Raw genomic sequence first — 57,671 nt, 5'->3', positions numbered from 1 at the left:
GCTCGCTCGGCGCCGACGTGACGCGCATTGCAGCCGTCTCGCCCACCTGCGTCTTTGGCGGCCGAGACGTCATCGCCAAGAGCAACGCCGGCTTCAACGTCCTCGACCTGCTGGGCTAACGCACAGCAAAGGTAGATTTTTGGGACATGCCTGAAAATCTACCTTTTCTTTTGCCGCTGCCTGGGCGGGGCAGCTCAGCCCGTCACACCAGTTTGTCTAAATCTGTAACATCTAGGCAGCAATATTGGCTCCAGATGTTACAAATCGAGACGTTTTCGGATGACGCCGGCCCTTTGTCTCAATCTGTAACATCTAGGCCCGATTTTGCCGAGTTACTGTTACAGATCGAGACACACCGCCGCGAACACCCACTCTTCGTCAAAACCCACGAAGGTGTCCATGAGCTGCTCCCCTTGCGATGGTTTGCGTGGTGGTTTCGACATTTGCCCAGATAAAACCTACCAAAATAAACCTGTCCCTTTTTGGTAGGTTTGAGAGAGGGGCCGGGATGGATAAGGCCGAGTTGCGGCGGGCGGTAATTGCCCGGCGCGACGCTCTAGATTTGGATATGCGGACGGCAAAGTCTGCTGCTGTATGCGCGCGGCTCGTTGAGTTGCTGGGCGGCTCGGGTCCCGCGGCCCCGCGCACCGTTGCCGTCTATGCCGCCATGGGCTCCGAGGCAGATCCTGCCGCGTTTGCCGCAGCGGCCGCAAAACACGGCTGGCGCGTGGCCTATCCGTGCGTGTTCTCGGCAGCTGACACCGTGGCTTGTGGCCAGCGCATGTGCATGCGGGCAGTTGCTGCCGGCGATGCGTCCGAGGCCCCGTTTATCGCCCACCCTACGCGGGCCTTCGCAGCCACGGACGTCGACAGCAGCCGCTTTCCTATCGTGCCTGCCGAGGCGCTCGATATGATCGTCGTGCCGCTCGTAGCCTTCGACCACACCGGCGCGCGCCTGGGCTATGGCGGCGGCTGCTACGACCGCTACCTGCCCACGCTCTCGCCCGCATGCCAAATCATCGGCATCGCCTTTGACGAGCAGCGTGTCGACCACGTTCCCACCGACACCCACGACCTGCCGCTACCCCACATCATCAGCGCCTAACCGCCGTTGTATCGCACCCACAAGATGGGCATCCGAAAATCCACGCTCGTCACGCCGCAGCCGCAGCCACAACCGCGGCCGTAGCCTAGTGTTCCTCGCCGGCGCGGGCCAGGTCGTAGGGCGTGGTCTGGTAGACGTAGTAGTTGAGCCAGTTGGTGTAGAGCAGCTGGGCCTGGCTGCGCCAGACGTTGCGCGGCTCGGCGGTGGGGTCGTCACCTGGGAAGTAATGCGCCGGCACCTGGGGGTTGAGCCCGCGCTTCACGTCGCGCTCGTACTCCAGGCGCAGCGTGTCGGTATCGTACTCGGGATGGCCAAAGACAAAGAAGCGGCGACTGTCGGTCGACTTGACGATGTACAGGCCCACCTCGTCTGATACGGCCACGACCTCAAGCTGTGGCTCGGCCTCCACGTCCTCGCGGCGCACATCGGTATTGCGTGAGTGCACGGCATAGAAGCGGTCGTCAAAGCCGCGGACCAGCGGGCTTTGCGGCTTCACCAGATAATGCTCAAACACGCCGCTCGCCTTGGCCGGCAGGTCGCATTTCTGGATACCGTAATGATGGTAGAGCCCTGCCTGTGCACCCCAGCAAATATGCAGCGTAGAGTGCACGTGCGTGGTGGACCAATCCATGATCTGGCAGAGCTCGGGCCAGTAGTCGACCTCCTCGAACGGCATCTGCTCCACCGGCGCGCCCGTGATGATCAGGCCGTCGTAGTGGATATCGCGGATGTCGTCGAACGTACGGTAGAACGTCTCCAGGTGGCCGGCACTCACGTGCGTGGCCTCGTGCGTCTTGGTGCGTAGCAGGTCCACCTCTACCTGCAGCGGCGTGTTGGAGAGCTTGCGCATGATCTGCGTCTCGGTGGCGATCTTGGTTGGCATGAGGTTGAGGATGAGCACGCGCAGCGGACGGATGTCCTGGTGCAGCGCGCGGTACTCGGTCATGACAAAGATGTTCTCGCTCTCGAGCTGCGCGGCGGCAGGGAGGGCGTCGGGGATGCGAATGGGCATGGATGCTCCTTACGAGTCAGTTGCAGCTATGGTACAACGAGCGGCCCCATCCGCGCGAGTGCATCGCCCCGAGACACCGTCAGCGGCCCAAATCACTCCAAAAGTAGAGATTAAGGCATGTCCCAAAAATCTACGGCGCTTTAGCCTAGCAAAGTGGCAGCAGGACGCTACAATGGTTCGATGCGAAAAACTCGGCCGAAAGGATACGTATATGTACCAGACGCGTAAGATCGGTGTGGTCGGCCAGGGCCACGTAGGAGCACATGTCGCCAACAGCCTGCTCATGCAGGGCATTGCCGATGAGCTGTACCTCTGCGATATCAACGAGGCAAAGGTGACGTCCGAGGTCCAAGACCTGCGCGACTCCCTTTCGTTTGTCCCGTACAACACCAAGATCGTCAACTGCTACGACCACTACGAGGAGCTGGCCTGCTGCGACGTCATCGTCAACGCCGCCGGCAAGGTCGCACTGGCCGCCGGCAACCGCGACGGCGAGCTGTTCTTTACCACCGACGCCGCCCGCACCTTTGCCAAGCGCATCGTCGATGCCGGCTTCGACGGCGTCTTCGTGAGCATCTCCAATCCCTGCGACGTCGTGTGCACCGAGCTGTGGCACCTGACCGGCTACGATCCCAAGAAGATCATCGGCTCGGGCTGTGGCCTGGACTCTGCCCGCCTGCGCACCGAGATCTCCAAGAAGGTCGGGGTGAGCCCCAAGTCCATCGACGCCTACATGATCGGCGAGCATGGCTTTAGCCAGCTGGCCGCCTTTAAGGCCGCAACCATCGCCGGCAAGAGCCTCAACGAGCTTCAGGCCGAGAACCCCGACAAGTACGCCTTCGACCACATGGAGGTCGAGGAGCTCGCACGCAAGGGCGGCTATGTGACCTACGCCGGCAAGCAGTGCACCGAGTACGCCGTTGCCAACTCCGCCGCGCGCGTCTGCGCCGCCGTGCTGCACAACGAGCATGCCGTGCTTTCGGCCTCTACGCTTATGACCGGCCAGTATGGCGAGGAGGGCATCTTTACCTCCCTGCCGTGCGTGATCGGCGCCGAGGGCGTCGAGGAGGTCTACACGCTCGACCTTTCCGAGCACGAGCTCGAGGGCTTCCACAAGAGCTGTCAGCATATCCGCGACAACATCGCCCAGCTCGACTGGTGGGACGCCGAGGCCTACGACGCCAAGTAGTCCGCCGGTTGATGCGACAACTCACTCATACGGACACAATGTAAAGCGGGCCGCGCCGTAAACCCCCCGGCGCGGCCCGCTTTTTGACTCACGCGACACGCTTGCAGATTTAGGTCTAATACTTTTCCCGAAAAGTGAACGAGCAAAAACGAGCCCTCGAAGCATCGGCACTTTGTGGAGACCATTTCCTGCAGTTTCATTAAGATTTTCCTGCTGTTTTGGCGCCAAAAAATGTCGATGTTTCGGGGGTCCAAAATAGGTCGTTCACTTCTCGAGAAAAGTATTTGACTTCGTTTTCGACAAACAAAAAGGGGCGCCGTAACGCAAACGGGGCCCGCGCTTGGCGAAGGCCCCGTCATGAAAAATCGCGTTCCCCGTTACCTAGTACTGCTCGACGCCCATGTAGCGGCGAACCTCGGGACTGTGGTCAAATACCTTACCGCGGGCGGCGCGCAGCTCACAGCTCATCGCATAGAAGAAGATCGGCTCCAGGTACGAACGCACGCTGGCAGGCACCTCGCCCACGCCGTACTCAAGCGCATCGAGCACCATGACTGTATCGGTGTGTGTGTTGAGGAATGCCAGTGCGCGCTCCTCCATGGGACGACACTCGCCAGCGCCAAGCTGCACAAAGTAGAACACGCCGGGCTCGGTAGCCTCGAAGGGACCGTGGAAATACTCGCCGGAGTGGATGTAGCAGCAGTGCTGCCACTGCATCTCCATGAGCGAGCAGATGGCCATGGCGTAGGTCTGGCTAAAGTTGGGGCCGGAGCCCAGGATATAGAAGAACTTGTGCTGCTGGCAGAGCTCGGCAAAGCGATCGCCCAGCTCGGCGTTGACCTTCTCGCGGGCAGCGGGCAGCAGCGCGTCCATCTGCTTAAGGCCGGCGTACATGTCGGCGAGCGCCTCGTAGCCCTCCTGCTGGTCGAGCAGCTCGGCGGCGATCAGAGCGCCGATGCCCTGCGGAACTTCGGCCTGCGACTCGCCCTTGCCCCACGGGTAAACCCAGGTGGTCCACTTGCCGTTATCGATCTTGGAGCCCGCGTAGTCAGTCATAGTCACGACCTCGGCACCGGCGGCCAGCGCCATCTCGCAGCCGTCGACGACCTCCTGCGTGTTACCGCTGTGGCTACAGGCGATGACGAGTGACTTCGGCCCTAGGCTCTTGGGGGCCATAAGGCAAAACTCGCGCGCCGTGTAGACCGTCGAGGCAAACGTGGTTGCCTCGCGCTTGAGCAGCTCATTGGCCGGCATAAGGTCAATCATCGAACCGCCGCAGGCGATCCAAAAGACATTCTCGATCTTACCCTTGCGCTCGATAATTTCCTGAACCAGATCGTGCGCGTTCACGGTGACATTCCTCCCTGTGTGGCGGCTTTGAGCGTCGACAGCTCGTACCTGCGGTCGTTCTATGTTGTCCTATTTATAGCACGCAAGCTGTCACAGGTGAATTCATTTCACCAAACTTGTTCTGTATTGTTCTATCTATGGACGTTAGATGTCGAACACGTAGCGCGACCCCACGATCTTTTGGCGCCCGAGCAGCAAGGGCCGCTCGTCCGCATCGGTAAAGTACGCCTCCATATAAAAGAGCGGCTCGCCGACCGGCACCTCCAACAGCGGGGCCGTCTGAACATCAGCGAGCGCGATCTCCACGGTACAGGGATCGGACTTGAGCGGTGCGCGGCCCGAATGCACGGCAACGAGCGCAAAAATCGAATTGTCGGTGAGGTCCTCGTCGGCAAGCTGCTGCAGATAGGGATGGTCGGCCAGCACAAAGGCGTTGTTCTCGAGCATGACGGGCACGCCATCGGCCGTGCGCACGCGCTCGACCACGATGAGCTCGCAGCCGGGTTCCACGCCAAAAAAAGCCGCGTCCTCGCGCGTCGCCGCAATCACCGTGCGCGACACCAGGCGCGCTCCGGCCGCCATGTCGTTGGCAGCGCAGCCCTCGGTAAAACTCTGGACGTCGCCTTTCTGGACAATCTTGCGCTTGAGCTTGGGCGCACACACAAACGTGCCCCTCCCCTGCTGACGGTTGAGATATCCCGCGCGCGACAACTCCTCAATGGCGCGACGCACGGTAATGCGCCCCACGCCGTAGGACTTCGCGAGCTCCATCTCGGAAGGAATGCGCGAGCCGGCAGCGTACACGCCGCGCGCGATCTCGCCCTTTAGGTCGTCCATAACCTGCTGGTACAGCGGCACGGCGGACACGTCAGTACGGTCGGTCTTGCTATCGGCTGCCATCGTTACGCTCCATCCCGTGCATGCTCGGATTCAAACTCTTCAATCGCCGCCATAAACTGCTCGCCAAAGGCGTCGGCTTTTTTCTCGCCAATGCCGTTGACCCGGATAAGCTCGTCGCGCGTCTGAGGGCGCAGGCGGCACAGACCGCGCAGGGCCTTATCGGAGAAGACCATGTACGGCGCCATCTCCAGCTCGGTCGAAATCTCCTTGCGGAGTGCCCGCAAGCGCTCGAACAGCTCGGCATCGTCGCCCACGCGCGGGCGCTGATCCAGCTCGGCCTCCTCGCGTAGCAGATCCACCGCACGGCGGGCGCGGGCCGAGGCCTTGCGCTTGGATGCACGACGCTTAACGGTAAAGGCAAACGCCTCGTCCTCGACCTCGCCGGCACGCGGGCCCAGTCCCACGACCGGGTACTGTCCCTGTGAGGTTGCCAAATAACCGCGGCCGCACAGCTGCCCGATGATGTCCTTGATGCGCCCGACCGATTCGCTCGACAGCTCACCGTAGCCGCGGTCCTCGTCCAGATGCATCTGGCGAATGCGCTCGGTGTTGCCGCCGTGGAGCACGTCGGCGATCAGCGACTTGCCAAAACGCATGGGACGCGTAGCCACATAGCGCACGGCGGCGCGGGCCATATCGGTGACGTCCTCGACCTCGAACTGCGTGAGGCAGTTGCTGCAGTTGCCGCAGCCCTCGGCGTCGTCCGTGGCGGCACCGCTAGCACCGGCTTCGGCGGTATGCTCGGCCGCAGCCTCGTCGCCAAAGTAGCGCAGCATGTATTCGCGCAGGCAGCCGGTGGTATTGCAGTAGCCCTCCATCTGGCTGAGCAGGCGGTATCGATTCTGGAGCGCCCACGCGCGTTGCTCGTCATCGAGCGCCTCGTCGGCAGCATCGCCGCGATCGATCAAAAAGCGACGCATGCGAAAATCATTGCCGTTCCACAGCAAATGGCAGCTGGCTGGGTCTCCATCGCGGCCGGCTCGGCCCGCCTCCTGGTAGTACGCCTCGATGCTCTCGGGCACGTTGTTGTGAATCACGTAGCGCACGTTGGGCTTGTCGATACCCATGCCAAAGGCGTTGGTGGCAACCATTACCTGGATATCGTCGTCGATAAAGGCGCGCTGGCTTTGCCGGCGGGCGTCGTTGCCCATGCCGGCATGGTAGCGGCCAACGCGAATGCCGCTGGAGCCCAGCGCCTCGGCAAGCTCGCTTGCCAGCGCATCGACGGTCTTGCGAGTCGAGCAATACACGATGCCGCTTTCACTCGAATGTGCGATCACATAGTCGCGCACCCACGCGGCCTTGGCCTTGTCGCCCATCTCCTCGCAGCCAAAGTAGAGGTTCTTGCGATCGAAGCCCGTCACCACCGTCGCGGGGTTTTGCAGGCCGAGCATCTGCTGAATGTCCGCACGCACGCGCTCGGTCGCCGTAGCGGTAAAGGCCGCCACGATGGGGCGCTGCGGCAGGGAATCGATGAACTCGCGAATCTGCAGGTAGGCGGGACGGAAATCCTGGCCCCACTGGCTTACGCAGTGGGCCTCGTCAATGGCCACGAGCGGCACGCCAATGCCGGCGGCGGCCGCGGCCTCCCGCGCAAAAGCTAAAAAGCGCGGCTCGAGCAGACGCTCGGGCGCCACGTACATAAGCTGGTAGCGGCCCTCGCGCGCCCGCTTGAGCACGGTGTTTTGCTGGGCCGGAGTAAGACTGGAGTTGAGATAGCTGGGTCGCGCACCCGCCGCGAGCAATGCACGGGTCTGATCCTCCATAAGCGACAGCAGCGGACTCACCACAAAGGTGATACCGGGCAGCATGAGCGCGGGCACCTGGTAGCAAATGGACTTGCCGGCGCCCGTGGGCATAACGCCCAGCGCATCGCGGCCGGCAAGGATCGCATCGACCATGCGGTCCTGCCCCGGGCGAAACGAGGTGTAGCCAAAATAGGCGCCGAGCGTATCGAGCGCCATCTGCTGCATGCTATCGGTCATGGTTTCCTAACGTCCAAGTCATCTGCCGCCGATTATACGCCGCCACGCGGACCGGTGCCGCACGGCTGCCGGCCACGGGCAATGTAATCCGATGGGAACGAGCGTGGATAATCTCCCACTTTGAACCCGTACACAGGCCAAAAACGGTGGGTAGTCATTGGGGACATTCTTGACAAGCGCGGAAACGTCGCTGGTTGAGCATAAGTCAGCGAAAACGCCCCTAAGCGAGCAAGGTGACGTGAAAGAGGAGGGAAGCGTACTTCGGTACGCGACCGACGATTGAACGTCAGATTGCCGCTTAGGGGCGTTTGCAGCGTCGACCGGTCCGCCGTTCGTTAGAACGGCGGAACCAAAGGCGTAGCGTCGAGCCGTTACGCGGTTTGGTAAAACCGCGTAACTTATATGACCATGACGTAGCGGCTGCCCACGTAGTACTGCTTGCCGAGCAAAACCGGCTCGCCATTGGGACCGGTAAAGCCGGCACGCAGGTTGAGCAGCGGATCGTGCGGAGCGATGCCCAGCTCGGCCGCCTGCTCGGCATTGGCGCGAACGGCCTCGACCGTGCGGTAGCCAACCGAGGCAATCGGCGTTCCACCAACACGCTCGACCTCGGCAAAAATCGACTTGTCCTCAAGATCGGCCGTCAACAGCTCACGGTAGGCATCAAAGGGCACAAAGATGTTCTCCTCAAAGATGGGCTCGCCGTCGGCCGTACGCACGCGCTTGATATGCAGCAGCAGCGCATCCTTCTGCAGGCCAAAGAACTCCATCTCGTTTTGGCGCGCCGGAACGATCTGGCGATCGATTACATGCGCGCCGGCCTTCATGCCATTGTCGGCACACAGCGCGGTAAACGTCTGCAGCATCGAGGCATGAAACTGGCGGTTGATGTGCGGCGTGGAGACAAACGTGCCACGGCCTTGCTGTTTAACCAGATAGCCATCGGAACACAGCTCCTCTACGGCGCGGCGCACCGTAATACGGCTCACCTCGTACTGCTCGGCAAGCTCAAGCTCGGACGGGATACGCTCCTTGGGTGCATAAACACCTTTCTCGATCGCATCCTTGATTTCGTCGTAAATCTGCTGGTACAGCGGCGCATTTTTGGGTGCAGGCATATCTAATCACTCTTATCGAAATATCGGAATAACAAATACGTATATAACGTCTAGTTTTATGTTACCTCATAACGATAAAACGATACACCTTACCTACCAAAAAGGGACAAGATTGAGCAGAGCCGGCAAAATACCAAATACCTACTTGCCGTCGTCCTGCTGCAGGCTGTCCTGTTCGCTGAGGCGCGCCTGCCTGCTGGCCATGCGTGCGGGCTTGTCGGGATCGGGAACGGCCGTGGGCATGGGTTCGTCGACATGACCGCCCCACCAACCGCCCACAAAGTTGAGCGTATGGAACACGTTGATCACGGCGCCGGGATCAACGTCGCACACCAGCTTGATAATGTCCTGGCTCTCGTAGGTCGAGACAACGGTGTGCAGCAGGTACATCTTCTCGCGGCTGTATCCGCCGACGACCTCGGCGCAGCTAATGCCGTGCTGAAAATGGTTTACGTAGGCAGTCATGACCTCGTCTGCCTTACGCGTCGTGATCTGCAGCGTCACACGATCGTAGCGATGATAGAAACTGTCGATGGTCTTGGTCGAAATAAACTGAAACACAATGGAATACGCCGCCTTGTCCCAGCCAAACATAAAACCAAAGATTGCCAGGATAAAGCAGTTGAAGCCAAAGATGATGCCCCAGATGGTCTTGCCCGTGTGGTTGGAAACCCACAACGCGATAAAGTCGGTACCGCCGGTGGATGCGCCGGACTTAAGCGCGATGGCAGCACCCAGGCCCGAGACCACGCCGCCAAAAATGATGAGCATGATCTTGTCGCCTAAAAACGGCGCAAAGTGAAAGACGTTGAGGAACAGCGACGAGAGCACGACCTGCATCATCGAGAAGATGACAAAGCGCTTGCTAATGCCGCTCCAGCATAGGAGCGCCACGGGGATGTTGAGTGCGAGCATACCGAGCGAGATGTCGATGTGAACGCCGCCTAGCGAGGTAACGCGATCGAGCAGGACCGCGACGCCGGTAAGACCACTCGGAAGCAGGTCAGCGGGCCGAATGAATGCCTGGATCAGGAATGTCTGGAGAACGGCAGAGACCGTGACCGCCACGGCAGTAATGGCACGGCGGACGATGGTGAGGCGGCCGAGTACGAGCACGCGGTCCGTGAGCTGATCGATGGCATCCGCCACGCAGGCTCCTTTCGAAGGCAGATATAGTTGTGGGGCATGCCCGCGATTGTAGCATGGAGCGTGCGGGGGCGCCTCAATTCACCCTCTCTCGACAACCATCAGAAGGACCGTGAGGCCGCTCAAAAGAAAAACGCCGTGAAGAGAGCGATCCCTTCACGGCGAATTCGGCATTTGCCCAGATAAAACCTGCCAAAATAAACCTGTCCCTAAATGGCAGGTAGGATGTCACACAGATTGTCGATGACAACGTCGGCGGCAGACTGGTCCAGGTTGACGCCCTCGTGCGGACGCAGCGCCAGGACGCGGGCGCCAGAGCGCTTGCCAGCCTCGATGCCCAGAGGCGAATCCTCGATAACCAGGCACTCGGAAGGCTCCACCCCCAGCGCCTCCATGGCACGCTGGTAGATCTCGGGGTCGGGCTTAAACGCACTGCACTCGTGACCGCTGATGGTGTAGTCCAGCACGTCGGCGATGCCGGCAATCTCCACCAGCTCGTCGATCAGCTCGCGATAGGACGAGCTCGCGATGGCACACTTCACGCCGCGCCCATGCAGCTCACGCATCACCGGCTCCGTTTGCTCGTTGAGAAGCTCGGCATACGGAACGGGGTGGTGCGGGCTGTAGACCTGCTTGTACTCCACGCGCAGGCGCTCACGCAGCTCAACATCGTCGGGCACCAGCGCCTTCCAAATGGCCGGCTCGTTAGACCCCGAAAGGTCGGGGATCTCGTCAAAGTGGAACCCCTTCTCTTCCATAAACGCCACGCGGCGACGGTTGTAGAACCACTCGGTATCGACCAGCACGCCGTCCATGTCAAACAGCACCGCCTTGATCATACGCTCCTCCTTCCACCTGCCAAAAAGGGACAGGTTTATTTTGGTAGGTTTTATCTGGGGTTTGCGGCGCGACAAACACGCCCCCAAAGCAAAAAAGGGGACGGGGCGAAAACCCCATCCCCTCTCAATCAACCCGTAAGGTCTACTTACTTGTGATTAGTAGGAAAGCTTCCACATGTAGCGACGCATGGTCAGCGGGTGCTGACGGGCCTCGGCGATCTGGTTGCCATACTCGCGCATAACGGCGAGGTGCAGCAGCGGGTTGAAGTAGGTGACGACGCTCGCGGGCACGGCGTCAGCCAGGCCGTAGTCCTTGGAGTCGATCAGAGCGACCTTGGCGCCCATGCGCTTAAGGAAGGTGAGGGCGCGGGCGTCCATCGGACGGGTAGCGCCATCGGACATGAAGAAGACGTAGGGCTTACCCTCGGTGGAAACCTCGAACGGGCCGTGGAAGTACTCGCCGGTGTTGTAGGCGGCGGCGTCAATCCACTGCATCTCGGTGAACAGGAAGGCGGCGTGAGAATAAGCCATCTTCTCGGAGGCACCGGAAGCCATGAAGTAGATCATCTTGTCGTCCTTGAAGTCCTCGGCGAACTGCTTGGCAAGACCCTTGGCGGACTGAGCGGCGTTCTCGCAGAGGTCGAAGACGTTGGTGAGGCCGGTGATCATGTCCTCGTAGTGGTCATAGCCCTCGGTCTGCTGAAGGATCTCGAGAGCAAGAGCGATGGCATAGCCGGGCTTCTCACACTTGGCAGCGTAGTTGGCGTGGAAGCCGTGGATGATGACGTGGTCGGCGTCGACGGTCAGAGCGGAGCCGGCCTTATTGGTGAGGGAGACGACCGGGCAGTTGTGCTTCTTGGCGGTCTTGTTGGCCTCGACGGTCTCGGGCGTGGAGCCACCGAGGGAGCAGGTGATCACGAAGGTGTGCTCGTTGACCCAGGAGGGTGTGTCGTAGTTGAACTCGTTTGCGGTGAAGATCTGAACGTTCAGCTTGTCCGTGTTGTTGGCCAGGAAGTACTTGGCGGGGTAAAGGTCGGACATGGAAGCGCCGCAGCCAACGAAGGCGACGCTGTGGATCTCGTGGTTGGACAGGACGTCAGCGACGATCTGCTTAGGGAGGTTAAGGTCGATCTCGTACATCTGACACATTCCTTTCGATTTTTGCGGCGCCACTTTGCCGGACGTGCGCAGGATTACCGTGATTTGGACCGAGTCGCCGGCCCATTGAAGATGTGACATAGGGACTGTCCCTTTGACACATTTAGGGATGGAAGCCTGCCTGGGGTATGGGATGCCAGGCAGGCTCCCCGGGGAAAGCGGTTAGACGCTTGGGCGCGACTAGGCCAGGATGCCGGCCGCGGAGAGGGCGATGCCGCCCACGATGGCGATCACAAGAAGCCAACCGGTGTTGACGTTCTTCTTGATGAGCCAGTACATAAGGCCGGTGAGGCCAAGGGAAATCATCTGGGGCATCATGCCGTCCAGGATGTCCTGGATCACGACGGTGCCGTCAGCGAACTGCAGCGGGGTGGTGGCGCCGATCAGCGTAGCGATCATGCCGCCCACGGACATAAGACCCACGATGCCGCAGACATACATGAGCTTCTCCATGAGGTCGCCGCCCTGAAGCTTGCTCAGGTACTCGTGGCCGCCCTGATAGCCCATCTTGGCTGCGAACCACGTGATCAGCACGGAAGGCACGATGGAGATGAGCATGGCCAGGATCGGGCCCATGATGGAGCCCTGCTGAGCCAGCTGAACGCCCAGACCAAAGGCGATAACGCGGATGGTGCCCTGGAAGAAGGAGTCACCAATACCGGAAAGCGGGCCCATGAGGGAGGTCTTGACCGCGTTGATCGAATCGGGATCGAAGTTCTCGGGATCCTTGGCGTACTCCTCCTCCATGGAGGCGGCGAGGCCCAGGACGAAAGCGCTCGTCTGCGGAGTGCAGTTGTAGAACGCCATGTGACGGCGATAAGCCTCTTTCTTGGCAGCAAGCTGCTTGGGGTCGGACTCATCCGGATAGAGGCGATCGAGCGTGGGAACCATGCCATAGAGGAAGCCCATGTTCATCTGACGCTCGTAGTTCCAAGAGGCCTGGATGGCCCAGGAGCGCCAGAAGAACTGGCTGACCTTCTTGTTCAGGGACACGTCCTTGGTTGCGGTTGCCATAGTGTGTTCCTCCTTAGTCTTCGTCGTCTTCGAGCGGATCGTAGTCGGAATCGACACCGGCGGCTGCATGGGAACCGTTGAACTTGAAGCCCATGAAGACGACAGCCAGGCACACACCGATCAGAGCGACCGCGATGACGGACAGGTTGAGGTAAGCGGCGAGCAGGAAGCCGATGAACAGGAACGGAGTCATACCCTTCTTGATCATCATGGTGAGCAGCAGGGCCAAGCCGTAGGCGGTCATGATCTTGGTCGAAACGTTAAGACCAGTGGACAGCCACTCGGGAACCATGTTGACGATGGCCTGAACCAGGTCGGTGCCAACAAAGACGGCGAGGAAGATCGGCAGGAAGTACATGACGGCGTACAGACCAGTGCCGACGCAGATGTGCATACGGTAGGCGGTCTTGAACTTTCCGTTATCGATCGCGCTATCTGCCACATGGGTGAGGGCGGCGATGATGGAACGGAACACGATGCCGAGGAGCTGACCCAGGACGGCGACCGGGATGGCGATCGTCATGGCGGTCTCGGCGGAAGCATCGGTCAGGCACGCAAAGGCAGCGGCCACGATGCCGCCCAGGACCATATCGGGCGGAACGGCAGCACCGACCTGCACCAGGCCCATGGACACCAGCTCGACGGCGGCACCGACGGCAAGGCCGGTGGGCACATCGCCCAGCAGCAGACCGACGAGCGTAGCGCCAACGAGGGGCTGCTCGAAGTTAAGACGACCGAGCAGGCGGGAGTCCCACATGCAGAACACGCCGACGAGGCCGACGAGCACCGCACTGATGAACGTATTCATACCCTTCTCCTTTCAGTCAGGCAAAAGCCTGGTTGACTACAGCTTGGCGTCGATGTCGACGCTCTGATACGTGGGGGTCTGCTGGACATAGAGCTTGATGCCCATGTCGAGCAGCTGGTTGATGTCGGCCTTCTGGGTGGCGTCGAAGAAGACGGAGCTGTCCTTGCCGCCGACCTGATCGGCACCGTCGTGGTTGGCGGTGGCGCCCAGGTTGATGGCGTCGAGCTTGTAGCCCTGGCAGAACTGCAGCATCTCGGCAGTGTTGCCAAAGACGAACATAACGCGCTCGCCAAGGGTGTTGAGCTTGTCCATCTTGGCGAGGGCGCGCTCGACGGTGAAGACGTTCAGGCGCACGCCCTGGGGCTTGGCCAGCTTAAGAGCGCCCTTCTTGATGTCATCGTTGGCGGCAGCGTTGTCGACGACGATGATGCGCTCGGCCTGAACCTTGGTGGTCCAGGTAAAGACGACCTGGCCGTGCAGCAGACGGTAGTCAAGACGTGCGAGGACGATCTTGGCGGGACCGGAGCTGTGACGGGACGCCTTGGCCTTCTTGGCGGGAGCCGCGACGGCCTCGACCGGTGCGTTGGGGTTGGTCAGACCAGTGCGGGCCTCGTTGATGAGGGCCGCGAGCTCGGTGCCCTTGACGGGGGCGGGGCTCATAGCGAGCGTGAGCGCCAGCGGGATGTTGAAACCGCTGACAACCGTGAACTTCGTGCCGTTCTTGGAAAGCTCGACCATGCTGTTGTTGACCGAGCTGCCGAGCATATCGGTCAGCACATAGACGGTGTCGTCCGCGTTGAACGTGGCGATCATGGCGTCCACCTTATTGGTGATGGGCTCCTTGTCGTCACGAGCAAGCGACACGACGTGGACGTTCGACACGTCGCCGAGAACCATCTCGAGCGTGTCTTTGGCGCCTGCGGCCAGGCCGCCATGAGATGCGAGAATGATCTGATTCATCTTGCCTCCTCCTTTTCGTTATGGTCATTATAACGTCTTATACGCTACTTACATTGATAATTACTATAAAGACCGTTCGCGGTTAAAAATCGACCGTTTACGGGGTTAACGTACTCGAAACATTGGGGCTGGGTAGGCGGGCCCTGGCTGGATAACCCCAGGTCGGATGCCGCACGCAATTCCCTATCGCACGAAGTACCAGGGACTTTCCTGTACGGTGGGCTCCAGCGCGATGCCGGTGCGTTCCTTAAACAGATCCATGTCCTGCGATTTCTCCGTCCACCACGCGTTGGGCTTAAAGGTCATGCTCTCAATGACATGACCGACAAACACACTGTTGCGCAGCTTGGAAAAGTCGGTATTCATAATCAGGATGGACGCGAGCACCAGCACGATGCCCAGGACTTTGATCGCGCCGGCGGGCTCGGCGTAGACACCAATGCCCAGCAGTACGGTGACAACTGTCTCGAATGACATTACGACGGGAACTTTCGACGTCTCGAGCCCCATGGACAGACCCTGCATATATAAGATGTAAGCCACGGCTGTGGGGATGAGTCCAAAGCCAAGGAACAGCAGCAGCAGCTGTGGCGACATTGCCGCGGCGACATCTGGCCACGGAACCGCGATAGCTGCCATAACCGCACCGCCAAAAACAAAGCCCCAAAACGTGACAGCCAGCGGGTGGACCGTCTTGGTTGCTATTCGGCTAAACACCGCGAGCGACGCACCACAAAGGCCTGCAATCACACCCGACGTGACGCCCCAAACCGAAAAATGAAAACCGGAAAGGTCGCCATTGGTCACTGCAAGCACGCAGCCAACGATGTTAAAGACAATGGCAACGAGCTTGTTAGGGGTCACGTCCTCGCGATAAAGCACGCGGCCGAGCATGACGCCAAACACCGGCGAGGTGTAGAGCAGCACCGAGGCCGTGGACATGCCCACCTCGCCCATGCACTCGTAATAGCAGGTGTTGGCGGCGGCCAAACCGACGATACCGACAAGCGCGCAGGGAACAAGCTCTTTAGGGCTTGCCTTGAACAGGGTCAGCGGACCCTGAGCCACGGTAGACCCCTCACCCGGGCGGCAGCCCATAAACATCAGGACCGGCGCCAAGATAAGCGCTCCGACCAACAGGCGAAAGGCCGCCATGCTCTGAGACGAAACACCCATGGCCGAGATGCCGTTTACAAAGATTCCGATGCTGCCCCACATAAGCGCGGCGATCAGCACCAGCACATAGCCCAGATTGCTTTTCTTCAACGCAGCCTCCTCGGTATTGTTTCCAATATGTTTCATACTACGTTATAGTCGTTATATACATTTTTCAAGCCACAAATCGCCGAACGGAAAAATCTGCTCCCCCACATACTCATTGGGGACGTACTTAAACGACTAGTCATTGGGGACGTTCCTGAATGACTAGTCGTTTAAGTACGTTCCCAACGACTAGGACTGTCCCCAACTGCCGGCAGAAAGGGAACGTCCTCAACTGCCACATCTGGACCAAGGCGACGCCGATGCTTTGGCAACGTCAGCGAAAACCCGCCAGAGCGAGCAAGGTGCCTTGAAGCGAGGCGGCATTGACCTTCTGGTCATGCCGCCGAAGTTGAAAGGCAGATTGCCGCTCTGGCGGGTTTGCAGCGTCGAGCCGTTACGCGGTTTGGCAAAACCGCGTAACTCCTAGTAGTCGAGCTTCCACATGTAGCGGCGCGTCATATAGTCCTTGTGGGTGACGGCAGAGAGCGCGCGCATGTAGACGTTGTTGAGGATCGGCGCGAAGATCAGGTGGTTGAAGTATTCGCTCACGCTGTCCTTGATGTCGTTGAGGCCGAGCTCCTTGGCGTCGAGCTGATAGACGCGCTCGCCACCGTACTGGTTGACGAAGCGGATGCCGCGCTCGTCGTTGCAGCGGCTGCGGCCGACGCTGATGAGCTGGAGCAGCGAGGTACGCTTGTCCAGGATCTCGAAGGGGCCATGGAAGAAATCGCAGGTGTTGATGGTGCAGGAGTCGATTTGCAGCATCTCCTGCACGTTGCAGATGCTAAAGACGTAGGCGGCACCAAAGAGCGGACCCTGAGCCATCACGTTGATGCAGGGCTTGTCGGCGTTCTGCTCGGCCCACTTGGCAGCGAGCGGACGGGTGTACTCGACGGCCTTGCGATAGATGGGGTCGACCAAGTCGAAGGCGGCCATGGCGGTCTCGTACTCGGCATAGCCCTCGGTCTGCTGCGTGAGCTCCATGGCGATCATGGTCACGACGGCGGAGTTGGTGCGGCCCATGCAGGACTCGTCGACGGCCAAGCTGTCGTACTGGATCTTGTAGTCGCAGACCTCGGTGAGGGCGGATTCGTCAACATAGATGGCGATGGTGCTGGCGCCGTGGTCCTTGGCCACCTGGGCGGCGACGATAGTCTCCTTGGTGCCGCGCATGGACACGACGACGGCCAAGGTGTTCTCGTTGACATAGGCGGGCGTGGCGTGCACGAACTCGTTGCTGGTGTAGCTGGAGCTCACGACCTGCGTGGCCTCGTGCTCCATAAAGTACTGGGCAGGATAGTTACCGCCGTTGGATCCGCCGGCGCCAATCCACACGACGCGCTTGATGCCGCCCTTGTCTGCCTTGTCGGCCAAAACCTGGGAGACGACATCCTTAACCTGTTCCTGAGTAGTCATCGTGCATCAGCCTTTCTTCTCGTTTGATGCTCATCACAGGCATACAAGTTACATACATGTTTTGGTTATGTCGACTAGTTGTATGCTATATTTGTCTTAGAAATTTTGCTGCTGCGGTTTTCGGTAGCTCGCTACCAGCAGTTTTATTGTTTTATTAAATACATGCTTGCTTAGGTAAGCATACAGGTTAGATATAGGTTGGTAATATGGGCGTCACATCTAAAAAGAAACTGACCCAATACGAGCGCTTGGCGGGCACGCTGCGCGATCGCATCGCTGCCGGCACGTATGCGCGCGGAGACAAGCTGCCGTCCGAGATGGAACTCATGGACGAATCGGGGCTGTCACGCAGCACCGTACGCCACGCCCTTAAGGTGCTCGTTGATGAGGGCCTGGTGCGCACCGAGCGCGGGCGTGGCGCCTTTGTGGCCGACACGCCCGCGCTCCACGAGAACAACCTGGTGTTTTCGAGCTATACCAAGCAGGTCGAAGGCCAGGGCATGAAGCCCACCACGCGCACCGTGGACTCGGGCTTTGCCAAGGCGGCCGGCAGCATAGCCAAGTTCTTTGACGCCGCCGTGGGCAGCAAGCTCGTCAAACTTGTCCGCCTGCGCTACCTGGACGACGCGCCGCTGTGCCTGGAGACCACCTACCTGCCGCCAAGCTTCGAGACGCTCATCGATCGCGATATCAACGGTTCGCTCTACGCCACGCTGCGACAGGAGTTCCATCGCGCACCGGCACAGGGGCATAAGACCTTTGAGGTGTGCTATGCCTCGCAAAACGAGGCGTTTTTGCTCAACGTTGAGCGCGGGCAGGCGCTGATCCTGATCACCGACTACGTCTACGACACCGACGGCCGACCGCTCCATGTCTCCAAGCGCATCCAACGTACCGACCGCGCCAAATACACCGAACCCATCGGCTAACCTGCCAAAATAAACCTGTCCCTAAATGGTAGGTTTGGGGAGGTCGGGGAACCAGGTTGGTTTGGGTTGGTTGGGTGTGCGCTCGGCTAGGACCAACTCCATCCAACACATATCGTACCAGCGACCGAACTTTTGGGCGCAGCGGTCGAAGGTGCCCACCAGGCGATACCCCATATGGGCATGGAAATCCTGACTGTTGTGCGTCAGATACTCGTCGTCCTTGTCGTGCGGCACGGCGATGAGCGCGCACATGTTGGTGATGCCCATCGCAATCAGGCATTGCTTGAGCGCATCGTGCAGCTTGCGGCCCAGCCCGCCGTGGCGCACATCGCGCGCCAGGTAGATCGACGTCTCGACCGACCAGTCGTATGCCTCGCGGCTGTTGAGCGGACTCACATAGGCATAGCCTACCGGACGCCCGTCCAGCTCCATCACCAAATACGGGTATCGCTTGAGCGTACGCTCGATACGCCCGGCGAACTCCTCAACGCTCGGAACCTCGTATTCGCAGGTAATCGCCGTCTGGCGCACATACGGCTCATAGATGGCAAGCAACGCCGGCGCATCGTCGGGCGTCGCCAGGCGAATCGTCGGCTCGGACATTTCGGTCATACAACCCTTCCCCCTCAAAAACAAAGGCTGCCCTGCGCCAAGCTCAGGCGCAGGGCAGCCCCTTGTCACTACATCAGGCTACAGGACAGCCGCCAACGCGTCGATGTCCTCCTGCGTCGTGGCCCAGCTGGTGCAAAAGCGCACCACCGTGTGGGTCTCGTCGTACTTTTCCCAGTACTCAATCGAGGCATGCTCGCGAATGCGGGCCATGTCCTCGTTGGGCAGAATCACAAACTGCTGGTTGGTCGGCGTCTCCAAGAAGAACTGGTAGCCGCGCTCGTGCAGCACGCGACGCAGCGCCTGAGCCGTCTCGATCGCCTGGCGACCAATCTCAAAATACAGGCCGTCGGTAAAGAGCGCCTCAAACTGCACGCCCGTCAGGCGGCCTTTGGCAAGCAGCGCGCCATGCTGCTTAATACGCGGAATGGGATGCGCCGGGGCGTGCATACCGCAGAACACCACAGCCTCTCCGCAGAGCGCGCCGCACTTGGTACCGCCGATGTAGAACACGTCGCACAGCTGCGCCAGCTCGGGCAGGGTAATGTCGCACTCATCGGCCGCCAGCGCATAGGCCAGGCGGGCGCCATCCACAAACAGCGGAATCTCGCGCTTCTGGCACACTGCGTGAATCGCCGCGAGCTCGGCCTTGGAGTACAACGTGCCGTACTCGGTCGATAGGCTCACGTACACGGCACCCGGAAACACCGTGTGCTCGTAGCTCTCGTTTTCGTAGAACACCTGGATATAGTTCTCAAGGTCCTCGGCGTGCATCTTGCCCTCGTAGCCGGGGATGGTGAGCACCTTGTGGCCGCCAAACTCGATGGCGCCCGCCTCGTGGCAGGCGACGTGGCCAGTCTCGGCAGCAACGACGCCCTCGTACGGCGCGAGCAGCATGTCGATCACCGTCGCGTTGGCCTGCGTGCCGCCCACCAGAAAAAACACGTCGGCATCGGGGGCCTGACAGGCCTCGCGGATAAGCTGCTTGGCACGCTCGGTATGCGCATCGGTACCGTATCCGGGCTGTGGCTCCATATTGGTGTCGACGAGCGCCTGCAGCACCGCCGGGTGTGCGCCGTGGGAATAATCGTTGTTGAACGCGAGCATGGCAATCCTCTCTTACCGGGTATCGGCCAGATGATTCAAACGGAGCTATTGTACGCCGCTGGGATAGGCAATGCGCGCGGCAAGGCACTCAAGTGCCAGCACCAGAGCAAAACCGCAGATCACATCACTCAAAAAGTGCGCTCCGATCACGATGCGGCCAAACGCGACGAACGCCACAATCACAGCCGCCGTCCAAAAGACCACACGACGACGCGACGGCTTTTCCTTAAAGGCCGCTGCGGGAAGCCCGGCGAGCATAAGGCCGATCGCCGCGTGTGCCGCGTGTCCGCTCGCAAACGACTTAAAGCCGTCCTTGACTACACCGGCGGCAATATAGGCCCGCTTGTCGGGGTTGCCGATCACCCACCACGGCTGAAACTCGAGCCCCGGCGTCACCTCGATCACGCGCATGCGCGGGCGCGACCACAGCGGCTTGACGATCACGTTGAGGATGATGGCCTGAGCGACCCACACGGCAAGCACCATGAGCGCCCAGCGTGTGAGCTCGTCGGGCTCGGTCGTGCGCGTGAGGCGATAGACGATAAGGTTGGCGACGATGGCCAGCACAAACGTCAGCACCAACTGAGCCACGATGAGTTTGCCGCCAACCCTCAGGGACGAAACGATCTCGTAGCCGGTCAGGCCAACATTGACGAGGATGCCGAGCACGGCGAGCCATTTGCTCCCCCTGGAGTCGGGACGCACCGCGCGCACGAGCATAACGCCCGCGACGCTCGCCGTCAGCTCAAACGGCAGCTCGCCGGTCGCCTCGATAAAGCGGCCGTACATACTGCCGATGTTGAACAGCGCGCTCGAGATCTGATAATCGAAGAAACTGCCCACGCCCAGGCAGAGGGCAAGGATAACCGCGATAGCAGCGGCATCTTTCTTATAGATGTACCCGAACATGCTTTCCTTTCGATGGAACCAGATTGCCCAAATGGGGCGTTTACGACGTCGACCCGTTAGTCATCGTCGGACGTGCCCAGCTGCTGCAGCAGCATGAGTGCCGCGGCCACGGGGCCGGTACCGTCGTTGGCGTCGAGACCGCGACCCAGGCCGCTGCCCGCGCCGGCGCCCGCCTTGTAGGGCACCGACAGTTTGCGGCTCTTGGGGAAGTTTACCGCGCCATAGCGGGTCTTAAGCTCATAGGCCACCTTCTTGGGAACGTCGACGCCCAAAAACGTGATGCGACCGCCGCTGAGCGTAACGCTCTCGAGCCCCAGGCGCTCGCCGCGAATGCGGATTCGCGCGCGATTGAACAGGTTGAGTCCCGCCAACGGCAGCTCGCCATGCGCGGCCTCGGTCTCTTCCTGCACCTCGTCGATGCTCTCCAGGTCCCCGGCCGCCGCAAGCTTACGGTATACGAGCACGCGCTGATCCACCGCCGGCAGGTACTCCTCGGACAAGAAGTAGTCGGCCGGCAGGTTGATGCCCACGCTCGCCGCCTCCACACCGGCATCGTCGTCGCCGCGCGCCTCGGCCACGGCCTGGCCCAGCATCTGCGTAAACAGGTCAAAGCCCACGCTCGACAGGTTGCCGTGTTGCTCGGCGCCCATGAGCGAGCCGGCGCCGCGGATCTCCAGGTCGCGCATGGCGATGCGCATGCCGCTGCCCAGGTCCTGGAACTCGGAGAGTGCGGTCAGGCGTGCCGTAGCCTCCTCGGTGAGCGGCAGCTCGCCCGGGAACATAAAGTACGCGTAGGCTTGCGTGGCAGAACGGCCCACGCGGCCCTTGAGCTGGTAGAGCTGCGCCAGGCCCAAGCGCTGCGAATCCTCGATGATCAGCGTGTTGGCGGTCGCGTTGTCTATGCCGCTCTCCACGATGGTCGTGGCGATGAGCACGTCGATCTTTTTGGTCGCGAACTCGATCATGACGTCCTCGACCTCGCGCGGGCTCATCTTGCCGTGCGCCACGCCCACGCGCGCCTCGGGCGCGGCCTCGTGTACGCGTGCCACGGCGTCGTCGATGGTCTTGACGCGGTTGGACACGTAGTACACCTGGCCGCCGCGGCCCACCTCCAGGCGAATCGCCGCGCTCACCACGTCGGGGTCGTACTCCCCCACGTGCACGATCACGGGGCGGCGCCCGGTCGGTGGCGTGGTGATCAGGCTCATGTCGCGCACGCCGCTCGTGGCCATCTGCATGGTTCGCGGAATAGGCGTTGCCGAAAGCGTGAGCACGTCAATCTGCTCGCGCAGGTTCTTGAGCTGCTCCTTGTGCTGCACGCCAAAGCGCTGCTCCTCGTCGATGATCACCAAACCCAGGTTCTTGGGGTTCACATCGGCCGAAAGCAGGCGGTGCGTGCCGATGAGCACGTCGATCGTGCCCTCGGCAAACGCCTTGAGCGCGCGCTTCTGCTGCGCCGGCGTGCGAAAGCGGCTGAGCACCTCGACCTCGAGGCCAAACGGGGCAAAGCGCTCAAAGAAGGTCTCGTAGTGCTGTTGGGCCAGAATGGTCGTGGGGCAGAGCACCATGACCTGACGGCCGGAGTCCACGCACTTAAACGCCGCGCGCAGGGCAACCTCGGTCTTGCCAAAGCCCACGTCGCCGCACAGCAGGCGGTCCATGGGCTTGGGCGCCTCCATGTCGGCCTTAATATCGGCGATGGCCTCCAGCTGGTCGCGCGTCTCGTCGTAAGGAAAGCTCTCCTCCATCTCGATCTGCTCGGGCGTATCGGGCGGGCAGGCGATACCGGTAATCGACGAACGGCGCGTATACAGATCGACCAGGTCAAACGCCAGCTTTTTGGCGTTCTTGCGCGCCTTGTTGGTGGCACGCGTCCAGTCGGCGGTATTGAGCCTAGTCAGGCGCGGCTTGTCGCCGTCGGGACCAACATAGCGCGTGATGCGGTCGACCTGCTCAAGCGGCACGTAGAGCTTGTCGCCGTCGGCATATTCCAGCAAAAAGTAGTCGCGCTCCTTGCCGCCCACTTCCTGGCGCGCGATCTCGCTAAAGAGCGCGATGCCGTGGGTAGCGTGCACCACGTAGTCGCCCGGCTTAAACGGAAACGTGATCTGCGTAATGTCCACCTTGCGACGGCTGCGCGCGCGGTTGGCGTCCATGCGGGCATTGAGATCGGCGATCGAGAACACGGCTAGGTTGGCATCGGGCACCACCACGCCCTGCGGCAGGGCGGCATCCACAAAGGTCACGCGTCCGCGCGAGATGGTGGGTACGGCAGCACCGGCGGCAGCCTGGGCGGCGCCCGCCTCGAGCGAGCGGGCGTTGAGCGCGTCGGCCTTGCGCTCGCGAATTGCAGCATGGGCCTCCTGGCGGGCAGCACGGTCGGCAGAATCTGCCGCTGCCACGCGTACGCGCTCGCCAATAACACCGGCGTTTTCGGGGGCGGCCGTCAGCGACTCCTCAAAGGTAATGCCCTCGTCGCCAAAGGTGAGCTCCATCGACTCGCGCGCTCCGCGGTCGGGAATGGCAAACACGCAGGCATAGCGCTTGCCCACGACTTCCTGAACGCGCGTCATAAAGCGGTTGTCCGAGCCTGCGATAGCCGGCTGCTCAATCTTGAGCTCTGCCGTAACCGCACCGCCGGCGCGGATCAGGCTCACGTAGTTCAGGCGCTGCTGAGCACCAAAGTCGAGCTGCTGGGCGCGCACGTACAGGCCGTCCAAGCGGTCAATCCCCGCCTCGCCGGCGCGCGCCTCGATATCCTCGTAGGCACGCAGGCAGTCGTCGAACAGCGAGCGCGGCTCGGACAGAACCACAAGCGCCTTGCCGCTCACGTGCGCCAACGGGCTCACGGTCTGGCCGTACATCACCGGCAAAAAGCGGTCGAGCTCGGGTGTGACGATACGCGCATCAACCATCTCGAGCAGTGCCGCCAGCTTGCTGTCGCTCTGGCTTGCGCGATAGAGCGCCACGTGCATGTTGTGAACGGCTTCGTCGGTAAGCGCCAGCTCGCGGCACGGGAAGATCTCGATGCTGTCCTCGTTGCCGATGGTTTGGCCCGTAGAGCTCACCATACGGCGAATGCGATCAATTTCGTCGCCAAAGAACTCAATGCGCACGGGCGCTTTCTCTTGTGCGGGGAATACCTCGACGGTGTCGCCGTGCACGCGGAACAGGCCGGGTGCGTCGGCGGCGCCGGCATTGGTGTAGCCCATGCCCACCAGGCGCTGCGGCACTTCGTCAAAAGGAATCTCCTCGCCCACCGCAAAGGTCGTGGACTCCCAGTAGCAGCTCTCGACTGGCGGCACGCAACGCAGCAGCGCGCGGGCCGAGGCAACCATGATGCAGTTGTCCCCGCGCACGATACGCCCCAGAGCCTCGCAGCGCTGCGCCACCACGGCATCGTCGGGTGCCTGCTCGCGCCACGGATAGTCCTTGCGCTCGGGAAAGCGGCACACGTGCGCCAGGCCCACGTAGGCGGCCAGGCTGCGCGCGGCGCGATCGGCCGCGTCCTCGCCGCTCACAATGTAGACCGTAGGGCGCGGGCGGCGCGCAAACTGAGCAGCCGCCATAAGCGTGCGGCCCGACTGCGACACGGCCAGCGTCACATCCTCGCCGGCGTCGAGCCCGGCCTCGACGGTCTGCAAGGCCTCGGCAGTGTAGAGCTGCGCGGCTATACGGTGAATGAGCATGCTGTTCCTCCGGCATCGCAACGCCAAAAGCCCGCCGGGGCAAGCTCGGCGGGTCGTGCGTCAAAGTTCATTGACGCTTATGGTACCGCACGGTCCCGTGACCAAAAGCCAAAGCGACATCATGCCAAATGTTGCCCACAACGGTCTTGCCAACGCGTTTCCCAGCTTATTAATCCGCTTTCCGCTTTTTAATTTGCTGTCTTCTGGCAGCAATTTACACCGTCCGCGCCCCCTGGCGAGCATTTCGAGCTGAAAAGCGCCTATAATTGAAGATACTTGCGTATACAATGTCACTTTTTGATGAGGGGGGGGGGTGAAAACAAATGGCCGACACTCCATCTTGTGCACTGTACGCCGGGCTCAAGTCACTCGGTCGCATCAACAACGGTAACGCCGCGCAAATTCTCATGGACGGCAACGCCCGTTACGGTGGACGCCTCATCTCCGAACGCTTGATGGTCCCGTCGTTTATCTCACGCGAAATCGTTCACGCCAAACCCGGTGACCTTCCCGAGTCGCTGTTTGCGCCCTTTGAACAAAGTGCGCGCCAGATACTCAACCTCATCATACAAAACCGAGGCTCCGACCCCCAATCGCTGAGCAAGGTCGCTAAACGCTATATGGAATCGTGCGCCCCAGACATGCAGGATGCCCTTACCAATTGCGGCGTCGACGGCATGCTCTTTAAAAACGGCGTCGAGCGCATCGAGACCGCTGACGATAGTGACATTAAAGATCGCTTCTACATCCATCTGGTCTTTTTTATCGTTACCGGCTGCCTTGGCGACCCCGCCCGCGCCATCGAATACACCGAGTCCTTTGTGTCCGACCAGATGCTCTCGACACTCGGCACGGTCGAGACAACCGTCACCTCATTTTTCTCGACAACCGCGCGCCCCACGGGAGACATTCGCCTGGGGCTGCTGCGCGTCGTGGGCAACTCGGCACGACCGCCGTTGCATCCCCTTACCACGGACCCGGCGGGCAGCATTATCGGGTCGCTGACGAGCGACGAGAACGCCATCACCGACGTCGATTCCGATGTCTCGCGTCAGCACCTGCGCATTTGGCTCCAAGACGGACGCTGGCTTGCGCAGGGCCTCGGCTCCACCAACGGATCGTTTTTGATCTCGGGCGTCGATCGCTGCCGACAGGCTATCGAACCGCCTAGACGCGAGCGCCCCGCCAACTTTGCCAACACCCCCGTCGAGATTCACAACGGAGACACGCTTTGCTTGGGCGCCACGACGCGCTTCTTGGTCATTCGCATCACAGACTAGCCCGCCCACACATCTTCGACGCACAAGGTGCCGTTATTTGCATCAACCCATGCAAATAACGGCACCTTTTCGATTAAGGCAACGGTTGCGCTACCTTTTCACTAACATTATCGCCATGCACTTTTTTCTCGAAAGGATCGCCCCGTGACGTACGACACGGATATGAATATCATCGCGTTGTCCCCCTTTGAACCAAACGCCATGTTTGCGACCACCGAAGACCCCGATACTATTCGCCGCTTTACCACCCTGTTGGATTGCGGGGCAGTCGGCGGCGGTTCCCACCATCTTCGCAAGGTCGCCAACACCGAGGGCGAGACCTTTGCGCTCAAGACGCTGTGGCCCCTCAGCGGCTGTGATGAAGACGGCTCCGCCGTCAGCCCCTCGGACATCAAGACGCTTACCGAGGAGTATCGCAATCTTGCAGCCGTCTCACTGTTGGACGGCTTTCCCAAAACCTATGGCTACGGCTATACCGGCTCCGTACCGGTCATCGTTATGGAGTGGATTGAAGGCCTGCCCCTTCGCGATGCTGCGGCAGAGCTAACCGACCCCGCCGAGGGCGGCCACATTCCCGCAAACACCGTCGCCGCGATTGGAAAACGCCTGGGAGAGATTCTCCTGGGTGCCCAAAAGCTCGATGCGCCGTTTGTACACCGTGATATCTCCTTGCGCAATATCATCATTCGCACGACGTGCCGGTCCCTTGCCCAGCAGATTGCACACTGCAGTTTTGACCTTTGCCTGGTCGATCTGGGCAGCTCGAGCATCAAGCGCTCAGACCCCTCGTTTACCATGTCCACCGGCATCTGGCGCAACGGCACCCCCGAGTTCGCCCCACCCGAGATGCTCTCCAACGACATCCCCGAGCTGGCGCCGCTGCGTACGTCGCCCAGCATCGATACATACGAGCTCTGCAGCGTACTCTACACGCTCTATGCCGGCCACACGCCATATCGCCTAAACGAGCATATGGACCAGTCGCCCTACCTGTACAAGATCGAGCACGAGCACGAGCCGCTTGAGGCACGCGTACCAGGCGACCAAATGCTTGTCGATGTCATCATGAGCGGCATCCATAACGAGCAGTCCCAGCGCGCGCCGCTGTCTACGATTGTCGGCAAGCTCGATGCCTGGATTAAAGACATCGATTTTGAGCCGCGCACGCCGCTGCCCACCCCGATCGACATTAGCCAGCAACCGAAGCCTTCCTGCTCCGACAAGGCTCAGACGCGTCACCCAGTCATCTCGCGTCGCGCTGCGCTCGTGCTCGGCGGCGTCTGCGTTGCCGGCATAGCAGGCTCTGCCATTGCCACGGGATGCTGGGGGCTTATCGACCTGGCGCACGGCATCAAGCCGTCACTCGACGATTACACCTGGGAAGAACTCGCCCTGATCTCCCGCAAAATCCAAGAGACATCTTCCAGCAAAAAGGTGCTCGAGATTGCCGAAACCTACCACCTGGTAAACAGCAAGCAGTCGCTCGAAAACGAGAACACCAAGACCGTCAGGCTTTCCGACGGGACCAAGGCACAAATCCAGATCGTGGGCTTTAAGGCAGACACACTCACCGATGACGGCCTTCCCGCTGGCATCACCTTTATGTTCCGTACCCCCATCGCCATGCGCGCCGTAAACGACAGCGCCGCGACGGGTGGCTGGGAGCAATCGTCGCTTCGTGAATGGTTGGCGGACAAGGGCATGGCTACGCTGCCCGACGATCTCCGCAATCAGATTCGCTCGGTGCGAAAGCTCACCAACAACACCGGCGGCACCAAAGACGCCTCCAGCATCACCGCCACCGATGACAAGCTGTGGCTGCCGTCCATGAGCGAGCTGTGCGGCTACCAGGCGCCCGAAACGTTCGCAGAAGGCTACGAGTACCTTTCTACCCTCTACAGCGGAGAAGGCGAGCAGTACCAGCTCTATCGCGAGCAGAGCGTAAGCGGTCTGACCACCAACGACGCCATGATCCGCACCGTCGCCGGCAAAAAGATCTACTACTGGGAGCGCACCCCCAGCGCCGACTGCAGCGAGGGCGCCAACTCGACGTACTTTAACCGCGTTGGAAGAGACGGCGACGTGTTTAGCTGGGCAACGCCCGGAAACAAACCAGACCAAAAGACCTATGTCCTACCCGGCTTTTGCATCTAATACCTTCACCGGATACCAGAAAGGAGCCTCGCATCATGCGCGCGGAAACACCTTCCGAGGTGCTCTTTGATTTCCTTAAGTGCGACCTGCAGATCAATAATCGAGAAGCGGCGCGCATCTTGGTTTCGGACAAGCCGATGGACGCCAAACCGGCCCCAAGGTTTCGCATTGCCGAAAAGACGTTTCTATCGCGACGCGTGGTGCACGTCGTTCCGGGTACCGACAAGATCGACCCCGAGATGTTTGCCGATTTTTCGCAGAGCGTCCAGAACTTGGCTGCCGCTGCAAAAATCGCCAGCGGCAGCAGTCCAGCGGCCGCCAACGCTCGCCAGCAAGCCATTACGACGCGTGCCCTCGAGCGCATGGCGACGTCGCTCGAACACTGGGGGCTCGATGGTTCCATCCTGCGCAATATCTTTGACCGCATCGCCGTCATGCCGGGCCTCAAGCAAAGCGACCGGCGCCTTTTGGAGCTTCTTGCGCTAACGGTCTGCGGATGCTTGGCCGATCCCAACGCCGCCGCCTCCGAGGTCAAAGACTTTGCCATAACGCAACTGGCCCAGACCTTTGGCACGCTCGAGACCGCCGAGGTCGTCCAGGCACAAGGCACTAACCGCAAGGTCAACGAGCCTCCTGCAAAACTGGGGCTGCTCAGGCTTGCGAAAGACGGCTCGGCCTTGCCGCCAATCTATCCTTTGAGCCTCGAGCCCGAGGGTACGGTACTTGGCTCTTTTGCACACGACCAAAACGCCATCACCAACGTAGGACCCGATGTATCCCGCCGGCACCTGCGTGTAGCATTTTCTAACGGCACGTGGCTCGCGAGCGGCCTTCACTCCACCAACGGAACGGTGCTGGTGACACGCAACGGCACGACCACCGTTATCGAAAAGCCACGCTCGCTGCGCACCGCCGATGACGAGGACAGTCAGATTCCTATCCACGACGGCGACCTGCTCAAGCTGGGTTCCTCGACCGAGTTTTTGGTGCTGAAGATCTCCTCAAACGTACGCGCGCTGGCCTAGGGCCGAGCACATACAATAAGAATCAACTCAAAGGAGCGCCGCTGCACGCATCGCAGCGGCGCTCCTTTATATGACGCGGACATCTAAATACGGATGCAGGAGCCGACAAAACTTACGCAAGATAACTAAAACATAAAAGCCGCGTGGGGGTCGGGTCCCCACGCGACTATCAGGTTTGGGCTAATTAAGCCCGGAGGTAAACGCTAGCAGAGATTAGTGCTCGCGACGCTTGGTCATGTACATGCCCACGGCGGCAGCCACGGCGCCGGCAAGGGAAGCAGCTGAGGTCACTACAAAGATCGGGTCGCCAGTGGTAGGGAGGGCGGCGGCGTCCTTCTTCTCGGCCTTAGCCTCGTCCTTCTTGTCAGCAGTAACCTGCTTCTTGCCCTCATCCTTCTTCAAAGTCTCGGACTTGGGGGTCTTAGCGGTAAAGAAAGCGTAGACAGTGGTGTCCTCAGTGATAGGAGTAGAGAAGTCAAACTTCTTAAAGGACTCCTTGGAAGAAGACCAGCCGACAAAGTTGAAGCCGTCGATGGAAGGATCACTGGGCTGAGCAACAGTCTTGCCGTCCTCGACCTCAACCGTAGTGGTGGAACCATCAACATAGAAATTGACCTTGTGCGTCTGGACAGCAGGCGTCTCGTTCTTGGTCCACTGGGCGTAGAACGTCACGTGGTCACCGCCGCCTTGGACGGGCTTGCTGAAGACGACCGGGTCGGTGCCCTCGGAGTCGTAGGTCCAGCCGGCGAAGGTGTAGCCCTCGCGGGTCGGGGCCAGGGGCTGGCGGGCGACGCCGTCGGCATCGGTCACGCCCTGGAGAACTTCGTTGCCATCAGCGAACACACCGCCGTTGGTGAAGTAGAGGACGTCTTTCTCATTGTTAGCAAGCTCTGCCCACTGAGCGAAGAACGTAACGTGCTGACCGCTACCCGGGATAGGCTTGGTGAAGTCGACAGGATCGGTGCCCTCGCGGTCGTAGGTCCAGCCGGTGAAGGTGTAGCCCTTGCGGGTCGGGGCCAGGGGCTGGCGGGCGACGCCGTTGCTGTCGGTAACGCCCTCCATGGTCTCATTGCCATCGGCGAAAGCGCCACCATTGGCAACATAGAGAACCGTCTTCTCGTTGTTCTGCTTCCACTGGGCATAAAGGGTCGCGTGACCGCTGCCCGCAACGATAGCCTTCGTGAAGTCGACGGGGTCATTTCCGTCGCGATCGTACGACCAACCAAGGAAGTCATAGCCCTCGCGGGTTGGCTGAAGCGGCAGGCGTGCGATACCGTTAGTATCGGTTACGACCTGCATAGTATCGTTGCCGTCGGCGAACTGACCGCCATTGGCTTCGTAGGTCACATTAAGCACCTTCGAGGAAGCCTCAGTCCACTTGGCGAACAGCACGAAGTGATCTGCACCGCCCTGAAGGGGCTGGGAAAAATCGACAGCATTGGTAAAACTGCCGTCATAATACCAGCCGTCAAAGACGTATCCATCGCGCACCGGAGAAGCGGGCTGATTAATCTCGCCGTTTTCATTCGTCGAATAACACTGGTTGGGGTCTCCGTTAGTAAAAGTGCCCCCGTTAGCAATGAAGAAAGTTTGAGACTTTTTTGCAAAAAAGTTTGCAAAAAGCTATTGAGCCACCCGTACACTGGGGCAAAGGTCTGCCAGTGGGCACCCGTCGCACTTGGGTTTGCGGGCATCGCAGATCTCGCGGCCAAAGGTGATCCACTGGTGGTTGACCGACTCCCAATACTCGTGCGGCAAGATCTTGAGCAGATCCTGCTCGGTCTTGAGCGGCTCTTTGGCGTGCGTCTTGGGACTCAGCATCAGACGGTGCGCGATGCGGTTGACGTGCGTATCGACCGCGATGCCCTCGACAATGCCAAACCCCACGTTGAGCACAATGTTCGCCGTCTTGCGCCCAACGCCCGGCAGCTTGACAAGCTCCTTCATGTCGGCCGGCACCTCGCCGCCGTAATCGGCGACAATCATCTGTGCGGCCTCCACGGCGTGCTTGGCCTTGCTCTTATAGAAGCCGAGCGACTTAATGGTATCTGCCACATCGGCAACGCTCGCCCCCGCCATGGCCTCGGGCGTGGGCCACTGGGCAAACAGCTTCGGCGTCACCTTGTTGACCTGCGCGTCGGTCGTCTGCGCCGAGAGCAACACCGCTATGAGCAGCCTATAGGGATTCTCGTGGTCCAAAAAACACTCAACCGGGCCATAGCGACGGTTGAGGCGCTCGCACACCTCAACGGCGCGCTCGCGTTTGGCGGCATTGGTCTCGCGTGGCATAACGACTCCTCAGCTCAGCGACATAACAAACCTATGGGCACGATTGTCCCACGTATGGGGTCTTTACGCCTCCAAAAATGCGCCGGTCTGGCGGCCCCACAAGCTCGCATACTCGCCGCCTGCCTCGACAAGCTGCGCATGCGTACCGTCCTCGACAATCTCGCCGTCCGCCAGCACCACGATGCGGTCGAGCGCCGCCACGGTGGACAGGCGATGTGCCACCACAATGGAGGTGCGGCCGCGCATCAGGTTCTCAAGCGCCTCCTGCACCAGTGCCTCGGACTCGCTATCCAGGGCAGAGGTCGCCTCGTCGAGCACCAGAATCGGCGCGTCGGTGAGGATGGCACGGGCGATGGCCACGCGCTGGCGCTGACCGCCCGAAAGCTTAACGCCGCGCTCGCCCACCATGGTGTCAAAGCCCCGGGGCAGGCGGTCGATAAACTCCAGGGCATTGGCCAAGCGGGCCGCCTCGCGGATCTGTTCGTCGGTGGCATCGGGGCGGCCGTAGGCGATGTTCTCGCGAATGGAGCGGTGAAACAGCAGCGCCTCCTGCGGCACGTAGGCGACCTGGCGGCGCAGGCTCTGCTGCGTGCAGCGCGAGACATCCTGACCGTCCACGAGTACGCGACCGCCCTGTACGTCGTCCAGGCGCAACAACAGTTTGGTGAGCGTCGTCTTGCCCGAGCCCGATTTGCCCACCAGGCCCACGCGCTGACCCGCCGCCACATGAAGTGTCAGGTCGTCGAACACGCTCTCGCCCGCCGCGGCGTCGCGGTATGCAAAGCTCAGGTGCTCAAAATCAATCGCGCCCTCGCCCACCTTGAGCTCGGGAGCGTTCTCGTCGTCTGCCACCAGACGCGGCTCGTCCAGCACGCGCGTCATCTCGGCCGCATCGCCCAGCGCGCGGTTGATGCGCTGCATCATGGAGCTTACGTAGTTCAGACGCATGGTGAGGTTGTACGTATAGGTAAAGATCATGACGAGCGCGCCGGCCGAGATGCCAAACCACGCGTTGCCGCCCGCGACGAACACGCTCACCACGGCCATGGTGATGACGATAAGGCCCGAGGTTGTAAAGTTGCGCTGCATCATGGCGTGCATCGAAACCGTTTCGGCGTCGCGCGCGGCGCGGTCGGCAGCATCGAACAGGTCGCGCTCAAAGTCTTCGCGTCCGCAGGTCTTGACGGCCAGGATGTTCGTGACCGCGTCGGAAAGCACGCCCGACAGCTTGTTCTGCGCGGCGGACGTCGCGGCCGAAAGCGGCATGATGCGCTTATACATGAGCCAGACAAACGCAATGTAGACGACCATAATGCCCACCAGGATCACGGTAAACGTCGGCACCACCGGAGCGAGCGCCGCCACCGTGCAGACAACCGAGGTGATAGTGGGAATGAGCGAATACACCGTCACGTCCACCAGCCCCGTGTAGCCGCTCATAAAACGGCTCGTCTGGCTCACAAGCGATCCGCCAAAACGGCTGGTGTGGAATGTCATGGATTGATTGGAGAGCGTGTCGAAGCACAGGCGCGCCAAGTGATAGTTGCCCGCAATCTCGAGCTTGTAGACGGTGTAGTCCTGCAGCTTGGAGAGGATTTGGCCCACTAGGTTAACGAGCACGAGCGCCAGAATGTAGGGGCCAAAGACCTCAAACACCCGGTCGCCCGCCACGGGGCCGGCCTGGACGCGGTCGACGATAAGCGCCATCACGTAGGTGTTGGCAAACGTGAGCAAAAAGATGTAGCCCGCCGACGAGAGCACCGAAAGAAAGACGATCAGCGGCTGCGTGCGCGTGACGTCCCAAAAACGCTGTAGCGTGCGGCGCACGGTTGAGCGTTTGAGCGGACTGGTGCTTCTCTGTGACATGGGCTTCCTTTCACATCTGGCGGGGCTAAACGTCATTGTTGCATAATAAAGCGCACTTCAGGCAAGCACGATGCGAAAAGCAGCGGGGTGCCCGCGTTTGCGCCGGCGCCCCACCGTCTTGTTGTAATTATTCCTCGTCTTCTTGGTCTGTGAGAAGGCCCGCGGGCGTGAGTCCCAAGATCACATCAGCTTGGTCGGCGTCTTCCAGCGCGTCGATGTCCTTGAGCTTGCGCTCCATGACGTTGGTGCGCGTGGTGATGATGCCCTCGACCGTCTTTCCCGCGGTCTCGATTTGCTGCTGGGCGCGGCGCAGCGCCGCCTGATAGCGCGGCAGCTCGGCCTTGACGGCAGAAAGCACGCGCAGCACGTCATCGGTGCGTTTTTGCAGCCTAAACGTCTGGTAGCTCATCTGTAGACTGTTAAGGATAGCCGCCATGGTGCTGGGACCGGCAACGTTGACGTGATAGTCGCGGCCCAGGGTCTCGATAAGTCCCGGACGACTGACAACCTCGGCGTACAGCCCCTCAAACGGCACGAACATAATGCCAAAGTTGGTCGTTGCCGGCACACTCAGGTACTTTTCGCAGATGTCCTTGGCCTCGCGCTTGACCATGGCATCGAGCGTCTTACGCGCAGCGGCGACGGCCTCAGCGTCACCCGACTCCTGGGCGTCGAGCAGATGCTCGTACGCATCGCCCGGGAATTTGGAGTCGATCGGCAGCAGCACGGGATCGTCCTCGTCTACTGGCAGCTTGACGGCAAACTCAACGCGCTCCGAGGCGCCGGGCTTGGTGGCGACGTTTTCCAGATACTGGTCGGGCGTGAGGATGTCCGCCAGGATTGCACCCAGCTGCACCTCGCCCAAAATGCCACGCGCCTTTACGTTGCCCAGCACGCGCTTAAGGTCGCCCACGCCGGTGGCGATGGACTGCATGTCGCCCAGGCCCTTGTACACGGCCTCGAGCTGGTCGCTCACCTGCTTAAACGATGCCGACAGGCGATCGTTGAGCGTGCGGGAGAGCTTCTCGTCCACCGTCGCGCGCATCTGATCGAGTTGCACGTTGTTATCTTTGCGGATAGCACCCAGCTGGGCATCGACCGTCTCGCGCACCTTGTCCAGGCGGTGCTCGATGCCCTCGCGGTTGGCACCGAGTTGTTGGGCCGTCTCGCGGCGCAGGTCATCCATCCGGTCACCAGCTTGCGAAAACTCGCGTGCGATGTTCAGGTAACGTTGCTGCTCCACGGCCGCATCTGTCGTCTGCTGCTGCGCGATGGCATTGGCCGTGCGGCGGGTTTCGGCCAGCGCGACGTTCAGGGCATCGAGCGCGTTGTTAGCCTGCTCGAGTGCCGCCAGCGCCTCCGCACCGCCATCGCTGCGCTCTCGCAGCTCGGCGCGAAGGCCCTTGAGCTGCAGGGCGCAAGCCACAGCCACTCCTACCGCCACCAAGGCGATCACGACCAGCACAATATCAACAGCAGACATAGACTCCGCCCAACAAACCCAATCGATCATCAATCAAAACCGCGATCAATCTTACCCCGCCACACGCACCGGGCGCCCGGCCCCTTCTTGGGCGCCCCTCTCCTCCGCATATTCCATAATGCGGCGCGCCGTCTCCCTGCTCACCTTTGAGTCATCGCCGGCTAAGTATGCGTACACGTTTCCCTTATTCAGATTCAAATCGCGGCAGAGACCGTAGCGCGTTACGCCCGATTCCCCTAGCGCTCCCAACGTTCTTTTTCGCATCAGAGCGTTGATCCTTCTGTCCGCCACTGGCTTTTCCTTCACCGCTCTATACGCACGCCAAACGTTGGCATAACGATTAGGGAGTTTGTCCTCGGCGCATAGAGATGCCAGGCTACCCGTTTGGGCGTACAAGGACAAAACGCCTCGGTAACCCTCTTCCATCCACGAACCCTCGGATAAGCCCAGAACGTATTCGGCTTTACCCTGCGCCAAAGCGAGCAAAAACAGGGGCTCCGCCACGCGCGGCGCAACCGTCGTCGCCTGCTTAACCAGTTTTCTAAAACTGAGTGACTGCTGTCCGGATAGCTCTCGGCAATAGCCTTTTAAGAATCCCTCAAAGGTCAGATTCAACCGAGCACCTCCTTTTTGTATTGCCTGTATGCGCAGACCATCTCTTGATAACTCCGCTCCGAAGGCGACGACGCCAGCGCCTCGCCCTCGTCGAATATAAGCCGTTCGAGCAGTCCCCAATCAAGTCGGTCGACGAATGCCTGGCTATGAAGATCGACGATGTCGTTCGGACGGTAGGCATAGAGCTTCATTACCGCCAGGTCTTCCAAGGATGGCGTAAAGTACCTGATAAAACGCGCCCCAATATCCAAGGGAACCAAACGATCTTCGTAATTGAATGGCATCTGATTACAATATGACACCGCCATACCATTCACCTCGGGATATCGAGCTATGATCTCGCGGAGGCACCTGTCTGCCTCAAACACATCAATGTCATGTGTAACCGACCGATTCGTCACATCGTTAAGCATGAAGGCACTCCCTCCCACCAATACAACGCTCGGTCTATCGTCTCTTGGACCTATTTCCAGCTCCGCCTCTTCGTCAATATCCAAAAGAGTCTGCTCTAAATCCTGCTTATGCATAGCAAATCCTATTATTAATCATCATCAATAATACTATTCAGTCGCACGACAGGATCCACAGGATGCAAGAATTCTACTCGTGGCGATAATCCCTGCACCCTAGAAGTCCTAATGTGACAAACGCTAACTCTCCCAGCCGGCGCGGATGGTTGTTACGACATCGCCCAGGCGCTGGCCGAGAGCTGTTAAATGTTGGAGCACTTCGCTGGGCGAAGCGCCGTTGAGAATGCACGTAAGGGCATATGAGGCCAAGAAGATTGCCGCGAGTCCCAACGGGATCAGCACGATCATCGCCAGCGTACGCAGGCGCTGGGCCCAGCGACGGCGACGCGCACGACGCTTGTCGAACGCAAGCTCCTGCGCATATGAATCTTGCTGTACGGAATAGGCTCCTGGGTCCACCTCACCCGCAGACGATACCGCGGGCGCGGCGTTTTGCGCAGGAGGCTGGACGGCTGCCCCTTGCATTTGCATCTCCATAAGCCGCTGCTGTTGGCGCAGCATGCGCTCGGCTTGTTGCTGCGGGGTCTCAAGAAACAGATCCATGTTGGCCTCCTCAATAGGAGCATTCGATGCTTGCGCCCAGCATCCCGCACCATCGCGGCCGCGGCAACGAAATCCGCGGCAATAGCCGCAAAGATTCTTTTGTCAGAAAACTGTCGAAAAGTTCAACAACTCCCCTACCAGCACTTTCTTTGAGCTTTTTTCGCCAGCAATCTTTTGCCCTCTCGCCCTTGCGCCATCCGACCAAAACCTAACCAAAAGCTTGACGGAAATTGTGAAGACAGGGACCCCAAACAAAACGTGCCGCCCCAAAAGGGGCGGCACACAAACTTCTTATCAGCTTTTCTGTAGCGAGCACGCGACGGCCCGAAGCCGGAGCGCAGCCAGCGCCACGCGCTAGTAGTTCACCACCTGCTCCTCAAAGTACGCCTTGGGATGGTTGCAAACCGGGCACACCTCGGGCGCCTTGGCACCAACATGCAGGTGCCCGCAGTTCAGGCACTTCCACACCTTTACGCCCTCGCGCTCAAACACCTCGCCCGATTCAATGCGCTCGACGAGCTTGTTATAGCGCTCCTCGTGAGCCTTCTCGACAGCGCCAACGCCACGGAACTTCGCGGCGATCTCGGCAAAACCCTCCTCTTCGGCGGTCTTGGCGAACTCGTCATACATCGTGGTCCACTCGTAGTTCTCGCCCGCGGCAGCATCGCGCAGGTTGTCCAGCGTATCCGGAACAGCACCGTCGTGCAGGTACTTAAACCACAGCTTGGCATGCTCGGACTCGTTGCCCGCCGTCTCTGCAAAGATATTCGAAATCTGAACGTAGCCGTCCTTTTTGGCCTTGGATGCATAGTAACGATACTTGGTGTGCGCCTGGGACTCACCGGCAAAAGCGGTCTCGAGGTTCTTCTTGGTTTGAGAATTCTCAAAATCCATAGGTGTACTTCCCTTCAATACGCGCCGCCCACAGACTTTGAGCGGCATTGTTTTTAGGATACCCTCATGCCGAGAATCTAAACCTTACTATCCTATTCTGCAAATTCGCGTCATCACACACTCAGCCAGCGCTCGCCTTCGGCACGACAAAAGCCTTCGCGCTCCAGGTCGGCAAGAATGCCCGCAATAAAATCGCAACCAACCGGTTCGCGACCCGCTGCGGCCTCCATCTTGTTAACGCCTGCAACAGCTTCAACAAGCGTTATGCCCGCCGGCTGTCCGTCGCGGGCTGCAAGCAGCATGCGCACGATATGGGCACGCTTTTGCCGACGCGAGCCCTCAAACTTGGACTGGCGGCTGTAGCCCGCCGAGCGCCTAGACGGATTGGGCAGCGTCTTTTTGAGATACGCGCCGTAATCCAGCAGCGCGTAATACCACGCGCGCGGCGTATCGGCATCGTCGAGCGGCACGGCAAAGGGAGCGGCCTCATCCGCCGCCGCACCGGGCGCCGCCGGGCAGGCCGCCTGGATCAACGGCACCAGCTCGCGGTCGGGAACAGACGGAACGTCAGGAAAAAAGTGATGCAGAAAGACCGTGCGCACATTGGTCTCCAGGTACACTCCCGGAAGATCAAACGCAAACGACCGAATGCCCTGCGCCGTTGCGGGCCCAATACCGGGCAGCGCGACCAGGTCGCGTGTATCACGCGGAAACTCCCCATCCCAGTCCTCCACGAGTCGCTGCGCAGCCTTATGGAGCGCCAAAGCACGGCGGTTGTAGCCCATGCCCTGCCAAGCGTCCAAAACATCAGAAGGAGCGGCCTGGGCGAGAGAATGCACGGTCGGAAAGCGGTCGAGCCATGCCGGCATGCGCATCTCTACGCGTGGAACCTGCGTCTGCTGCAGCATGACCTCGGAAAGCCAGATGATGTACGGGTCGCGTGTGCGGCGCCACGGAAGGTCGCGATAACGCAGAACCCCTTCCGAACGAATCATCGAACGAAAGGGGTCCTGAATCATAGCTATACTCCTTATGCGGCGCTACTCCTCCCGGCAAGCACACGCGCAAACGGCATACTCGGGAAAGGCGTCGCGGTCGGCGAACTTGGGATCGACGGCGGGGAACTGGCGGCGAGCGACGACATCGTCCAGCGAAACGGAATCGAGGTAGTCACGCATCAGCGCCTGGGCCCCAGCCCACAGGGGATGATAGCAGCACGTGCCCCTGCGTGCACAGTCGCCATCGAGTGCCGTGCAATCATTCATAACCATAGGGCCCTGAACGGCCTCGACGACCTGACGGATAGTGACCTCGCTCGGGTTGACCTTAAGACGCATACCGCCGTGGACGCCACGCAGGCTCTCCACAATACCGGCCTGAACCAAACCGTGTTGGATCGAACGGGCAAACGAATACGGAACATTGACCTCTTCGGCAGCAGTGCGAACAGAAAGCAACCGCTCCGGCTCCTCGGCAAGCATCGCAAGCATGCGGAGGGCATAATCAGTCTTCCTCGATATGTCCATGTTTCCCCTTTCAAGGAATACGAACAGCTCGAACGGGCTCCGGGGCCGAGCTTACGTCGAGACGCTAAATAACCGCCGGGACAACCAAATAGTGAATTAGATGTCCGCTGAAGGTCGAATCCAAAGCAAATTGCATCAGATTAGGCCAACAGTGGAATTTAGTATAACCTAACCCCCTGTTTCGTTGAACGAGTGTTGCGCAACAAACCCCCCTGTTTAAACCGATATACTTAATTCATTTCCGCATCTCGGAAACAAGGAGCAGAATGAAAGGGACGGCCGAGCGCTTGTCCTATTAAACGCAAAAAGCCACGTCCGAAGACGTGGCTTTAATTGCGTTGGCGGGAAGTACGGGGCTCGAACCCGCGACCTCCGACGTGACAGGCCGGCGCTCTAACCAAACTGAGCTAACTCCCCAGGCAGTCGTTCGCGTTTGTTTCCGCTCGCGTGCGCTGCGGGGATTAGTATACACAGAAGTCTGTTCGCCGCGCAACAACTTTTTTGAAAATATTTTTTGGGTCCCTCCGGGAGGGTCTCCGGGGCCGGCTGGCGCGGGTTAAGTTTGCTGCTCTACAGTCCTGCGCAAGACGGAAAGCACATTAAGTGCTTTCCTTTGCGTGCGGAACTCGCGACAAACTTAACCCGCGCCAGCCGGCCCCGGAGACCCTCCCTGCCGTCACTTTGTTCGAAGACTTTGTTGCTCGCCGCTTCGCGGCTCGGGACCCCCGTTCTCCTGGGCGGGGTTGTCTGATGGTTGTTGTTGAACTTCGGCCTTTGGCTCAAAGAAAAACGGGGGATGCAATCTGCATCCCCCGTTTTTGTTGCGTTTACTCTAGGTCGATAAATTTGGTGCTGAGAATCTTGCCGTCTTTGACGAGCATTCTGGCCATGGTGGGGCCCCGGGTGCCCCTGGGGTAGCTGGCGCTGCCTGGGTTGAGGACCAAGCAGCGGCCCACCTGGGCCTCTTTGGTTACGTGAGTGTGACCGTTGATGCCTACGTCCACGGATCCCACCGGGAGGTCTTCGCGGTAGTGGGCTACGGCAAACTTAAGGCCCTCGTAGCTAAAGAGCGCCAGACGGTCCACTTCGGGGCCGTAATCACGGTAGTAGTCGTTATTGCCCAGAACCGCTCGCACGGGGGCAATGGTTCGCAGATGTTCGTAGTCCATCTCCGACGTAAGATCGCCGGCATGGATAATCAGGTCCGCGCCGCTCAACTCATCTAAAAGCGCGGGCGACAGATAACCGTGGGTGTCCGAGATGATGTCGATACGCTTGGCGCTTGCACTGTTCATGGGATCCCTTCCGCAAACGATTTGGTGCATTTATACAAAAAGCCCCGCGGCTCCGCAGACGATTTTGGTCTACAGGGCTGCGGGGCCGGTGTGCTAGAGGCTCAGGGCCTTCTTGAGCGGTACGACGCGACGGCGCGAAACCGGTACGCGTTCGTCGACGCCCGTAATGCCCAGCTGGATAGCGCCCGAGGGAACCGTCTCGACGTCGGTAACACACGCCAAGTTAACGATATAGCGGCGGTGAACGCGGAAAAAGCCAAAATCACAGAGCTTGGCCTCGAACTGTGCCAGCGAGGTCGTCGACAAAAAACGGTCGTCGACGGTATAGATACAGGAGTAATCGTCCTTGGCCATAATGAAGCGAATGTCGTCCACAGGAATGAGCACCTTGCGGCCGCCCTTCTCCACCGGGATGCGCTCGATGGTCACCTTGCTGTCCGCAACGGGCTTCGTGCGCTGCATGACCTTCTCGATTGCACGATCCAGGCGGGCTTCCTCTACCGGCTTCATCAGATAGTCGACGGCATCCACATCAAACGCCTCAACCGCATGATCGCTGTACGCGGTCACAAACACGATCGCCGGCGGATTCTTAAGCTTATGCAGCGCCTCGGCAAGTTGCAGACCCGAAGCGCCAGGCATCGAAATATCGAGGAACACGACATCAACGCGACTCTCCATAAGCATCTCGATGGCGGAGCGAACGCTCGACGCTTCTGTGATCGTGCCGATCTTGCCCGTCTGCTCGAGCAAGAAGCGAAGTTCCGAACGGGCCGGGGCCTCATCATCCACAATCATCGCACGCAGCATGGGGATAAAACCTTTCGTCAACAAACTACATCGGGCATACGCCAACCGGCGTTAAGCCCGTGACCAATTATTCTACTCTTGAATGTCGAAGATGCTCTCCGACAAATCGAGATGTAGGAGCACTTTAGCGCCCTTACCCGGCGCCGATTCGACGCGCGTATAGGAGTGCGGCCCATAAAAGCGATGAATGCGCTCCGAAATATTGTGCATGGCAACGCCGGCGCCGCCACCCTGCGGGGAGCTGGCGTCGGGACGGGCAGAGCGCTCGTCAAACAGTCTGGCAGCGATGCCCTCGTCCATGCCCACACCGTCATCGGCCACCGAAATCAAAATCGCATCGTCACCATCTCTGCGGACCGTCACGTCAATCTTCAGCGCACTGGCATCACCCATGCCGTGACGCACGGCGTTCTCGACAATCGGTTGGATCACAAATGCCGGAACCAGCGTGTCCTCGACGTCCTCGGACACGTCAAAGGTCGCCAGCACGCGATCCTCGCCAAAGCGCGCCTTCTCAAACGTCAGGTAGCGCTTGGTCTGTGCGACCTCGCGCGACACGGGAATGAGGGAGCCCGAATTGTCGAGCGTTGCGCGATAGAACGAGGAGAACTCGCGCAGCAGCTCGCGGGCGCGCAGCGGGTCGGTACGCGTAAACGATGCGATGGTGTTGAGCGTGTTGAACAGGAAGTGCGGGTTAATCTGCGCCTGCAGGGCACGCACCTCGGCACGGGCCGTGAGCTCCTTTTGCACCTCGAGCTCGTGAATGGCGAGCTGCGTGGACAGGATTTCGGCAAAACCCGAGGCGAGCGCATACTGGGTACGGTCGACGGCACGCGGGGTCTTGTAATAGAACTTGAGCGTGCCGACGGTGCGGTCGCCCACCTTGATGGGTGCGATGATGCCAGCGGGGACCTGGTTGTGTGAGCCATCCGAACCCACCACGTCCACCACACGGTTGAACGACTGGACGATACCGTGTTCGATGACGTAGCGCGTGGCGAGCGTATGAATGGGAGAATTGGGCAGCAGCTTTTCCTCAAACTCGCCCGCGCAGGCCAGTACGTTGCTCTCGTCGGTAACGGCAACTGTCATGGCGCGTGTCTCGGGCAAAATGCGCTGGCACACCAGACGTGCTGACTCCTGCGTCAGACCGCCTTTAATGTCCTCGAGCATGGCCGAGGCCACCGAGAGCGTCTCCTCGGTGTACTGCGAGCGAACCGAATCGGGATTGAGCGTCAAAAAGAAAAAGATACACAGGAAGATGCATAGCAGCGTACAGGCGACCACGGTCGCGATTGGATCGATTCCAGTCGCCAGGGCAAAAACAAAGTACACCAGCACACAAATGGCGCAGGATACGGCAATGATGCGAAAGATTGACATTGAACTATCGCGCTGGGCGCGGCGGTCGATCATTCAGTCCCCTCCAGGATGCTGGTCAGCTGGGCGTCACGCCAGAGCCCATCCATAATCTTGGGCCAGAAGCTCTGGAAACGCAGGTAGCTTGCGGCGTTTTGGCGTGCGTAGGTCCTGGCCTCGTCAATACCGTGGCGCCAAATGCGTAGGTATCCCTCGTGCTCGCGGGTAAAAATGCTGCGGACCATGGCAGTCTTACGCACGCGATCGTCAAGCTCGCGCGAAATCCACGGACCCGGATAGGGCATGAGAGACGCGGCTGTAACGGGAATGAGCTCTTTCTGATGCGCGGCAAACGTTAGCTTGGCACGTTCGTAGTACCAACGGTACACGTCCTGCATAAAGCGCGGCGAGCGTTTCTCGGACTCGGGCGGTAGATGGCGTACGGTCCACTCGTTATCAAACCATACGTCGTAGCCAAATATGCGCATATTAAAGAGGTAGTCCAGGTCCTCGCCACGAGTGATAAACGGGTCAAATGCCACGCGGGTAAAGGCGCGGGCATGGAGGGCCATAAGGCCGCCGCACACATAGTTTGAACGCGAAATACGGGTGCCCGAGAGCGCCTTTTTCATCCAGCGATTGAACTCAATACGCTTGGTCCACCAACGGTGGCAGATGCCCACCTTGTCCGTGGGGGCCAGCGGCGATCCGTCTCGATCGTAAAAGTAGCCGCTCTTAACCAAGATTGGCAGGCCCTGACGCGTCTGCTGCCCCAACGCGTAAGTCGCGCGTTTCATAAAGTCGGCATCGATGACAGTCTCGTCGTCATCCAAAAAGATGACGGCATCGTGACCCAGCACGGCGGCACAGGCAAGTCCCATATTGCGGATGGCGCCATAGCCGCGCAGGCTCACGCATTCCCCCGAACCCTTGGGCGCAATCTGCGCTACGCGGTCGGCGATACGTGATGCCTGGGTATTGGTGACTACGGTAACTTTGAGCGTAGGGTGCGCGTCGACGATTTCGCGTACGCGCTTCGACACATCCGCCGTGGCCGAGATGGGACAGACCACCAAAAGGATGATTCGCGGAATATCGCGTACCTGCTCGAGCGAAGCAAGACAGTGATCGAGCTCGGGATTGGTGGCGTTGAGCTTCGTCGAGTGGTCATAGACACCGGGAGCGTTTGCATGGGCATCATCGCCCGCCCAATATGTTGGAATCACAACCGTGGCGTTCATGCCTTCCCTCCCTGCAACACAAAAACGAGGCGCCGCCAAACACAGGCGACGCCCCGCGACCTAGCTGATTCCATCATACCCACTTGGGCAAATCATTGCTCGCAAGTCGCAATGTTTATTGCGGATAACCCCAAAAGAGTACCGCGGACAGGCACAATAGCCGCCCGCTCCTATGCGGCATGCTCTGCCGCTCGAGTCATGCGAGACAGGCGGGCCAGCAGCATAAAGCCAACGACCAGCAGCACAGCAATGGAAAGAACGCCCAGCGACGGGTTGCCGGTCAGCGAGGTGACGACCGACACCAGAAAGGTGCCCATAACGCTTGCATAGCGCCCAAAGATGTCAAAGAAGCCGTAGTACTCGTTGGACTTTTCCTTGGGGATGATGCGGCCAAAGTAGCTACGGCTGAGTGCCTGCACGCCACCCTGGAACAGGCCGACCATAATGGCAAGCACCCAGAATTCAAAGGCGGTCTTGAGGAAAAACGCGGCGAACAGCACAATGCCCATGTAGGCGGCGACCGCTACCAGGATCATGTTGAGCGTGCCCACGCGTCCGGCGAGCTTGCCGTAGATGATGGCGGACGGAAAGGCCACGAACTGCGTAACGAGCAGGGCCAGTACCAGCTGGGTCGAGTCGATGCCCAGAGCCGAACCGTAGCTGGTTGCCATGGAAATGACCGTGTGCACACCGTCGATGTAGAAGAAGAACGCGATCATGTAGACCAGCACGATCTTGTTGTGGGCGATCTCGCGCATGGTGTGTACGACCTCGGAGAACACGCCGCCCACGATGTGGCCGATGGTGTCCTCGGGACCGCGCTCGCGACCGTACTTTTGCTTATAGGAGCGAATGAGCGGCAGGGTAAAGATGAGCCACCAGGCACCAGTGATGACAAACGACAGACGCGTTGCCAGCATGGTGGGGACGCCAAGAGCGGGACCACCCATGATAAGCACCAGACAGATGATGAACGGCACGGTGGAACCGATGTAGCCCCAGGCATAGCCCGAGCTGGACACGGCGTCCATGCGCTCGTCGGTGGTAATGTCGGGCAGCATGGCGTCATAGAACGTCATAGAAGAGTTAAGGCCGATGGTGCACAGCACGTACACGGCCAAAAATGCCATGGCGGACATTGGGATAGCCTGCGCCAGGCAAAGCACCAAGCCCGTGAGGAAGAAGCCCAAGAAAAACTTGATCTTGTTGCCGGCGTAATCGGCAAGCGCGCCCAGAATGGGCATGAGCATGGCAATGACCAGCGAGGCAATCGTCTGCGCGCTACCCCAAGCGACCACCAGGTCGGCCGAGGAAGCACCGGTATTGATGGCGTTAAAGTAGATGGGAACCACCGAGGTGTTGAGCAACACGAGGGCCGAATTGCCCACATCGTACATAACCCAGTTACGCTCGAGCTTGGTGTATTTCATGGACAGGGACCCTTCGTATTCGCCCGATATGCAGTCAGTTCATCGTACCCCAATTGCACAGAGGCACCGGTAAGGATTCGGCAAAGGGGCACGCACGAGCCCTACTCCTCGCGGTCGAACTCTTCGTCAGCGCCGAGCACGCGACCGCTGTAATTGACGTGGTTGGTCACGGCCTCCATATCGCCGGTCTCGATAAAGCGGGTGACCGTGCACTCGTAATCGACCAGCGCGCGGTCAAAGACCTCGGGGAAGCTCTCGTTCGAGACCTCATCGGTAAAGGGGTTCTTCCACGTCAGACGGCCCAGATTGCCGGTGCGCTCGGGCGGCTCGGTCGTCACGCGGTGAGCAAGGCCATCGAGCAGGGAGTAGTCGTGTACTAGGCCCTCGACCAGGGCAATTGCACGCGTCTTGGCCGAGCCCGCCGGCTCAATGGCGCGATAGAGCAGCTGCATGTCGGCAACGGCGGCACCGTACTCCCCCGCTGGGATATCGATACCGTACACACGCCCGGCAACATAGCTCATCAGCACGCCGGCCACGCGATTGATGCGGTCGGTGGTGACGATCTCGCCCGCCGGCGGATAGTCCTCGACCGTGGCCCCGTCGCGCTTGAGCTGCAGCATCAACACGTCCAGGTCGCTTTCGAGCACCGCATGGACCTGGCTGCCCGAATCCCCCAGCTCGGGATCGGACTCGACAATGCCAAACTGCTGCTCGTAGACAAAGGGGTGGGCATTACGGTCGAGCACGTAGTGCGACAGCAGGCCCAGCGCAAAGGCGCGGCCCAAGTTGGCATCGCGCGGGAGCAGATGGGACACGCCGTCGCGCAGGCACGAGAACTGGCGCGACATGCGCGAGCGATGCATGGCCTGCGCCAGCAGCGTGCAGTCGGAAACGCGCGGCGTCAGGATGTGGAAGAAAAACGGGTCGGGACCCTGGTTGCCCAGGATAAAGGCAATGCGTTCCTCGTCGGACGTAATGACGCCCTGCGGCAGACGATCGATGCTTTCCTCGCCAAACAGATGATGCGTAATAAGCGCAGGCATAATGATCCTTTCGATTTCATTCGATGTCACCCATTATGCCCACCGCGCGGCCATGCCAAACCCGCGTCGGCAAACGATGGCATGCGGACCGTCTACACAAGCCCCAGGCGCGCCTTAACCTCGGCAGCGCGACGACGGGACACGGGCACCGTCGAGGTTACGCGATCGAGCCTGAGTTCCATAAGACCCGTAGAACCGATCTCGACATTGTGCACGTCTTCCAAATTGACCAGATAGCTGCGGTGGACACGGATAAAGCCCTCGGAGGCCAGGCGCCGCTCGAGCGATGAAATCGACTCATTGATCAGATATGTTCCCTCGGCGCAGACGGCGTTGCAAAAATCGGCGCGCGCCTCAAAGTAGCAGACATCCGCCACGGGAATGAACACCTTTTTACCCCCACGATCCACCGTCAGGCGCAAAGGCTGGTGCGGAGCATGGGCGACACGGCGAGCGCCCAGGGCGGTCTCGATCTTATCGAGCGCCTTTGACAGGCGAGCATCCTCGACCGGCTTTACGATGTAATCGACGGCATCGAGGTTATAGGCATCGGCCGCATACTCGGCAAATGCCGTCACAAACACCACGACCGGCGGTGTCTTTAGGTTCTGAAGCGTCTCGGCAAGCTCAATTCCCGAGCGACCGGGCATGGTAATGTCTAAAAACAGCACGTCGGGCTTGTTCGACAGAATCGATTCCACGGCTTCGGTGACATTGCCCGCCTCGGCAATCTGGCCCACACGCGCATCCTTTTCCAACAGATAGCGTAGCTCAGCCCTAATTGGGGGCTCGTCATCAACCACCAAGATATTCCAGCCTTCGGACATATGCGCTTCCCCTCTTTTTTCTCTCAATCCAACCGCGTGCTACACCGTTAGCGGCGCCGGCTCATGCGGCTCGCCGTTCAACTCAACGATGACCTGCGTTCCCACGCCCTCCTGGGACTTCACGCGCATGCCAGAATCTTCTCCGTAAAAGAAATGGATGCGCTGAAGCACGTTGAAGAGCGCCAGGCCGCAGCCTCGCTTGACGGAGCCGTCGGCGGTAATGCTTTCGGGCTCCTCTCGGCGATGCTGCTCAAACAGATGCGCGCAGACTTCTTCGCTCATACCGATGCCGTCATCTTCGACGATGATCTCCAAGCCGTCATCGGTCTCAAAAGCCCTAACACGAATGGAAAGCGGCTCGGTCTCGCGCTGCGCATGCTTGATGCAGTTTTCGAGCAGCGGCTGCAAGATAAACGGCGGCACCAGGCTGTCGCGCACCTCAAAGTCGATGTCGACCGAAACGCGCAGACGGCCGTCGCCATACCGGGCCTGCATAAGATTGATATAACGGGTGCCCTGTTCCACCTCGTGCTCGAGCGTGGTGAGCGTATCGGAGTCAGAAAGCGTCTGACGATAGTAGTTGGAAAAGTCGATCAGCAGCGATCGCGCCTTGTCGGGCTCGGTTCGAACGAGCGAAACGATCGTGCTAATGGTATTGAATAGAAAATGCGGATCGACCTGCGACTGCAGAGCGCGGAGCTCAACGCGGGCCGTGAGCTCATCCTGGCGCTCGAGCTCAAAGCTGGCGAGCTGCGTGGAAATGAGATCGGCGAAACCCGAGGCAAGCGCCGTCTGGCGCATATCGATGCTGCTCAGGCGGGGGTAATACAGCTCGAGTGTGCCCACGCAATGACCACGCACGCTAAGCGGCGCGACAATACCGGCACGCAGACGGGGAAAATAGCCGCCCGTCTCATTGGAGGCATCACGCGAAAACACGCTCTGCTCGCCCGTCTCAATCACGTTGAGCGTGGTCTTGAGCACTACCGGGGTTCCGGCAGGGCACTTTGCCGAGTCCTCGCCCCAGCTTGCCAGCACCTGCCTGCCGTCAGTAAAGCAGATGGCAGAAGCGATGGTCTCGGACAGGATGATTTTAGAGGCACCCAGGGCCGCTTCGGGCGTAAGGCCGCGCGACGTGTAGGCGAATATTTTTGATGCGATGGCGAGCGTGCGGTCGGTTGCGCTCGATGTGAGGTCATCGGGGACCACAAAGACATACGAGAAGAAGAAGCACAGCATGACCAGGCCGGCAATAACGACAACGCCTGGAACGGGATTGGGATTATCGGTTAAATCCCAGATAAGCAGCAAGATAAGCGCCGGAACGACAACACCGAGTAGGATGGCCTGAACCACATGCTGGGCCGTACGAAAGACCTTGGTAGAGTTGTAACTCTTGCCCAGAATCAGCCTATTGAGATCCACCGTCATCCCCTCTTGTCCGTAGTACCGATAGCAATAAAGAGGGCCGCAAGCGACCCTCTCCATTGCATTATGCAATCAAAAACTGTGTTTTATATCCAGCCATCGACAAACGGTAGCTTAGGCGCTGTACTTGTTTGGCTCGCCGAAGGTGCCGGCCTCGACAATCCAGCCGTCCTTCATGATGACGTCCATGTTGTCGGTGTTGAGCACGTGGATGTCGGCGGCGACGTCACCGTTGACGACCAGCAGGTCGGCGCACTTGCCGGCCTCGATGGAACCGGTCTCGTCCTCGATGTGGCACATCTTGGCACCGTTGAGGGTGGCGCAGGTGATGGTCTCGACCGGGGTGAAGCCGATCTTGTCGACGAACTCGTACATCTCCTCGATGGAGCAGGTGCCGTACGGGGTGACGAAGGAGAAGGAGTCGGAGCCGATCGTCATGACGACGCCGCGCTTCTTGGCCTCGCGCAGGCAGTCATAGTTGCGCTGCAGCTCCTTCTCGACCAGGGTACCCTCGTACTTGTCGTGCAGCTCGGGGACGTAGACGGGAGGATAGGTGGCGTACCAGGTGGGCAGGAAGGCGATCGTCGGGGTGAAGAAGGTGCCCTGCTCGGCCATGAGGTCCATGGTGCGCTCATCGATATCGAAGCCGTGAATCAGCTGCTCGCAGCCAAAGCGAACGGAATCGTAGGCGGCGGCGTGGTTGTTGTAGCAGTGGCTCCACACGGGGATACCGACCATCTTGGCCTCTTCGACCACGGCCTGGATCTCCTCGGAGCAATAGTGCTGGTCGCGACCGGAGTCCCAGCGCCAGATGCCGCCACCGGTAGCCCAGATCTTGATGGCATCGGGGTTCTCGCGCAGGCGACGACGGACGGCCTTGCGCAGATCCCAAGGACCGTCGACCTGGTCGCCCCAGGGATGGGATTCCTTGTTGAGCTCCTGGGTGCAGTGGTGGGAGTCACCGTGACCGGCAACACGGCAGAAGCCGAGGCCGGTGGCCAGAACGCGCGGACCCTTAAAGACGCCCTTGTCGATGCAGTCGCGAATCTGGATACCAAAGCGGCCGATCTCGCAGACGGTGGTGAGGCCGTGGGTGAGGCAGTCGTAGGCCTGCTTGACGGCGACGGCCTGCTTCTCGAGGAGCGGCTGCATGACCCAATCGGTGTCATCGTCGGTCAGGTTGCCCGAGAAGTGCAGGTGGGTGTCGATCAGACCGGGAAGGACAGTCTTGCCGGCGGCGTCGATAACCTCAACGCCCTCGGGAAGGTCCTGCATAACACCGGCGTACTCGATCTTGCCGTTATCGTCGACGAGAACGAGGGAGTTCTCGACCGGCTCGGCACCGGTGCCGTCGATGAGCTTGCCGCCAACGATTGCATACTTAGTGGACATGGTTCCTCCTTATGGATCCATATAGTGGGTGAGGCCGTGTTGGGTTAAGGCCTCACAAAGCTACCCAAGTGATGCCGGGTTCGGTACGCGGGAGAGAGGGCACCGCGCATCCAATCCGCCCCGGTTAGGCGTTACTTTTTACGGGAATTGGTGAAAGCCATGAGAGCCAGGCCAATAGCCAACCAGCCGATCACGATGCTCCACTCCACCATGTTGAGGGAGGCGGGAGAGAACGGAATCACGAGCAGGCCGATGATGATGGCGCAGGCAGCGATGGCGAGGCTGATGCCAAACTTGCCGCCGGGCACCTCGTAGGGACGAGGTAGGTCGGGCTCGGTGAAGCGCATGCGCAGGCAGGCAAGAGCGACCATGCCGCAAGAGAAGATGAAGGCGAGAGCCGACACATTGGTCAGAGGGATGAGCATGTTCTTGCCCAGGAACGGACCGACGACGGTGATGATGGCCAGAACGACGCAGGCGAGCTTGGGAGCGCCGGAATTGGGATCGACCTCGGCAAACTTCTCGGGCAGCTGGCCCTTGCGGCCCATGGCGAGCATAATGCGGCTCGTGGCGCCGTAGAAGGAGTTCATCGGGCCCATGGGTCCAAGCGTGGCGATGACGAGCATGGCCAGGTACAGGAGCATGTTGATGCCCTTAAGACAGGCAAGCGCGGGAACGGGGCTCTTAACAAACTCATGCCAGTCAAGGATAGTGCCGAACGAGTAAATGCAGACCATGTAGAAGCCGCCGGCGGCCAGCAGGGCCAGGGAGATGATCTTGCCGAACTTGTTCCAGTTAAGGCCCTCGGCTGCTTCCTCAGCCTGCTGAGGAATGGTGTCGAAACCGGCGTAGAAGAACGGGGTCAGAACCAGGACCGACACGATACCGGCGAACAGGCTGGTGCCCTCGGTGGCGGCCTTACCGCCGCCAGCACCGGCGACCTGGGAGAACACAGGCATGGCGTTGTTCGGCGAGCCGGTGAACAGCGAGACGCCCATGGCGAGTAGCATGCCGCAGAGCAGGGCCTTGGTCAGGAAGGCTTGGAGCTTGGCGGCCGAGCTGGCACCGCGGAAATTGAGGAAGATGACGTAGACTGCAAAGCCGAGCGCGATCAGCGTCGGGAACAGGTAAACGTCGGCGCCCAGGATGGTGTAGAGCTTGATGGCGCGCAGCCACTCAAGACCGGGCAGGCTACCGAACATCTCGGACACGAGAGTCGAAATGGCAATGGCCTCCCACGGGCACAGGATGCCGTTGCCCAGGGCCAGGAGCCAACCGGTAATGTAGCTCATTGTACGGCCAAAGCTACGATCGACATACTCGACGATGCCGCCCGAGATGGGGATAGCAGCCGTAAGCTCACCGAAAACAGCTCCGACGGGCACGAGGAAGATTGCACCCAAGAGGAATGCGATCATAGCGGGAACGGGACCGCCGCCCACGACCATCCAGTCGCCGACCTGCAGAACCCAACCGGTACCGATGATGGCACCGAAACCGATGGTGAAGAAGTTCCAGAGCGAAAGCGTTTTCTTCATGCCGCCGGTATCCTCGACTGCAACTTCTGCGTTCTTGTCCGCCATTGTTCCCCTCCTTTCCTTTCTGACGCCCCTTGGCGTCACCCCTTGCACGGCCTGTTTTGCCGCGCACTTTTTATTTCATGGCTTTAAGATACGGCCTTGGCACAGCAACGCCACTCGTAGCTCGACCGAAGGCAGAACTGCAAAACGAGCGGCGCCGTTTTTGGGACGAACGGCGAGGGGCGCCACTCGGTGCGGGCGTCCGTTTTGATGACGCGACTCAATCGCTCGCGGAGGGCGTCGCTTTATGACGCCAGGCTCGCTCCCGTCCATGACGCTTACCGAGGTTTTGGTGTATGTCCTCATTTGCTGCACGTCTTTTTTGTAGGATGGACGGGTTATACATGAGACGAGGCGGTGCAAATGGCATACGAATACAACGGCGGCGAACGACAGCGAAACGTTCGCCTTGCCGGGCGTACCACGCCAGCATCCAGGAGTGTTTCTGACAACGACGGGCCGCAGCGTCCGCAGGATCGCCCCTTGTCGTCTATGCCGCAGAATACCAGCACGCGTCAAGCGGATCGCCCACGCTCGGGCACCCGTCAACGCCGGGCCGAAGTGCCTCGGCGGCAGAAAATCGATCGGCGAAAGTCTGACAACCACATCAGCCGTTTCTTTTCGAAGCCCCGCGGCGGACGCGGCGCAAAGCAGCCACGGCCGCTGGGACGCGGCCGGGCCGCCAATCCGCAGATTCATCGTCTCTGTCTTGCCCTGTGCTCCATCATGGCATGTCTGGCATTTGTGTATCTGGGGTCGTGTGCTTCGCATGGCTCTGCCGGCCTAGAGCCCACCGCCGAGGAAAAGCTCCTCAAAGCCCCAGTCGCACTCGGCTACTCGTTTGCTTTTTCGACCCCACGTTCGCAGTGGAGTGCCGGCACCATGCCGCATATTTACCAGATCGACCCCGCATGGTCGGAGCTGCCCTACGCCGGCGGAACTATCCGCCAAAACGGCTGCGGACCCACCTGCCTCACCATGATCTACATCTTTAAAACGGGGCGCACCGATATGACGCCGGTCGATATGTGCGCCCTTTCCGATGCGGGCAACTATGCCCCCACCGGTGCCACCGAGTGGTCGTTTATGACGAGCGGCGCCGCGCAGCTGGGGCTTAACGGGACGCAGCTCTACAACGACCGAGACTCGATGGCCCAGGCCTTGCGCTCGGGTGCTCCCGTAATCGCCGTCGTGCGTCCCGGCATGTTTACCAACGTGGGTCATTACATCGTCCTCTACGGCATTGACGACGCCGACCAAATCGGTGTCTACGATCCCAATTCGCCCAGCCGTAGCGCCCGCCGTTGGGGCATCGTAGAAGTCCTCAACGAAATCGAAACCATGTGGGCCTACTACTAGTCATTGGGGACAGACTTAAATGGCCAATACTAGTCATTGGGGACAGACTTAAATGACCAGCCATTAAATGACTAGCCACTGGGGACGGTCTTTGCAGACGACCGCTCGCGCTGCCGAAAAGGACTGTCCCAAGATGCCGGCAGAAAAGGAACGTCCCCAAGTGCCGGGTTTCCGCGGTCTTCAGCGCTTCTCATGAACAGTCACCTCAATAGCAAAAGCCCCGCAGTCGGAGCGGACTGCGGGGCTCATGAAGAGAGGCTAGTTTGTGGGCGCTTTGCCTGGCACCCACAAGAGAGGCAACAGAGTAGAGACTACTCGTGGATGCGGGTACCGGAGAGGCCGGCCATGGTCTCGGCGGCCTTGTCCAGGGCGCCGATAATGCAGGTGCGGCCCTTGCGGGAACGGGCGAACTTGATGGCAGCGCGGACCTTGGGCTCCATGGAACCCTTACCGAACTGGCCCTCGTCGGCCAGGCGCTCGGCCTCGTCGGCGGTGAGGTCCTCGAGCTCCTCCTGGTTGGGCTTGCCAAAGTTGATGGCGACATGCTCAACGGCGGTCAGCAGGAACAGAACGTCGGCGTCGCAGTCCTCGGCCAGCAGCTCGCCGCCCAGGTCCTTGTCGATGACGGCGGGAACGCCCTTGTAGCAACCCTTGTTCTCGTAGTCGCGGACGACGGGGATGCCGCCGCCACCGCAGGCGATGACGATGAACTCGTTGTCGAGCAGGTTGAGGATGGAGTCGGCCTCGACGATCTTCTTGGGATCAGGGGAGGCGACGACGCGGCGCCAGCCGCGGCCGGAATCCTCGACGAAGACCTTGGAGGGATCCTCGGCCATGAACTCCTTGGCCTGCTCCTCGGTGTAGAAGGGGCCGATCGGCTTGGTCGGGTTCTTGAACGCGGGATCATCCGGATCGCACTCGATCTGGGTGACGACGGTGGCGGCGTGCCAACGCTTATAGCGCTTGTGCATCTCGCGGCCGATGCCCTGCTGCAGGTGATAGCCAATGTAGCCCTGGGACATGGCGCCGCACTCGGGCAGCGGCATCTCGGGGGTGCCGATGGCGTCGTGGGCGGCGGCGAAGGCATTCTGGATCATGCCGACCTGCGGGCCGTTGCCGTGGGTGATGATGATCTCGTTACCCTGCTCGATGAGACCAAGGAGTGCGTGGGCGGTGTTGCTCACGGCCTCGATCTGCTCGACGGGGTTGTTGCCGAGGGCGTTGCCGCCAAGGGCGACGACAATACGATCGGGCTTGCCAAGAGGCTTAGACATTGCTGGAATCCTTTCTGTAAAAGGCCTACATCCCATTAATAACCCACGTCCGTGCAATACGCGAGTTTATTAAGGTTTATATTCTCTTTATCGCTCATTTTATTCATTTTGAAAACAGTTGAACGGTGAACGGTCGTTTTTACCCGTTCAGCGTAAAGATGCCCAGCTCAAGCATATCTAAGCTATTTACGTGCGACTTTATTTTGATAGAGCAGGGATTAGACCAGATTATGCAAACTATATCTTCGCTAAACACAAAACAGACAGCGCAATATTTTACTCGCACTATACGAGATTCTATACATTTATAAGACGAGTATGCAGCCCTGCAATAACATAGCGTTTTTCATCCAACTTAGGGAATAGACGAGCACCTTTACCGCGCGTCGGCCGGCAGCCGGCGAGCCGTCTCGTCGATTGCCGCTTCCAGAAATTCAAAAACTGATATTGCGCGCGCAATTACGGCATGGTACTTTAGCGAAGAACAGCGCGGGCTGGGGCGACAGAGATCTGTCGTGAAGTTTGGGTTCGGCGACCCCGCTGCTGTCTTCTCCTTATCCGCCAGCGAACCCCTTGAGCGACGGATTGAGGAGGTCCTTACTATGACAAAAATGCTCAAGATCACGCTGAATGGCGAGACGTTTCTCGCCGACATGCTCTGGGACAAGGCTCCCGAGGCGTGCAAGCTGTTCGAATCGTCCTGTCCGGTCGAGTCACGTATCTTTTCGGCCAAGATCTGCGATGCCGAGGTAACCTATCCCGTATCGGGCCCCATCGCCAATTACGAGCACATCGAGAACCCCGTCTTTCACGAGCCAGCGGGCGCCGTGAGCTGGTATGGCGGCTGGTCGTCAATTTGCATCTTCTTTGACGTGTGCGAGCCCTTTGGCACCTGCAACATGTTCGCCCGCATCTGCGAAGCCGACCGCGAGCGCTTTGCCGCCGCCTGCCGCAATGTCTGGGACAACCAGGGCATGTACATTAAAAACGAAATCGTCGAGATCGAAACGGAGGCCTAAAGATGATGGATATCAACACCCTGCTCGCACTCGACCTTGCCGAGTACACCACTGCACTTGAGGCCCTCGCTGACCAAATGATGCTCGAAGAACCCCGTGACATCGACTACATGCGCCGCCGCAAGCTCGACACCGGCCGCGAATTCGCCGTCTGGAACTTCACCGTCGGCTACTGTATGAACGCCGCCGACGCTCTCTCCCTCCTGCGAGCCCAGGCCAACGAAAACGCCAACGACGGCACCGCCGACCTCGCAACGATCAACAACAGCGCCGCGCGCCTGTGCGACTGGTTCTCGGGCGCCTTTGACGTCACCGGCAAAATGGATGACACTACGGCAATCCTCGCCCACAGCCGCGACCTCTACGCCCAGGTAGAGACTCACGAACAGTTCGCGGCCCTCACCCGTGCCACTGAGCGCTATCTGGTCCAGCTCCAATTTTGGGTCGACCGCCAGATTCCCTGGCCGGCTATTAGCGACCTCGTCCACGGCTACCGCCTACGCACAGAGAGCGGCGAGACAAGGTAAAAACAGCCAGGTAGCACCAACATAGTCCCACCACGGGACCCAAAGTAAGAATCAGAGGGCTGGAGACGCACGCAACAGCGTCCCCAGCCCCTTCGCAAAGTAGAGCGCTGTTTCAGTGGCTTTGAGACCTTATCGGACCTTTGCTATCTTCCAATTTTTGTATATTTACGACGTTATTATCTGCCAATTTTTGTATGATTTTAGGCGATTCTATCTCTCAATTTTTGTCATTTGGGGGTTTAATGCTACGCCGTAAGGTCACTGATAGGCTTTTGAGCTGGAAGAATAACTCCAATAAGGCATTACTTGTTACTGGTGCGCGTCAGATCGGCAAGAGCTATGCGATTCGCGCGTTTGGAAAAAGCAACTACGCTTCGTATTTTGAGGTCAATTTACTACTCGATATCGAAGCAAGGAATGCACTTGTTGGCGCAAAGAACTCCGTTGACTTTATCAACCGCGTAGCCCTTCTTGCGGATGCGCCGCTTGTTGAGGGCGATACGCTTGTCTTTGTCGATGAGATTCAGGAGTATCCGCAGATCGTTACACTCATGAAGGCGTTGGTCGAGGATGGGCGCTTTAGCTATGTCTTCTCGGGGTCTATGCTTGGGACTGAGTTTAAGGGGATCTCTTCTTTTCCGGTGGGGTATGTAGAGCACATTGTTATGCGCCCGATGGATTTTGAAGAGTTTTGTTGGGCAAACAGCGTTAGCGAGAATGTGCTTGCAGGCATTCGCAGCTGCCTTGTCGAGAAACATCCTGTCGAAAACTATATTCATGAGGCGATGCTCAAGAACTATAGAGCTTATATCGTTTGCGGCGGCATGCCGGAGGTCGTTCAGAATTATATTGATTCGGGTTATTCGCTCGTGAGCACACGTGAGCTTCAAACTCAGTTGGTCGATCAGTACAAAAGCGATATCTCAAAATATGCATCGACTCGAGCGTTTAACGTTCGGTCGATTTTTGAGCAAATTCCCGTTCAGCTTGAGGCGGAGTCTCATCGCTTTGTTGTTTCGTCTCTGGGTGAGGGAGCTCGCCTTAAAAAATATGAGCAGGATTTCCTGTGGCTTGTTAACGCAGGTGTTGGATTGATGGTCGCCAGGGTGACGGAGCCACGGAGTCCTCTCAAGAGGACGGAGAAAACGACAGCCTTCAAACTATACGAGTCTGATACAGGCATGCTCGCATCGCGATACCCCGGTAGCACTGCACGCGCTGTCTATCTTGATATGAAAACTCCCAACCTTGGTGGTCTCTATGAGAACGTGGTCGCGCAGGAACTCGTTGCCCTCGGGGCGGATGCATGGTACTACCAAACGCGTGAGGTCGGTGAAGTTGACTTTGTGATCGAAGGCGCCCACGGGCATGTTGTCCCAATCGAGGTCAAATCGGGCAAGAAAGTTCGAGCGCATGCGGCCCTCGATCGTCTGATGAGTGTAGGCGAGTACAAAATTCCCGAGGCCGTTGTACTGAGCCACGAGAATCTCAGCAAAGAGGGCAAGGTTCTGTACGTTCCAATCTACATGACGTTTTGTCTCGATGAGTTTATGGAAAAGGATGACCCCAATAACGATTTCTCGTTCGCACCCATATCTCTCTAGCCATTTGAATCCGCAATCCAGCCCCGCCCACGCATCAATGCATTTCCCAAGGTGCTGCGCGTTTCGCGGCAAAGCCGCGAAAAAGCAAAGGGATAAGAAGCGGCAACAGCCAAATCCTCCATCCATCCCCAAAGTAGCGCGACTTTCGCGGCAAAGCCGCGAAACAGCGAAAGGGGCAAAAGGCCCCCTCAGCCACGTCCTTCATTCAGCCCCACAATCCGAGGACGTAGTCGTAGCAGGATCTGAGGGCTAACCTTCGCGGACATTCCGCAGGACGAAAGAACCCCCGCCGCACGTAGTGTGAACTGCACCCCAAAACTTGGACGGCTTAAATAAGAACTACGCCGCAAGGGACTGTCTCCGGAACTCCTCCGGGGTCAGTCCCTTCAGTTTAACCTGGCGCCTCCTCGTGTTCCAATGGACCACGAAGTCGTCGAGGTCCGCCTTGAAGGACTCGAAGTCCGGCCACGTCCTTCCGCGGAAGAACTCGTCCTTGATGTGGCCGAACACCTGCTCCGTCGCGCCGTTGTCGATGCAGTTGCCCTTCCGGGACATGCTCTGCACCACGCCGGCCTCCTCCAACCGTCTGCACCAACCGGCCTGCTGGTACTGCCAGCCCATGTCCGAGTGCAGGATCGGCCTGGAGCCCTTGGGCTTCTTGGACACGAGCTGGTCGAGTGTTAGCGTCAATCTATTTTTCACCAGTTTCGCTAAACAGGCGCGCCGTTCGCGCAAAGGCGGTTTCACCGGTTGCGCTAACGTATTTTCA

The 57,671-nt window shown here is 59.6% G+C and carries 52 protein-coding genes, 1 tRNA gene and 1 pseudogene (1 of these 54 running past the window's edge); 13 read left to right on the top strand and 41 right to left on the bottom strand.

The annotated features are described in order from the left end of the window. Nucleotides 1-119 carry the end of an insulinase family protein gene (locus ACTNDJ_RS02535; RefSeq protein ID WP_441083265.1) on the top strand. Its footprint begins 2,926 nt before the window's first position, so 119 of the gene's 3,045 nt are visible here — the last part of the coding sequence; its start codon lies beyond the left edge, outside the window; the stop codon is at nt 117-119. A 389-nt stretch (nt 120-508) separates the two neighbouring features. Further along, the gene (locus tag ACTNDJ_RS02530) at nt 509-1,105 is read left to right on the top strand and encodes a 5-formyltetrahydrofolate cyclo-ligase (protein WP_441063960.1); all 597 of its coding nucleotides are present in this window, start codon (nt 509-511) and stop codon (nt 1,103-1,105) included. A gap of 85 nt (nt 1,106-1,190) precedes the next feature. Here the strand turns inward: ACTNDJ_RS02530 and metA are convergent, their stop codons facing one another. Continuing rightward, nucleotides 1,191-2,117: a homoserine O-acetyltransferase MetA gene (metA, locus tag ACTNDJ_RS02525; protein WP_427719472.1), complete on the bottom strand. Its 927-nt coding sequence runs from the start codon at nt 2,115-2,117 to the stop codon at nt 1,191-1,193. 211 nt (nt 2,118-2,328) lie between these two features. On the opposite strand from metA, the gene ACTNDJ_RS02520 reads away from it, so the two are divergent. Next, the gene (locus ACTNDJ_RS02520) at nt 2,329-3,306 is read left to right on the top strand and encodes an L-lactate dehydrogenase (RefSeq protein WP_441063958.1); all 978 of its coding nucleotides are present in this window, start codon (nt 2,329-2,331) and stop codon (nt 3,304-3,306) included. 381 nt (nt 3,307-3,687) lie between these two features. Here ACTNDJ_RS02520 and ACTNDJ_RS02515 read toward each other — a convergent pair whose 3' ends face one another. The 3 genes from ACTNDJ_RS02515 to ACTNDJ_RS02505 form a co-directional block, all read right to left on the bottom strand. Further along, the gene (locus ACTNDJ_RS02515) at nt 3,688-4,656 is read right to left on the bottom strand and encodes an SIS domain-containing protein (protein WP_441063957.1); all 969 of its coding nucleotides are present in this window, start codon (nt 4,654-4,656) and stop codon (nt 3,688-3,690) included. 144 nt (nt 4,657-4,800) lie between these two features. Then, the gene (locus ACTNDJ_RS02510; protein WP_441063956.1) at nt 4,801-5,556 is read right to left on the bottom strand and encodes a GntR family transcriptional regulator; all 756 of its coding nucleotides are present in this window, start codon (nt 5,554-5,556) and stop codon (nt 4,801-4,803) included. A 2-nt stretch (nt 5,557-5,558) separates the two neighbouring features. After that, a complete protein-coding gene (locus ACTNDJ_RS02505; RefSeq protein ID WP_441063954.1) occupies nt 5,559-7,541 on the bottom strand; it encodes a RecQ family ATP-dependent DNA helicase in 1,983 nt (660 codons plus the stop codon). 308 nt (nt 7,542-7,849) lie between these two features. Between ACTNDJ_RS02505 and ACTNDJ_RS02500 the strand changes: the two are divergent. Beyond that, nucleotides 7,850-7,915, top strand: a pseudogene (locus ACTNDJ_RS02500) (hypothetical protein); the annotation flags it as partial. 24 nt (nt 7,916-7,939) lie between these two features. Here the strand turns inward: ACTNDJ_RS02500 and ACTNDJ_RS02495 are convergent. From ACTNDJ_RS02495 to ACTNDJ_RS02455, 9 genes are all read right to left on the bottom strand, one after another. Further along, on the bottom strand, nt 7,940-8,659 hold the full coding sequence (locus ACTNDJ_RS02495; RefSeq protein ID WP_441083264.1) for a GntR family transcriptional regulator: 720 nt from the start codon (nt 8,657-8,659) through the stop codon (nt 7,940-7,942). Nucleotides 8,660-8,800: 141 nt separating this feature from the next. Then, on the bottom strand, nt 8,801-9,808 hold the full coding sequence (locus ACTNDJ_RS02490; protein WP_441083263.1) for a YitT family protein: 1,008 nt from the start codon (nt 9,806-9,808) through the stop codon (nt 8,801-8,803). Between the two features lie 206 nt (nt 9,809-10,014). Beyond that, the gene (locus ACTNDJ_RS02485; RefSeq protein WP_441083262.1) at nt 10,015-10,644 is read right to left on the bottom strand and encodes an HAD family hydrolase; all 630 of its coding nucleotides are present in this window, start codon (nt 10,642-10,644) and stop codon (nt 10,015-10,017) included. A 156-nt stretch (nt 10,645-10,800) separates the two neighbouring features. After that, nucleotides 10,801-11,784, bottom strand: a complete 984-nt coding sequence (locus ACTNDJ_RS02480) for an SIS domain-containing protein (protein WP_441063951.1) — start codon at nt 11,782-11,784, stop codon at nt 10,801-10,803. A 198-nt stretch (nt 11,785-11,982) separates the two neighbouring features. Next, nucleotides 11,983-12,816 (bottom strand): PTS system mannose/fructose/sorbose family transporter subunit IID, encoded by an 834-nt coding sequence (locus ACTNDJ_RS02475; protein WP_154518549.1) that lies wholly within the window; start codon nt 12,814-12,816, stop codon nt 11,983-11,985. A 13-nt stretch (nt 12,817-12,829) separates the two neighbouring features. Beyond that, complete coding sequence (locus ACTNDJ_RS02470) at nt 12,830-13,624, bottom strand: PTS mannose/fructose/sorbose/N-acetylgalactosamine transporter subunit IIC (protein ID WP_154518546.1); 795 nt, start codon at nt 13,622-13,624, stop codon at nt 12,830-12,832. 36 nt (nt 13,625-13,660) lie between these two features. After that, nucleotides 13,661-14,584, bottom strand: coding sequence for a PTS mannose/fructose/sorbose transporter subunit IIAB (locus tag ACTNDJ_RS02465; protein WP_154518543.1), 924 nt, complete (start codon nt 14,582-14,584; stop codon nt 13,661-13,663). A gap of 183 nt (nt 14,585-14,767) precedes the next feature. After that, the gene (locus ACTNDJ_RS02460; RefSeq protein WP_441063950.1) at nt 14,768-15,850 is read right to left on the bottom strand and encodes a DMT family transporter; all 1,083 of its coding nucleotides are present in this window, start codon (nt 15,848-15,850) and stop codon (nt 14,768-14,770) included. Nucleotides 15,851-16,270: 420 nt separating this feature from the next. Continuing rightward, nucleotides 16,271-17,263 (bottom strand): SIS domain-containing protein, encoded by a 993-nt coding sequence (locus tag ACTNDJ_RS02455; protein WP_441064187.1) that lies wholly within the window; start codon nt 17,261-17,263, stop codon nt 16,271-16,273. A 206-nt stretch (nt 17,264-17,469) separates the two neighbouring features. On the opposite strand from ACTNDJ_RS02455, the gene ACTNDJ_RS02450 reads away from it, so the two are divergent. Then, nucleotides 17,470-18,192, top strand: coding sequence for a GntR family transcriptional regulator (locus tag ACTNDJ_RS02450; protein ID WP_427747834.1), 723 nt, complete (start codon nt 17,470-17,472; stop codon nt 18,190-18,192). 21 nt (nt 18,193-18,213) lie between these two features. On the opposite strand, the gene ACTNDJ_RS02445 is transcribed toward ACTNDJ_RS02450, so the two are convergent. The 4 genes from ACTNDJ_RS02445 to mfd all read right to left on the bottom strand — a co-directional run bounded on the left by ACTNDJ_RS02445 (nt 18,214) and on the right by mfd (nt 24,506). Then, entirely contained in the window at nt 18,214-18,804 is a 591-nt protein-coding gene (locus tag ACTNDJ_RS02445; RefSeq protein ID WP_427793957.1) for an N-acetyltransferase family protein, read from the bottom strand. 78 nt (nt 18,805-18,882) lie between these two features. Further along, nucleotides 18,883-19,908, bottom strand: a complete 1,026-nt coding sequence (locus ACTNDJ_RS02440; protein WP_118271027.1) for a threonine aldolase family protein — start codon at nt 19,906-19,908, stop codon at nt 18,883-18,885. Between the two features lie 45 nt (nt 19,909-19,953). Continuing rightward, nucleotides 19,954-20,817, bottom strand: coding sequence for a phosphatase PAP2 family protein (locus tag ACTNDJ_RS02435; protein ID WP_441064185.1), 864 nt, complete (start codon nt 20,815-20,817; stop codon nt 19,954-19,956). Between the two features lie 56 nt (nt 20,818-20,873). Next, nucleotides 20,874-24,506 carry a transcription-repair coupling factor gene (gene mfd / locus ACTNDJ_RS02430; RefSeq protein ID WP_441064183.1) on the bottom strand — a complete coding sequence of 1,211 codons (3,633 nt, stop codon included), beginning with the start codon at nt 24,504-24,506 and terminating at the stop codon, nt 20,874-20,876. Nucleotides 24,507-24,829: 323 nt separating this feature from the next. On the opposite strand from mfd, the gene ACTNDJ_RS02425 reads away from it, so the two are divergent. From ACTNDJ_RS02425 to ACTNDJ_RS02415, 3 genes are all read left to right on the top strand, one after another. Next, a complete protein-coding gene (locus ACTNDJ_RS02425) occupies nt 24,830-25,786 on the top strand; it encodes an FHA domain-containing protein (protein WP_441083261.1) in 957 nt (318 codons plus the stop codon). A gap of 144 nt (nt 25,787-25,930) precedes the next feature. Further along, nucleotides 25,931-27,940 (top strand): DUF6273 domain-containing protein, encoded by a 2,010-nt coding sequence (locus tag ACTNDJ_RS02420; RefSeq protein ID WP_441064180.1) that lies wholly within the window; start codon nt 25,931-25,933, stop codon nt 27,938-27,940. Nucleotides 27,941-27,975: 35 nt separating this feature from the next. Beyond that, complete coding sequence (locus tag ACTNDJ_RS02415) at nt 27,976-28,965, top strand: FHA domain-containing protein (RefSeq protein ID WP_441054378.1); 990 nt, start codon at nt 27,976-27,978, stop codon at nt 28,963-28,965. A gap of 213 nt (nt 28,966-29,178) precedes the next feature. Here ACTNDJ_RS02415 and ACTNDJ_RS02410 read toward each other — a convergent pair whose 3' ends face one another. From ACTNDJ_RS02410 to ACTNDJ_RS02380, 7 genes are all read right to left on the bottom strand, one after another. Continuing rightward, a complete protein-coding gene (locus tag ACTNDJ_RS02410) occupies nt 29,179-30,546 on the bottom strand; it encodes an InlB B-repeat-containing protein (RefSeq protein ID WP_441064188.1) in 1,368 nt (455 codons plus the stop codon). A gap of 42 nt (nt 30,547-30,588) precedes the next feature. Beyond that, on the bottom strand, nt 30,589-31,254 hold the full coding sequence (nth, locus tag ACTNDJ_RS02405; RefSeq protein ID WP_441064179.1) for an endonuclease III: 666 nt from the start codon (nt 31,252-31,254) through the stop codon (nt 30,589-30,591). Between the two features lie 63 nt (nt 31,255-31,317). Then, a complete protein-coding gene (locus ACTNDJ_RS02400; RefSeq protein ID WP_441064177.1) occupies nt 31,318-33,120 on the bottom strand; it encodes an ABC transporter ATP-binding protein in 1,803 nt (600 codons plus the stop codon). Nucleotides 33,121-33,247: 127 nt separating this feature from the next. Next, nucleotides 33,248-34,603 (bottom strand): DNA recombination protein RmuC, encoded by a 1,356-nt coding sequence (locus ACTNDJ_RS02395; RefSeq protein ID WP_441064175.1) that lies wholly within the window; start codon nt 34,601-34,603, stop codon nt 33,248-33,250. Between the two features lie 51 nt (nt 34,604-34,654). Continuing rightward, nucleotides 34,655-35,218 (bottom strand): hypothetical protein, encoded by a 564-nt coding sequence (locus ACTNDJ_RS02390; protein ID WP_427719501.1) that lies wholly within the window; start codon nt 35,216-35,218, stop codon nt 34,655-34,657. After that, complete coding sequence (locus tag ACTNDJ_RS02385) at nt 35,215-35,745, bottom strand: DUF6036 family nucleotidyltransferase (protein ID WP_441064174.1); 531 nt, start codon at nt 35,743-35,745, stop codon at nt 35,215-35,217. Before ACTNDJ_RS02385 ends, ACTNDJ_RS02390 begins: the two co-directional genes overlap by 4 nt. Nucleotides 35,746-35,868: 123 nt before the next feature. After that, entirely contained in the window at nt 35,869-36,291 is a 423-nt protein-coding gene (locus ACTNDJ_RS02380) for a hypothetical protein (RefSeq protein WP_154518493.1), read from the bottom strand. A 26-nt stretch (nt 36,292-36,317) separates the two neighbouring features. On the opposite strand from ACTNDJ_RS02380, the gene ACTNDJ_RS02375 reads away from it, so the two are divergent. Then, nucleotides 36,318-36,503, top strand: coding sequence for a hypothetical protein (locus ACTNDJ_RS02375; RefSeq protein WP_154518490.1), 186 nt, complete (start codon nt 36,318-36,320; stop codon nt 36,501-36,503). Between the two features lie 142 nt (nt 36,504-36,645). On the opposite strand, the gene rbr is transcribed toward ACTNDJ_RS02375, so the two are convergent. The 14 genes from rbr to ACTNDJ_RS02305 form a co-directional block, all read right to left on the bottom strand. After that, entirely contained in the window at nt 36,646-37,185 is a 540-nt protein-coding gene (rbr, locus tag ACTNDJ_RS02370) for a rubrerythrin (RefSeq protein ID WP_154518486.1), read from the bottom strand. Nucleotides 37,186-37,298: 113 nt separating this feature from the next. Next, nucleotides 37,299-38,204, bottom strand: a complete 906-nt coding sequence (locus tag ACTNDJ_RS02365) for an adenine glycosylase (protein ID WP_427796179.1) — start codon at nt 38,202-38,204, stop codon at nt 37,299-37,301. 21 nt (nt 38,205-38,225) lie between these two features. Then, on the bottom strand, nt 38,226-38,711 hold the full coding sequence (locus tag ACTNDJ_RS02360) for an RrF2 family transcriptional regulator (RefSeq protein ID WP_154518481.1): 486 nt from the start codon (nt 38,709-38,711) through the stop codon (nt 38,226-38,228). A gap of 339 nt (nt 38,712-39,050) precedes the next feature. Next, nucleotides 39,051-39,128, bottom strand: a tRNA-Asp gene (locus tag ACTNDJ_RS02355). A 410-nt stretch (nt 39,129-39,538) separates the two neighbouring features. Further along, complete coding sequence (locus tag ACTNDJ_RS02350; protein ID WP_441064190.1) at nt 39,539-40,006, bottom strand: metallophosphoesterase family protein; 468 nt, start codon at nt 40,004-40,006, stop codon at nt 39,539-39,541. A 93-nt stretch (nt 40,007-40,099) separates the two neighbouring features. Next, nucleotides 40,100-40,816: a LytR/AlgR family response regulator transcription factor gene (locus ACTNDJ_RS02345; RefSeq protein WP_154518646.1), complete on the bottom strand. Its 717-nt coding sequence runs from the start codon at nt 40,814-40,816 to the stop codon at nt 40,100-40,102. 72 nt (nt 40,817-40,888) lie between these two features. After that, nucleotides 40,889-42,232 (bottom strand): histidine kinase, encoded by a 1,344-nt coding sequence (locus ACTNDJ_RS02340; protein WP_154518643.1) that lies wholly within the window; start codon nt 42,230-42,232, stop codon nt 40,889-40,891. Next, nucleotides 42,229-43,416 carry a glycosyltransferase gene (locus tag ACTNDJ_RS02335; RefSeq protein WP_441064192.1) on the bottom strand — a complete coding sequence of 396 codons (1,188 nt, stop codon included), beginning with the start codon at nt 43,414-43,416 and terminating at the stop codon, nt 42,229-42,231. The genes ACTNDJ_RS02340 and ACTNDJ_RS02335 overlap by 4 nt, the downstream gene beginning before the upstream one ends. 170 nt (nt 43,417-43,586) lie before the next feature. Continuing rightward, on the bottom strand, nt 43,587-44,846 hold the full coding sequence (locus ACTNDJ_RS02330; RefSeq protein WP_441064193.1) for an MFS transporter: 1,260 nt from the start codon (nt 44,844-44,846) through the stop codon (nt 43,587-43,589). 101 nt (nt 44,847-44,947) lie between these two features. Then, a complete protein-coding gene (locus ACTNDJ_RS02325) occupies nt 44,948-45,892 on the bottom strand; it encodes a zinc dependent phospholipase C family protein (protein ID WP_441064194.1) in 945 nt (314 codons plus the stop codon). Between the two features lie 92 nt (nt 45,893-45,984). After that, nucleotides 45,985-46,719 (bottom strand): LytR/AlgR family response regulator transcription factor, encoded by a 735-nt coding sequence (locus tag ACTNDJ_RS02320; protein ID WP_441064196.1) that lies wholly within the window; start codon nt 46,717-46,719, stop codon nt 45,985-45,987. A gap of 39 nt (nt 46,720-46,758) precedes the next feature. Next, nucleotides 46,759-48,144 carry a sensor histidine kinase gene (locus ACTNDJ_RS02315; RefSeq protein WP_427728891.1) on the bottom strand — a complete coding sequence of 462 codons (1,386 nt, stop codon included), beginning with the start codon at nt 48,142-48,144 and terminating at the stop codon, nt 46,759-46,761. A gap of 117 nt (nt 48,145-48,261) precedes the next feature. After that, entirely contained in the window at nt 48,262-49,539 is a 1,278-nt protein-coding gene (locus ACTNDJ_RS02310) for a metal-dependent hydrolase family protein (protein ID WP_154518625.1), read from the bottom strand. Nucleotides 49,540-49,670: 131 nt separating this feature from the next. Beyond that, nucleotides 49,671-51,122 (bottom strand): APC family permease, encoded by a 1,452-nt coding sequence (locus ACTNDJ_RS02305; protein WP_441031882.1) that lies wholly within the window; start codon nt 51,120-51,122, stop codon nt 49,671-49,673. 723 nt (nt 51,123-51,845) lie between these two features. Here ACTNDJ_RS02305 and ACTNDJ_RS02300 point away from each other — a divergent pair. Next, nucleotides 51,846-52,478: a C39 family peptidase gene (locus tag ACTNDJ_RS02300; protein WP_441083260.1), complete on the top strand. Its 633-nt coding sequence runs from the start codon at nt 51,846-51,848 to the stop codon at nt 52,476-52,478. Nucleotides 52,479-52,789: 311 nt separating this feature from the next. Here ACTNDJ_RS02300 and arcC read toward each other — a convergent pair whose 3' ends face one another. Then, nucleotides 52,790-53,752 carry a carbamate kinase gene (gene arcC / locus ACTNDJ_RS02295; RefSeq protein WP_006235166.1) on the bottom strand — a complete coding sequence of 321 codons (963 nt, stop codon included), beginning with the start codon at nt 53,750-53,752 and terminating at the stop codon, nt 52,790-52,792. Nucleotides 53,753-54,354: 602 nt separating this feature from the next. Here arcC and ACTNDJ_RS02290 point away from each other — a divergent pair. The 3 genes from ACTNDJ_RS02290 to ACTNDJ_RS02280 all read left to right on the top strand — a co-directional run bounded on the left by ACTNDJ_RS02290 (nt 54,355) and on the right by ACTNDJ_RS02280 (nt 56,902). Further along, nucleotides 54,355-54,771, top strand: coding sequence for a DUF3830 family protein (locus ACTNDJ_RS02290; RefSeq protein ID WP_154518619.1), 417 nt, complete (start codon nt 54,355-54,357; stop codon nt 54,769-54,771). Between the two features lie 5 nt (nt 54,772-54,776). Then, the gene (locus ACTNDJ_RS02285; RefSeq protein WP_271758658.1) at nt 54,777-55,298 is read left to right on the top strand and encodes a hypothetical protein; all 522 of its coding nucleotides are present in this window, start codon (nt 54,777-54,779) and stop codon (nt 55,296-55,298) included. 242 nt (nt 55,299-55,540) lie between these two features. Beyond that, a complete protein-coding gene (locus ACTNDJ_RS02280) occupies nt 55,541-56,902 on the top strand; it encodes an ATP-binding protein (RefSeq protein WP_441064199.1) in 1,362 nt (453 codons plus the stop codon). Here ACTNDJ_RS02280 and ACTNDJ_RS02275 read toward each other — a convergent pair. Both ACTNDJ_RS02275 and ACTNDJ_RS02270 read right to left on the bottom strand, forming a co-directional pair. Next, entirely contained in the window at nt 56,899-57,081 is a 183-nt protein-coding gene (locus ACTNDJ_RS02275) for a hypothetical protein (RefSeq protein WP_427729279.1), read from the bottom strand. The two genes, ACTNDJ_RS02280 and ACTNDJ_RS02275, sit on opposite strands and share 4 nt — an antisense overlap. 160 nt (nt 57,082-57,241) lie before the next feature. Further along, nucleotides 57,242-57,671, bottom strand: a 430-nt coding sequence (locus ACTNDJ_RS02270; RefSeq protein WP_441083259.1) for a transposase, incomplete at its 5' end; no start/stop codon positions are given.

Source organism: Collinsella sp. HCP3S3_D1, from assembly GCF_052064015.1.
Taxonomy (GTDB): Bacteria; Actinomycetota; Coriobacteriia; order Coriobacteriales; family Coriobacteriaceae; genus Collinsella.
The sequence above is the reverse complement of the archived record's forward strand: the minus strand, read 5'-3'. Positions and strand labels throughout refer to the sequence as shown.

Bases quoted from the DNA above. Each gene is read 5' to 3' on its own strand.
- ACTNDJ_RS02310 (WP_154518625.1), bottom strand. From the start codon at position 49,539: ATGTCCACTAAGTATGCAATCGTTGGCGGCAAGCTCATCGACGGCACC.
- ACTNDJ_RS02470 (WP_154518546.1), bottom strand. From the start codon at position 13,624: ATGAATACGTTCATCAGTGCGGTGCTCGTCGGCCTCGTCGGCGTGTTC.
- ACTNDJ_RS02530 (WP_441063960.1), top strand. From the start codon at position 509: ATGGATAAGGCCGAGTTGCGGCGGGCGGTAATTGCCCGGCGCGACGCT.
- ACTNDJ_RS02375 (WP_154518490.1), top strand. From the start codon at position 36,318: ATGCTTGCGCCCAGCATCCCGCACCATCGCGGCCGCGGCAACGAAATC.
- ACTNDJ_RS02395 (WP_441064175.1), bottom strand. From the start codon at position 34,603: ATGTCTGCTGTTGATATTGTGCTGGTCGTGATCGCCTTGGTGGCGGTA.
- mfd (WP_441064183.1), bottom strand. From the start codon at position 24,506: ATGCTCATTCACCGTATAGCCGCGCAGCTCTACACTGCCGAGGCCTTG.
- ACTNDJ_RS02495 (WP_441083264.1), bottom strand. From the start codon at position 8,659: ATGCCTGCACCCAAAAATGCGCCGCTGTACCAGCAGATTTACGACGAA.
- rbr (WP_154518486.1), bottom strand. From the start codon at position 37,185: ATGGATTTTGAGAATTCTCAAACCAAGAAGAACCTCGAGACCGCTTTT.
- nth (WP_441064179.1), bottom strand. From the start codon at position 31,254: ATGCCACGCGAGACCAATGCCGCCAAACGCGAGCGCGCCGTTGAGGTG.
- ACTNDJ_RS02340 (WP_154518643.1), bottom strand. From the start codon at position 42,232: ATGATCGACCGCCGCGCCCAGCGCGATAGTTCAATGTCAATCTTTCGC.
- ACTNDJ_RS02280 (WP_441064199.1), top strand. From the start codon at position 55,541: ATGCTACGCCGTAAGGTCACTGATAGGCTTTTGAGCTGGAAGAATAAC.
- ACTNDJ_RS02520 (WP_441063958.1), top strand. From the start codon at position 2,329: ATGTACCAGACGCGTAAGATCGGTGTGGTCGGCCAGGGCCACGTAGGA.
- ACTNDJ_RS02505 (WP_441063954.1), bottom strand. From the start codon at position 7,541: ATGACCGATAGCATGCAGCAGATGGCGCTCGATACGCTCGGCGCCTAT.
- ACTNDJ_RS02325 (WP_441064194.1), bottom strand. From the start codon at position 45,892: ATGCCTGCGCTTATTACGCATCATCTGTTTGGCGAGGAAAGCATCGAT.
- ACTNDJ_RS02345 (WP_154518646.1), bottom strand. From the start codon at position 40,816: ATGCTGCGTGCGATGATTGTGGATGATGAGGCCCCGGCCCGTTCGGAA.
- ACTNDJ_RS02455 (WP_441064187.1), bottom strand. From the start codon at position 17,263: ATGACTACTCAGGAACAGGTTAAGGATGTCGTCTCCCAGGTTTTGGCC.
- ACTNDJ_RS02400 (WP_441064177.1), bottom strand. From the start codon at position 33,120: ATGTCACAGAGAAGCACCAGTCCGCTCAAACGCTCAACCGTGCGCCGC.
- arcC (WP_006235166.1), bottom strand. From the start codon at position 53,752: ATGTCTAAGCCTCTTGGCAAGCCCGATCGTATTGTCGTCGCCCTTGGC.
- ACTNDJ_RS02365 (WP_427796179.1), bottom strand. From the start codon at position 38,204: ATGATTCAGGACCCCTTTCGTTCGATGATTCGTTCGGAAGGGGTTCTG.
- ACTNDJ_RS02350 (WP_441064190.1), bottom strand. From the start codon at position 40,006: ATGAACAGTGCAAGCGCCAAGCGTATCGACATCATCTCGGACACCCAC.
- ACTNDJ_RS02300 (WP_441083260.1), top strand. From the start codon at position 51,846: ATGGCATGTCTGGCATTTGTGTATCTGGGGTCGTGTGCTTCGCATGGC.
- ACTNDJ_RS02475 (WP_154518549.1), bottom strand. From the start codon at position 12,816: ATGGCAACCGCAACCAAGGACGTGTCCCTGAACAAGAAGGTCAGCCAG.
- ACTNDJ_RS02285 (WP_271758658.1), top strand. From the start codon at position 54,777: ATGGATATCAACACCCTGCTCGCACTCGACCTTGCCGAGTACACCACT.
- ACTNDJ_RS02385 (WP_441064174.1), bottom strand. From the start codon at position 35,745: ATGCATAAGCAGGATTTAGAGCAGACTCTTTTGGATATTGACGAAGAG.
- ACTNDJ_RS02510 (WP_441063956.1), bottom strand. From the start codon at position 5,556: ATGGCAGCCGATAGCAAGACCGACCGTACTGACGTGTCCGCCGTGCCG.
- ACTNDJ_RS02485 (WP_441083262.1), bottom strand. From the start codon at position 10,644: ATGATCAAGGCGGTGCTGTTTGACATGGACGGCGTGCTGGTCGATACC.
- ACTNDJ_RS02445 (WP_427793957.1), bottom strand. From the start codon at position 18,804: ATGACCGAAATGTCCGAGCCGACGATTCGCCTGGCGACGCCCGACGAT.
- ACTNDJ_RS02465 (WP_154518543.1), bottom strand. From the start codon at position 14,584: ATGAATCAGATCATTCTCGCATCTCATGGCGGCCTGGCCGCAGGCGCC.
- ACTNDJ_RS02305 (WP_441031882.1), bottom strand. From the start codon at position 51,122: ATGGCGGACAAGAACGCAGAAGTTGCAGTCGAGGATACCGGCGGCATG.
- ACTNDJ_RS02335 (WP_441064192.1), bottom strand. From the start codon at position 43,416: ATGAACGCCACGGTTGTGATTCCAACATATTGGGCGGGCGATGATGCC.
- ACTNDJ_RS02440 (WP_118271027.1), bottom strand. From the start codon at position 19,908: ATGCTCGCGTTCAACAACGATTATTCCCACGGCGCACACCCGGCGGTG.
- ACTNDJ_RS02480 (WP_441063951.1), bottom strand. From the start codon at position 11,784: ATGTACGAGATCGACCTTAACCTCCCTAAGCAGATCGTCGCTGACGTC.
- ACTNDJ_RS02320 (WP_441064196.1), bottom strand. From the start codon at position 46,719: ATGTCCGAAGGCTGGAATATCTTGGTGGTTGATGACGAGCCCCCAATT.
- ACTNDJ_RS02450 (WP_427747834.1), top strand. From the start codon at position 17,470: ATGGGCGTCACATCTAAAAAGAAACTGACCCAATACGAGCGCTTGGCG.
- ACTNDJ_RS02415 (WP_441054378.1), top strand. From the start codon at position 27,976: ATGCGCGCGGAAACACCTTCCGAGGTGCTCTTTGATTTCCTTAAGTGC.
- ACTNDJ_RS02435 (WP_441064185.1), bottom strand. From the start codon at position 20,817: ATGTTCGGGTACATCTATAAGAAAGATGCCGCTGCTATCGCGGTTATC.
- ACTNDJ_RS02380 (WP_154518493.1), bottom strand. From the start codon at position 36,291: ATGGATCTGTTTCTTGAGACCCCGCAGCAACAAGCCGAGCGCATGCTG.
- ACTNDJ_RS02425 (WP_441083261.1), top strand. From the start codon at position 24,830: ATGGCCGACACTCCATCTTGTGCACTGTACGCCGGGCTCAAGTCACTC.
- ACTNDJ_RS02290 (WP_154518619.1), top strand. From the start codon at position 54,355: ATGACAAAAATGCTCAAGATCACGCTGAATGGCGAGACGTTTCTCGCC.
- ACTNDJ_RS02360 (WP_154518481.1), bottom strand. From the start codon at position 38,711: ATGGACATATCGAGGAAGACTGATTATGCCCTCCGCATGCTTGCGATG.
- metA (WP_427719472.1), bottom strand. From the start codon at position 2,117: ATGCCCATTCGCATCCCCGACGCCCTCCCTGCCGCCGCGCAGCTCGAG.
- ACTNDJ_RS02330 (WP_441064193.1), bottom strand. From the start codon at position 44,846: ATGAAATACACCAAGCTCGAGCGTAACTGGGTTATGTACGATGTGGGC.